Below are 57,671 nucleotides of genomic sequence, written 5' to 3'. Positions count from 1 at the left end.
CTCCAGCCCCGACATTGCCGTCGGTAGCGTGGTCGGCAGCAATATCTTCAATGTGCTGGTCACCCTTGGCCTCTCAGCGCTGATCATTCCCTTACGCGTGCCACGGCAAGTGGTGCGCCTGGACATTCCGCTGATGATCGGCGCCAGCCTGCTGGTTTTCGGCCTGTCCTATAACGGCGAACTCAGTGCCCTCGACGGCGGAATTTTGCTGTTGTCGCTGCTGGCGTACCTGATGATCCTCACCCATCAATCCCGTGGCCATTTGCAGAAAAGCCCGGACACTCAACATCGAACCCCTTGGCTACGCAGCCTGACCCGCATGGTCCTCGGCCTGCTTTTGCTGGTGTTTGGCGCACGGTTACTGGTGCAGGCAGCGGTGATCGTTGCCCAGGACCTGGGTCTGTCGGAACGGGTCATCGGCCTGACCGTAATCGCCGGCAGCACGTCGGTGCCGGCCCTGACCACCTCGCTGATTGCCGCGATCCGCGGTCAACGGGACATCGCGGTCGGCAATGTGATCGGCAGCAACTTGCTCAACCTGCTGGGCGTACTCGGCTTTACCGCATTGATCGCGCCACAACCGCTCTCGGTCTCACCCAACGCACTGAGTTTCGATCTGCCGGTGATGCTGGCCGTGGCGGCACTGTGTCTGCCGGTGTTTTATTCCGGCTACCGCGTGACCCGAACCGAGGGTGTGCTGCTGTTGGCGTTGTACTTCGCTTATGGCCTGCACATCATTTCGTTCACCACCGGGATGCCGCTGGCCGACAGCCTGGAAAAGTTGATGATCCGTTTCGTACTGCCCCTGCTTGCCGCCTTTCTTGTGTTCGGTACGGTTCGAGCCTGGCGGCGCCAACACTAACGAGGAAAGTGAGATGAGCGATAACCAAGAACGCAGCGCTGGCGAGCAGATGCGTCGTCAGGTCATGAGCGATGAATTCGTCGACCGCGCACTGGGCAACGCCACCGATTTCACCCAACCGCTGCAGGACTTCGTCAACGAGCATGCCTGGGGCAGTGTCTGGACCCGCGAAGGCTTGCCGCTTAAAACCCGCAGCCTGATTACCCTCGCCGCCCTGACGGCATTGAAGTGCCCACAGGAGCTCAAAGGCCACGTGCGCGGCGCGCTGAATAACGGCTGCACCGTCGAGGAAATCCGCGAAACACTGCTGCATTGCGCGGTGTATGCCGGTGCTCCGGCGGCGATCGATGCGTTCCGTGCCGCGCAGGAAGTGATCGACGCTTACCAGAAAGCGAACTAAATCCAGCCGCCCCACTGCAAGATAAAAATCCCGATATTCGTCGTCACCGCCGCAGCCAGCGTGGTGATGACGATGATCGCGGCCGCCAGTTCGTGATTGCCATTGGCCGCGCGGGCCATGACGAAACTCACCGAGGCCGTCGGGCTGCCGAAGTACAGGAAAAGTATCCCCAACTCCGCACCACGAAAACCGCACAGCCAGCCGCCCAGGGTGCTGAGAATCGGCAACCAGATCATCTTCAACATGCTCGAACTGACCGCCAGCTTGCCGCTTTTGCGCAGCGCCACCAGCGACAAGGTGCCGCCGATACACATCAACGCCAGTGGCAACGTCATCTGCGCCAGGTACTCACCCGAGGTTTGCAGCCAGCCAGGGATGCCGATTTTGAAATAAGCGAATGGCGCGGCGACCAACACACTGATGATCAGTGGGTTGCACAGCACGCTCTTGAAGATGCTCCACGGATCAGACTTGATCACCGGGCTGTAGACGGCGAGGACGATGGTCGACAGCGTGTTGTAGAACAGAATCACCAGCGCCGCGAGAATCGCGCCAAGGGAAATGCCGTAGCTGCCGTACATACTGCCGGCCAGCGCGAGGCCGATGACGCCGTTGTTCCCGCGAAACGCGCCTTGGGTAAAGATCCCGCGATCCTCGTAGGGACAACGCCAGATCGCCCAGCCCCAGGCCACGGCAAAACTGACCAGTGTCGCGACGAAGAAATACAGCAACAACGTCGGCTTCAGCGCGGCGCTTAGATCCGCGTGAATAATGCCGAGAAACAACAGCGCCGGCATGGTGACGTTGAACACCAACGCCGATGCCGTGTGGATAAAACTATCGTTGATCCACCCCACCCGTTTCAGCACCACGCCGAGAAACAGCATGGCGAATACCGGTGCGGTGATGTTCAGGGTTTCGAGAAATAGACCCAGCATGCCGTTCAGAACCCTGACCTGTCGTTAGGTGGCTAATGATATGTCAGCGGGTGTGTCAGGTATACCGGGTTGGCGCAATGATCCTTTGTAGGAGCGGGCTTGCCCGCGATCCGCTTGATGCGGTGTATCAGGCAAGCCCGCTCCTACAGGGGGCATCCCTCGGTCAATCAGGTCACCGCCACACCTTCCAACTCCACCACTTCCGGCCGCTTCAACAGGGCGTAGGCAATCCCGGTCAGCAAGCTCCCCGCCGCTATCGCGAACACATAGGGCATGGCGTGATTGATCGCATTCGGGATCAGCATCACGAACAGGCCGCCGTGGGGTGCCATGAGCTTGCAGCCGAACGCCATCGACAGCGCCCCGGTCAACGCGCCGCCAGCAATACTCGCCGGAATTACCCGCAAAGGATCTTTTGCCGCGAACGGGATCGCGCCCTCGGAGATGAAGCACAAGCCCAACACCAACGCCGCTTTGCCCGCCTCCCGCTCACTCTGGGCAAACTTGTTGCGGGCGATGAAGCTGGCGATGGCCATGCCAATCGGCGGCACCATGCCGGCGGCCATTGTCGCCGCCATCGGCGCGTAGCTTTGCGAAGCCAGCAACCCGACCGAGAACGCATACGACGCCTTGTTGATCGGCCCACCCAGGTCAACGCACATCATCGCGCCAAGCAACACACCCAACAGAATTGCGTTAGTGGTGCCCATGCTGTCGAGGAAATGGGTCAGGCTTTCAAGCATGCCCGCCACCGGCTTGCCGACCACATAGATCATCACCAGACCCGTGAACAGACTCGCAAACAGAGGAATGATCAGGATCGGTTTCAGTGCCTCGACACTCGCTGGCAAGCGCGCGTAACGGTTGATTGCCCACGCACAGTAACCCGCCAGGAACCCAGCAATGATCCCACCGATAAAACCGGCGCCCAGTGTGCTGGCGAGCAAACCGCCAATCATTCCCGGGGCCAGGCCTGGTCGGTCGGCGATGGAGTAAGCGATGTACCCCGCCAGCAGCGGCACCATCAATTTAAACGCCGACTCGCCGCCGATCTGCATCAGCGCCGCCGCCAGCGTGCCTTGTTCCTTGAACGCGGTGATGCCGAACACGAACGACAACGCAATCAACAACCCACCCGCCACCACCATCGGCAGCATGAACGACACGCCCGTCAGCAGGTGCTTGTAGACCCCGATCTTCTCCTTGCGCGGCGTCACCTGCGTAGCCGATGTCGACTCCACCGCGCCTTCAGCCAAAGCCTTTTTCAGCGTGGCGTCGGCTTGTTTAAGGGCGACCCCGGTGCCGCAGCGGTAAATACGCTTGCCAGCGAATCGCTCGGTATTGACCTCGATATCGGCGGCGAGCAGTACCACGTCGGCCTCGGCAATCGCCTGCGCACTCAATGGATTTCGCGCCCCCACCGAGCCTTGGGTTTCGACGTGCAGTTCATAGCCCAAACGCTTGGCCGCTTGTTGAATGGCTTCGGCCGCCATGAAGGTATGAGCGACGCCTGTCGGGCAAGCGGTCACGGCGACCAGACGTGATTGTTGCGCGCCGACTACTGGAAGCGGCTCTTCGACTTGCGACGCCACATGCACTTCAGCCTTCTCGGCCGCCATGCGCAGAAACCCTTCTACATCCTGCAAGGCATGCGCCGGCGTGTCCCGGAACAGGCGTTTGCCGATAAAGCGGCTGAGGTCCAACGGCCCCGTGTTGATCACCAACACCCAATCAGCGGCCACGATCACCTCGGGCGACAGTTGATTGTCGGGGCGCTGCGGGTCATGGATTTCGACGCTGGTTTGCCAGCCCTGACGTTGCGCGGCGGCGTCCAGCAATCTGGCGCTGAGCACGCTGCTGACCTTGCCGTTCGGGCAGGCAGTAACAATGGCTAATTTCATGACAATCCCTCTTATTGTTCGGTCAGGGCGCGCACGCTGACACTTTTCTCAAGCAGCTTCAGTTGCGCCGCATCGCTGATACCAAAACCAATCTGGGTCACCGCCATCGCCGCGATTGCCGTGGCCGTGCGCAAGGTCTGTTGCGGGGTATCGCCACTGAGCAGACCGTGAACCATCCCTGCCAACAACGAATCGCCCGCGCCGACGGTGCTGGCGACCACCACTTTCGGCGGCAGCGCATGCAGGGCAATGCCGGCGCTGAACCAGTGCACGCCCTCCGAGCCCTGGGAAATCACCACATGCTCGATACCTTGCGCGTGCAGGCGGCGAGCGGCCTCGGCCTGCGCTTCGACCGAAATGATCGGCGCATCCAGCGCTTCGGCCAGTTCTTCGGTGTTGGGTTTGATCAACCACGGTCCCGCCGCCAACCCGGCACGCAACGCCAGGCCGCTGGTGTCGAGCACCACTTTCAGGCCCTGGGCTTTCAGGCGCAGCAGTAACGTCAGCAACCATTCAGGACTCACGCCACGGGGCAAACTGCCGGCGACCACCACCACATCAAATTCGGCGGCGATTTGCTCCAGCCGGGCCAACAGCGCCTGCTGTGCGTCGTCGCTGACGTTCGGTCCGGGACCATTGAGGTCGGTAATCCGCCCACTGCCTTCGGCCAGCTTTATGTTGCTGCGGGTCTCACCCGGCACCCGCACGAATTCGTCGACGAACCGCCGCTGGCTGAACAGGGTTTCGAACGCTTGTTGATTATCAACACCGAGAAAACCAGCGACGGTCAGGTGGTGTCCGAGATCGGCCAACACCTGCGCAACGTTGATCCCCTTGCCTGCCGCATGGCAAAGCATGGCGTCGCTGCGGTTGACCTGGCCCACCTGCAATTGGCCCAACTGCACCGTCAGGTCCAGCGCCGGATTGAGGGTCAGGGTCAGAATGTTCGCCATCAGTGACTCTCCAAAAGGGCATCGCCCACTAGCACCGTCTCTGCCGAGAGGGCCTCGACCAATGCCCGCACTTCGCCCGCCGTGCCGAGCGTCAACGCGCGCTGGGCCAGACTTTGCGCCGCGCTCATGTTCAACTCGCGCACGCAGGCCTTGACCTCGCCAATGCTGCGCGCGGCCACACTCAACTCATCGACGCCCATGCCCACCAGCACCGGCACCGCCAACGGATCGGCCGCCAACTCGCCACACACCCCGACCCATTTGCCATGGGCGTGGGCCGCACGCACGGTGATGTCGATCAGTTGCAAGACGGCGGGATGCAGGCCATCGGCTTGCGCAGACAGGGTTGGGTGACCACGGTCGATGGCGAGGGTGTATTGCGTCAGGTCATTGGTGCCGACGCTGAAGAAGTCCACTTCACGGGCCAGTACCGGCGCCAGCAACGCTGCAGAGGGCACTTCGATCATGATCCCCAGTTGCAGATCCACCACCGGAATTTCCTGACGCAAGCGCTGGGTCATGTCCCGCGCCTGACGCCATTCTTCAACGGTACCGACCATCGGGAACATGATGCGCAACGGCCGATTGTCCGCCGCCCGCAACAGCGCGCGGAGTTGGCTTTCCATGATCTGCGGCCGCTGCAAAGTCAGACGAATCCCGCGTACGCCGAGGAAAGGGTTCTCTTCTTTGTCGATGGGCCAATACGGCAACGGTTTGTCGCCGCCTACATCCAGGGTTCGCACCACCAACGGTCGACCGGCGAGGGTGTCGAGCACCCGGCGGTACTCGGCCTCTTGCGTCGCTTCGTCGGGCGCCTGGGTGTGCGCCATGAAAATCAGTTCGGTGCGCAGCAGGCCGATACCTTCCGCGCCCTGCTCCACCGCCAACGCCGTGCCTGCGCTGTCGCCGATGTTGGCGAACACTTCAACCGCATGACCGTCACGGGTCACGGCAGGTTTCAGGCGCAATTCTGCCGCTGCCTGCAGGCGTTGGCTGCGGGTATCGCGGTCGTGGGTAGCGCGTTGCAAAGTGGCCGAATCCGGCGCAACGCTTAAACGCCCGCGTTGGCCGTCGAGCAACAACAGGGTCCCTGACTTAATCAGCAACACCGCATCGCCGGCGCCAACCAACGCCGGAATCCCCAGTGCCCGAGCGACAATCGCACTGTGGGCGGTAGCGCCGCCGCGCGCGGTGAGAATGCCGGCGACGCGCGCTGGATCAAGGCGCGCCACGTCCGATGGACCCACCTCGTCCATGACCAGGATGTACGGCTGCTCCGGTTCGGCCGGGGTTTCAACGCCACACAACTGGGCCAATACGCGACGGCCAATGTCACGCAAATCTGCCGCTCGCTCGGCCAGCAAAACGTCCTGCAATAACTCCTGCTGCCGGGCGGCGCTTTCGATCACGCCGATCCATGCCGCTGCCGCGCTATCACCCTGCGTCAGGCGTGCAGTGACTTCGTCGGTCAAGCCCGGATCTTCGAGCATCTCCTGATGAGCAATGAAAATCTCGCGAATGGCGGTGGCCTGGGCGCGCTGGATCAGCGTCTCCAGATCCTGACGCACCGCGCTCACGGCCTGCTGCAAGCGCTGTTGTTCAGCCTCGAGCGACTCGCCTTGCTGCGGAAAATCGAAGGTCTGCGGCACTTGAACATGGGCCGGCCCCACGGCAAAACCGGGCGCTGCGGCAATCGCTTGAATGGCGCTGCCGTCCAGTGGCGCGAGCAGGCGGGGTACGTTGATCGCCGTCTGCGTCACCGCTGCCTCGGCAATGATCGGTGTTGCCTCTTGCGGCAGCGGCTCGATATCTTCACCCAGCCCTTGCTGCACGGCTGCGACCATGGCTGGCAACGCAGCGGCGGCAATCCCGGGTTCGGCGACAAACTCCAACACCTGCCCGCGACGCACGCCCAGGCTGAGCAATTTGGTCAGGCTCTTGACCGATACCGCGCTCTCGGCGCTATCGACGACCCGCACGCGAATCTCGCCCTCGAAGTTTTTCGCCAGTTGCGCGAGGATCTTCGCCGGGCGCGCGTGCAGGCCGTGGGCATTGGCCAGCACCACCTGCTGGCTCGGCCACTGCTGCGGCAATTCGCCACCCAAGGCCTCCAATATGGCGCGGCTGCTGGTGGCCTGACCTAATTCGTGGCCGCGACCTTCAATCAACAACGCGCACAGTCGTTCCAGCAACGCTTGATGAGCTTCACCCAGGCTGGCGAGGCAAAACAGACCGTTGAGCGGCTGGCCCAGATAGCGAATCGGCTTATCCGGGGTGACGAACGCGAGACCTGGGCGCTTGACCGTCTGCTCGCTGTGCAACCACCACAGGCCATCACCCAACGACAGGGCCTCCACCTGATGCAGCACCGCCGCGAAACCGTTGCTCACGCACTCGGCCTTGCGCAGCAGACGCGCGCCGCGCCACACCAGCTCTTCGAAGTCATCCGCCGACACGCCAAGGCTGATCATCTGCGCATCCAGCGCCAATTCCTGCGGCGCCCCTTGCAGCAGTTTGAGCAATGCTTCAGGCGTTCTGGCCTGACGCAACGCCTCAGCCAAATCGGTTTCGCCCAAGGCTCGCGTCAGCAGTTGCAGCAAACGCAGGTGCTCGTCGGTTCTGGCCGCGATACCGATGGCCAGGTAGACCATTTGCCCTTCGCCCCAGTCCACGCCCTCGGGGAACTGCAACAGGCGCACGCCGGTGGCGAACACCTGATCACGGGTGTCAGGCGTACCATGGGGGATTGCGATACCTTGACCGAGGAATGTCGAGCCTTGGGCCTCGCGGGCTTGCAGGCCCTGCAAATAACCCTCGGCGACCAGACCATCGGTCACCAGCTTGCTGGCAAGCAATTGCAGCGCGGCGGACTTGTCCACAACCGTTTGCGCCATGGAAATTTGCTCTACGGTAAGTTCGAGCATGCCTTTCTCCTGTTCGGTACCCACGGGCACCCGTTTCTTGTTTTGGCTGAGCGAAAGCTTAGGCAATGCCGGGGATAACTGTGTGACAGCCCGGATTAAGCATTTGCGGCAGAAAATTCTGTTGCTGAATCGTTTAATCTATCAACAACGGCACGTTACTCGATAATCTCTCGCCGTTGAAGTCCAACCGTCAGATGGTTGTGGGAAGTTTCTATAGGTCAGAGTCGAAAATAGGTGAGAGCTTCTCATTGGACCGTGGTCAGCAATTGTAGGAGCGGGCTTGCCCGCGATGGCGGTTTACCTGACACAGCGGGTTGCATGGATCGCGGGCAAGCCCGCTCCTACAGCCCGGTACTGGCATACAAATAACAAAAGGAATTTTCGGCTTGAAACTCAGCGATATTGCCCGTCTGGCCGGTGTCTCTGTCACCACCGCCAGCTACGTGATCAACGGCAAGGCCGAACAACAACGCATCAGCAGCGCCACGGTCGAACGTGTGCGGCAAGTGGTGGAGCTGCACGGTTTTCGACCCAACCCTCAGGCCGCAGGTTTGCGCAGCCGTCATACGCGCACGCTCGGTTTTATCCTGCCAGACCTGGAAAACCCCAGCTACTCGCGGATTGCCAAGCTGTTGGAGCAAGGCGCACGCGCCCAAGGTTATCAACTACTGATCGCCAGCTCCGACGACTCGCCCGAGAGCGAGTTGCAACTGCTACAACTGTTCCGCGCTCGACGTTGCGACGCGCTGTTCGTCGCCAGTTGCCTGCCAGAAACCGACGACAGTTATCGCGAACTGCAAAAGCTCGGCCTGCCGGTGATCGCCATCGACCGGGAAATGGACCCTGCGAGCTTCTGTTCAGTGGTCAGTGACGACCATGGCGCCGCCTTACAGCTCACCCGTAGTCTGCTCACACCCATGCCACGCCACATCGCGTTGATCGGTGCACGCCCTGAGTTGGTGGTCAGCCAGGCGCGCGCCGCGGGCTTTCGTGATGCCCTGAGCCATTTCGAAGGCACGATCTTCGTCGAACAGGGTGAGGCCTTCAGCCGCGAGTGCGGCCGGCGCCTGGCCACTGAATTGTTCGACCGCCTGGGCCACTTGCCTGACGCCTTGATCACCACGTCCTACGTGCTGTTACAGGGCATTTTCGATGTATTGCACAGCCGCAAACTCAACCCGACGCAGTTGCACCTCGGCACGTTCGGCGATACACAGTTACTGGACTTCCTGCCGTTGCCGGTGAACGCCATGGCCCAACAGCACTCGCTGATCGCCGAACAAGCGCTGGCGCTGGCCTTGGCGGCGGTCGAGCAGAATCAATACCAACCTGGCGTCCACGCGATTGCGCGGACGTTCAAGCAACGGATTCACGAGGCCTGAGCGTGACCCTGATCGACACCCATACCCACCTGGATTTTCCGGATTTCGACGCCGATCGCGACACCTTGCTCGCCAATTGTCGAGCGTTGGGCGTGGAGCGCGTGGTGGTGCTGGGGGTGTATCAACGCAACTGGCAACGGGTGTGGGATCTAGTACAAAGCGACGCAGGACTTTTCGCCGCGCTGGGACTGCACCCGCTCTACATCGATGAGCATCTTCCGCAACACCTGCGCGAATTGGCTGACTGGTTGACCCGCCTTAACGGACATCCGCAACTGTGCGCGGTGGGCGAGATCGGGCTGGATTATTTCGTCGAAGGCCTCGACCACGAACGCCAGCAACAGGTGTTCGAAGCGCAACTGCAACTGGCCGCCGACTTCAAACTGCCGGCCTTGCTCCACGTCCGGCGCAGCCACGCCGCGACGATCGCTACGCTGAAACGCTTCAAACTTGAACGCGGCGGCATCATCCACGCCTTTGCCGGCAGCCGCGAAGAAGCGCGGGAGTACATCAAGCTGGGGTTCAAGTTGGGACTGGGCGGTGCCGCGACCTGGCCGCAAGCGTTGCGCATGCACCGGGTGATCGCCGAGCTGCCGCTGGACAGCGTGGTGTTGGAAACCGACTCGCCGGACATGGCGCCGGCAATGTACCCGAACCAACGCAACAGCCCCGAGCATCTGCCCGACATCGCGATGGCGCTGGCGCAATTGATGGGCATTCCGGCGCAGGCACTGGCCGACGCCAGCACCCGCAACGCTTATGAATTGTTCAACTGGCGCAACGCCCCGGTTACACCCGAAACGCGCTGATCAGCTGTTTCAACTCCACCACCTGCAATGACAACTGACGGCTGGCGCTTTCAGTCTGATGCGCGCCCTCTGCCGTACGTTCGCCCGCGCGGTTGATCTCTACGATGTTGCGGTCGATATCGTGGGCAACCGCCGTTTGCTGCTCGACCGCCGCCGCAATTTGCTGGTTCTGATCGACGATCATGCCTACAGCACCGAGGATATTTTCCAGCGCCTGCTGGACCTTTTCCGACTGACTGACCGTGCCATTGGCCACTTCATGGCTGACGCCCATGGCCTTGACCGCCGCGCCGACGCCGCCTTGCAACTTGGCGATCATCTGCTCGATTTCTTCCGTGGATTGCTGGGTGCGTTTGGCCAGGGTGCGAACTTCGTCCGCCACCACGGCAAAGCCACGCCCTTGCTCACCAGCCCGAGCCGCTTCAATCGCGGCATTCAGCGCCAGCAGATTGGTTTGCCCGGCGATACTTTTGATCACGTCCAGCACTTGGCTGATGGACGTGCTATCAGCGGCCAATTGGTTGATCACCAGCACTGACTGATCGATCTCGCTGGACAGTTGGGCGATGCTGCTCTGCTGCGACGCCACCAGACCACGACCGCTGACGGTTTCCTGATTGACGCTGTGCGCACTGCTCACCGCCGCGGCCGCGCTGCGTGCCACTTCCAGTGCGGTGGCTGACATCTGGTTCATCGCCGTCGCCACCAACTCGATCTGACTGCGCTGTCCGGCCACCGCCTGATTGCTGGTCGCCGACACCGACTCCACCTGACCTGCCTGACGCTCGACCTCGACCACGGTCTTGCTCACCAACTCGATCAGGTCATGGATTTTCTTCACTGTGCCGTTGAACACCAGACCCAACTCGCCCAGTTCATCGTGACTGTGGGCAGTGAAACTGGCTGTCATGTCACCGGCAGCCACTTTGTCCATCACCCCGCCCAGGCGTTTCAACGTGGTGCGCGTCGACGCGTAGAAACCGCCGTACAAGTAGAGGATCAACAAAAACGTACCCGCCAATGCCGTCACCAACAAAATGGTGTGCAGGCGGTTTTCCACCAGACGCTCTTGCAACTGCTGGTTGAGGAACGCAACGATGGCGTCGTTCAATTGATAGGTTTGCGTCATCAGCTCGGTGGTTTGTTGATAGAACTGTTGCCACGGCATGTTCAGACTTTCGGCGGAGATCACCTTGTCTTCGAACAACTCGCTGCTTTGTTTGAGGGTCGCGAGACTGGCCTTGGCCTGGGTTTCCAGCACTTTGCGCGCCGCCGGGCTTTCATCCAACGCATCTTGCAGCTTTAACGCGTAATCGCCCTGAACCCGCTCCAACTGTTGCAGCAACTCATCGAAGTGGGCGCTGGCCGCTGAGTTGATCATGCCTTGGCCCAGCGAATAGGCGCCCATAGCTCGACCGGCACCAATGGCCTGGGTGATGATCGGGGTGGCGCTGGTGACCAAATCGGTGAGTTGCCGCACGTCGCTGCTGCCGTCCTGACTGAGCCCGGCCTGGCTGGCCACGACCTTGCCGAAGGTCTGCGCCTTGCTCAGCACCCGACCGACCATCCCCACTTTGCTTTGAAGCGAAGTCTCGCTCTGCGCGGCCTTGAAATCGGTAATCAGTTCATCGCGCTTGCTATTAAACGCCGCGACCTGCGCCGGATCCTCCAACGGCGCCTCCAGTGCCTGCATCGCATGAAAGACGCCGGCTTCCTGGGAAACGATCTGCGAGGCCAGCTCCGGGAACTGATTGCTTTGCCCGAGCACGCCATTGATCTGCACCAGATCATTGAGGGTTTCCAGATCCTTGCGCAGATTCAGGCTGGCGGTCACCAGATTGAGGCTTTGCAGCTCCGTGCGAGTGCCGACGAACTCGCGGTAGGAGTCGCGGACCAGATAAAAATTGGTGACCAACATCGGTAGGAAAAACAGGATGCTGATGAGCGTGAACTTCATCGCGAAGCTCAAACGGTTCATCAACGCGACAGCCGGATACAAAAGGCTCTTCACAAGAAGTCTCCCTTTTCTTTTATTTTTATTGGGTACCGCGAATCGTCAAAATAGCGAAATTCCGCCATTTAGCGATGTGACCTGTATACCTGATATCGACTGGGGGCTTTGTAACTAAAGGTAAATGGAAAAGTACGCCGACCCTGTAGGAGCTGCGCTTATCAGAGCAGCAATGTCCACAGGGCAAACCCTGCGTACCAGACCAGCGCCGAGCGCAGCAGCAGTTCCCAGATGGCATCCAGGCTGGCGACGCCATCGGCGCCCACTACCGGCGCCGGTGTTTCGCTGGCGATCTGACCGGCCCTTTTCACCAGTTCCGCCGCGCTGATGTTCCAGTTGAGCAATTCGTGAAGCATCACCCGGCTGACTGAGACGAAATTTCCCACCAAGGCGAAGCTGGCGACCAGCAGGCGCACCGGCACCCAATCGAAGGCGTGACGCAATTGCGCGGCGCGCTCGAGCACCGCCGGGTTCTTGCTGTTGTTCACCGCCAGCGCCAGCAACCGATAACTCAACGCCGCCACCGGTCCCAGCAAGAAGTACCAAAAAATCACCGCGAAGAAACTCTGATAGGCCTGCCACAGCAGATAGCCCTGAACGCCTTCCAGCAGTTGCTCACTGTTTTCGGCGACCACGCCCAGATCACGCTCAGCCACATGGCTGGCCGCCTGTTCATCACCCCGGCGCCAGGCATCGCGAAACGGCCCCAACGCCGTCAGCAAATCACCGCGCCCCAAGGCATAAATCAATACCAGCAAATGGATCGGCAGCCCCAGCCAGCCGTATGCCACCGACTGCACCACCACCAACAACAGCCACAGCAGCAGGACCGGCAGCAGCACCAGCAACGCCAGCACCAACCACGGACGCGATTGCAAATGAGGGCCGCTTTCCAGCTTGGCCAATTCGCGCAGCCACAGACCATCGCGCTGAACGCGGTGGCGCAAGCCTGAAAACTTCTCGATCCATACTGCAAACAGCAACACCAAAAAACTCATTCCCTGTTCCTCTCACTTCAATCTTGCAAAGCCGCCCGATAACGCGCCCAGTCAAAGCACGGACCTGGATCGGTCTTGCGTCCCGGTGCAATATCGCTGTGACCACAAATCCGCTGCGTGGTAATCGCCGGAAACGCCGCCTGCAACTGGCCCGTCAACGCGATCAACGCCGCGTACTGAGCGTCAGTGAATGGCTGATCGTCGGTGCCTTCCAGCTCAATGCCGATGGAGAAATCATTGCACGTTTCGCGACCCTGAAAATTAGACACTCCGGCATGCCAGGCGCGTTCCAGGCAAGAGACGAACTGGGTCACCTCACCCTCACGCTCGATCAAAAAATGCGCCGACACCCGCAGATCGGCAATGCCTTCAAAGTACGGGTGTTCTGTGACATCCAGTTTGTTTTGAAAAAACGCCTGCACCTTGCCGGTCTTGAACTGAGCCGGTGGCAAGCTGATGTTGTGGATCACCAGCAGCGAAATCTCAGCCTCGGGACGGGCATTGAAATTGGGCGACGGACAATGATGCGCACCCACGCACCAGCCGCTTGCGGAGTCCAACTGCATGGAGGGTTCCTTGAACGGGCAATCGATAAGCCCAAGTATGCCCGCGATGGGGAATCGCGGGGCAGCAATATTTGAGTGGGTGACGTGTCGTGCAGCAAACGCGGTCAGCGTAGGAGGGACATTCGCGTCTGTCAGACCGCACCCTTGAGGCGACGCAGATTCCCGATCACCGCTTCCAGCGCCCGGTCAAACAACAGCGCGTCATCCAACAGGCGCACCGCGCCACGACGAAACTCAACCGCGAGGCCCATGCGGGTCTTTTCCAACACCTTCATCCCGGTGCGGTTGACGAACACATAACGGCCGGTGGATTCGATGATCGCCGCCAGTTTGCAGCGCAATTTGTGGTCTTCGTCTTCTTGCATTTCCACCCAGCAACCGACTCTCAGCGCATCGACTTGCAGGACAGCAGCGTCATCGTCCGCCAGACGAATACTCGGCTCACTGAGGGCCTGTTCGCCAGGGGCGATCAGCACGATCTCTTCCATCACCTCGACCATTTCCCCCGTTAGCGCAGGGGCTGCGTGGCGTTCTTCCTGAGCATCTTGCTGGCGTGCAAAGTGCTGAAACGCCTGAACATGCAGACCCTCCAACTGGCTGAAAAAGTCGCTGGTGGCGAAGGGGTCGAACGCTGCGCTGGTCAGGCCATCGCGCAATGACTTGAGCAAGCCCGGCACCAGATCGAGCAACCGCTGCCGTGCTTCAGGCTCGTCGTGCAGTTCGACGCTCCAGATCAGATCGTCCATCGCACCCAGACCGGCCTGCCACTCTGCCGATTGCTCGCCATGTTTCAAGCAGGTCAACAGCAGCACCTTGCTCCAGGCTTCCTGGAGTAGACGCACCACCACTTCCGGCAAGGTCTTGCCCAACAAGCGCTGATTCAATTCTTGCTGTACCCGTTGACGCGCCAATTCAGCTCGGGCGCGGCCTTCCTCGGCATCACGGGTGCGCTGTTCCAGCAATTCGCTGCGACGACGCTCGTCACTGGTGTAGGCAAGGAAATCCACCAACAATTCCGAGAAAATCGCCGGATCGTCGACAAAATCATTGAGCAGCCGCTGTACCACTTGCTCAATCCGCACGTACAGCGTGTCGCGCTGATAGTCGTCGCGACCGCCCCAACCCAGGGCCGCCGAGGCAATTTCGTTCAACAAGCGACGCGCTGGATGACTGCCACGGCTGAAGAAGCTCTTGTCGATCACCGCCACTTTCAGCATCGGAATCTGCAAGCGGCCGATCAACGCCTTGAGCGAATCCGGCAGGTTGCGATCGTTGAGGATGAAATCGAACAGCATCGCGATCAGGTTGATTACGTCTTCATCGACCACACCCACGACGCGGAATTTACCGCTCTTGACGCTGACCCGGGTCAACAACTGCTCAAGCTGGTTGCGCAGATCGAACTCGTCTGCGGCCTCCGGCGCCGGTACGTACTGCTGCAAATGCGAGAGCAGGCGCAGCAGGTCGTGGCTGGAAATTGGTTTCGCTTCGGAATTGGGTGCGTGCAATGGCGTGACGCTGCTGCGCACCAGCGACAACAACTCCTGCAACGCCGCAAATACTTCGTGTACGTCAGAATCCAACGGCCGGCTGCTGCTGTTCGCCGCACGCTCTTCAGCTGCCTGCGTCGAACGCGCAGCGGCTGGAGCACGGTCGCTGACACGACGTGCCGGCGCGGCTTTAAGCTCCGGAAGAATACCCGCTGCGACCAACAGCTGATTGGCTTCACAGTAAAGATGATCGGCGTCGGTCAGCACGTACTTTTCGAACAGCTTGAGGATGATCAGTTTGACCTTGATTTCCACGCCCAGGCTGCGCCCGGCTTGCAGGAAAAAATCGCACAACATGGCCGGACCCATCGGGTTGGCCGCGTCGGTCAAAGGTTGCGGAATAAGACTGTTGAGACGCGTGGTCAGTTGGGTCAGGGCAAAGCCGTCGCGGCTCAATACCTTGGAGACCATGGCATCCACTGCCACCGTGCGTTCCAGATCGTCGTTATGCACCAGCGCCAGCTTATCGAACGTCACCGGCGCCTCGATTTCCGGCTCGCTGACCTCGTACTGCCCCAGGCGCAAAAAGGCCTCATAAAACTTGTCGAGAAAAGCGCGTTCGATGCTTTTGCGCTTCAGACGCAGGTCGCGCATGGCTTCGAAGAAGGTGTTCTGTTCGACGTTGTTATGCGCCCGATCGGCCATTTCAAACAGCGTATCGTCGGCGTTGTCGAACAGCGCTTGCAGGCCCTCTTTGAGCTGTTGCGCAGCCTTGTCGCGAACTTGCAGGAGCACAACGGGCAGCCTCGCCAGTGGCGACGTCGTCGCTGGCTCGGGGGTCGCTTTAGTCAGCGGCACCACTTTCCCGTCGTTTTGCATCCCGATCTCCTGCTTAGAACCGTCTGAACCTCCCCACAGACAAGACCTACAACCGCTGTCTGTAAAGTAATTCGGTAGTCATTTTTCGGACAGCGCCAAAGTCATGGCGTCAATTGCACGGCAGAGTATCTGGCAAAACATGACAGTTATGCCAGCACTCTCTGCATACTCCTGAGCAATCAGGCGACCAATGGACCGTAATATTTGTGATACATCGCAAAACATCGGACAAAACCGACGAACTGCAGTTTCAGGCTTTCGATGGGAGGCAGGTCTCGGGGTGGGTTGCTGCGGTGGGGTGCCTTATACTCGGCCGACTTAGAAAGTGGAGCCCGCTATGCCGAATCTACGCCTCGCCGACCTGACCGCCGAAATCGAAGCCAATGTGCGCCGCGCGTTGCTAGAGGACGTGGGCAGCGGCGACATCACTGCCCAACTGATCCCGGCCGAGCGTCTGGCCAAAGCCACCATCATCACCCGCGACACCGCCGTGATCAGTGGCACCGCCTGGGTCGATACGGTTTTCCGTCAATTGGACCCACGCGTGGCCGTGCACTGGCAAGTCGCCGACGGTGATCGGGTCAGCCCCGACCAAGCCCTGTTCCACCTCGAAGGCCCGGCTCGTTCCCTGCTCACCGGCGAACGCAGCGCGCTGAACTTTCTGCAAATGTTGTCAGGCGTCGCCACTCGCTCCCAACATTACGCCGACCTCGTCGCGCACACCCAGGTAAAACTTCTCGACACCCGCAAAACCCTGCCGGGCCTGCGCATGGCGCAGAAATACGCAGTCACCTGCGGCGGCTGCCACAACCACCGCATCGGCCTGTTCGACGCCTTCCTGATCAAGGAAAACCACATCGCCGCCTGCGGTGGTATCGCCCAGGCCATCAGCGCCGCCCGTAAAATCGCCCCCGGCAAACCGGTGGAAATCGAAGTCGAAAGCCTCGACGAACTCGACCAGGCCCTCACAGCCAACGCCGACATCATCATGCTCGACGAACTCAGCCTCGACGACATGCGCCAAGCCGTGCGCCTGACCGCAGGCCGGGCCAAGCTGGAGGCCAGCGGCGGAATTAATGACACCACATTGAAGCCGATTGCCGAAACGGGTGTGGACTACATCTCGATTGGCACGCTGACCAAGGACGTGAAGGCGGTAGATTTGTCGATGCGGTTGAGTTTGTGATGTCACGCAAGATGTAAACACATACCCGTCGTCTATCCTGTCCGTCACATCCATCTGACAGGAGTGCTGGGGTGACATTCATGAATGTGCTGTCGCGGTCATTTGATCCGCTGCATGGGGTGTCGCCCTCGGTCAAAGAGGACTTCGTCATTTGGCACCGGCAGGCCAAGCTCTTGCAGATTCGTTATGTCGCCTTCCTCACTGCGCTGCTGTACCTCGTTTATGCCGCCATTGAGCAATCCGTGCTCACCGAACAGCGCGACCTGCGACTTTACGCTCATGGCCTGGTGCTGCCCGCCTCGCTGCTGACCATCGGCATCATGAGCTACAAGAGTATTTTGCGGCGTTTGATGATCTGGCTGTTGATCCTGGCGTCGATCGGCGCAGTGACGGTGAGCCTTTACTTCAATAGCCGGCTCGACGATTTCGCTTACTACGCACCGGAGGTCTATCTGAACCTGATGTGGACCTTCGCCATCTCGGGACTGTCCTTGCGCCAGGCCACGCTCACCGCGTCCGCCTCGGTGCTTATAACCCTCGCGTTCACCTTGAGCAGCTCGCTGCTGCCCGGCGCTCAGCGCTTGAACCTGTTGTGGATCATGGCGGCTTATTCCTTTGGTTTTCTCAGCGCGTTCTTGCTGGAAAAAGCCCACAAATCGATGTTCCTGCATCAAAGTCGCCTGACGCTGGCCGCCAGCCTCGACGGCCTGACCGGACTCTGGAACCGCACTCGAATCGACCAATTCTTCGCCGAAGAAATCGCCCGCGCCAATCGTTACGACGCTCCACTTTCGGTGATCCTGATGGACATTGACCACTTTAAAAGCGTTAACGACACACACGGCCACACCGTCGGCGACACCGTCCTGCAACAGTTCGCCTCGTTGCTTCGCGACAACGTCAGGGTGTCCGACAAAGTCGGTCGCCTGGGCGGCGAGGAGTTCTTGATCGTGCTACCGGAAGTCAACGGCAAACAGGCACAAGCCGCCGCCCGCGCACTGCGACAGCGAATCAACGCCTTTGATTTCTATACCATACAACGCAAGACAGCCAGCTTCGGCGTAACCCAATACCGCGACGACGAAAGCCTGCACACCATGCTGGAACGGGTTGATCGGGCGTTGTACAAAGCCAAGGAGAATGGGCGGGATCGGGTTGAGGTGTTATGAGGTCGGGGTTGAGATCTGACGCTGGAATTGAAAAAGCCCCGGCTTGTGAGAGCCAGGGCTTTTTGTTTGGTGCCGAAAATAGGAATCGAACCTACGACCTTCTACCTAGGAGGTTCCTGCAATTCTTTGTACCGGGAGCTTACATAAAAATGCGAAATAAAAATGTAAAAGATATTTTTTTATAAGTCCGACGAACGGTAGAAAGTACTAAAAACTGTCAAACTAAAAAAAAATGTAAAACCATTACCGCAATAAAGCGTTGAAAAATACAAACCCCCAAAATCAAACAGTGTAATTCCATCAAAACTTTAAAAAAAGCGTATGAACCATAAAGATAAAGTCTGCAAAAAAGTTTGAGCAAAATAATTTTATGCGAATAAATATAATATATGCCTATTGTTAATAGGTGTTAATAGGCACTAGCAAGAATCCTGCCTACTGCCACTCTATTGACACCAACTATATCCATGTGAAAGCCTCGACGCATTACGTTTTGGGTATCGACTCATGTGGAACGTCACCACAGTCAAAAACTTTCTGCCTCTTACTCCAAAGGCATCATTCAACGGCATTGCGAATCCGAAAGGACCCGATGGCGCTCCGCTATTATGCTGGGAACAATCGCCGGAACTCGACCGCACAGAGATATACCTATACCCCATCATTGCCAATAGCATTACAGGCGAACTTTGGACGGAGGCTAATCTTTATCTCTTTGACAAGGCATTCAATATTGACCTGCCTGCACTAGAGCCCGAGACTATTCTTTCGAAAGCAAAAGACCTTGCCGAAATGAGGAACATTTTAGACGGTGATGGAACAGACTATGTCCTAGACATCGTTCATAAGATATACAGACCAACCTATGTCCTATGTGAACGACTTGGCGAGAAAGCCGATTTAGGTAGATCTAAAGACGCATGCGTCAGAATTATTAGAAATTCAATCGATATGTATGAGTGGATGCAAGAAAATAAACTTGCTTCCTTTAAATATCCGCTGTGGCGGGAACAGAATCGTACCGTAAGAGTTGAAGACAATATAGGTCGCATAATGTACGTGGTGCGAAGAAGCTTTGATCTAATCTCCGACTTTCGAAACAGCACCATCTCGGCAAGTGAAGTAATTATAGCTAATACACAAAGTCTAGATGACGTTATTGTGGATGGTGGGCGCCTAACGCCGCTGGAGCCAAATGAGCAGATCATGCTCATGCAATCGCTGAGAGAGTCCAACAGGTATTCTATAGGCTTGTCATTTCAATTCTCACTCTCTACAGGAGCGAGGATAGAATCAACATTTACAGTTAGAAAAAAGCATTTTGAAAGAGACGACGTAAGCGATGACGACTTTGTATATATTGCAGCCGGACCTATAACAGGTATTGATACCAAGTATAACAAACCGCAACTGTTAGAACTTTCGGGGTTCATTTACAACAAGATCAAGACATACCTAACTTCGCCGCATTATAAATGTAGGGAAGCTGTTGCGCCGCATTACGGAAACGAAAGAGATCAATACGTATTTTTGACAGATCAAGGTAACCCTTATTACTCTAGCAGTGATCATCGCAACCTCCACAATTTTGATGGAGGAACCATCCGGAAATACATCTCTGAAACGCTTATCCCTATTATGCAATCCAAGGGGTTCAACCGAACCTTTACGTTCCATGATTTACGCGCTACTTGTGGCATGAATGTAGTAAACGCGAACCTGCACCTCATAGAAAGCGGTAAAATGTCAAGGGATGGACTTTTAAATCTGGTAATGAAAAAACTCAACCAGAACAGCGTTGATGTGGCAGTTCAATATTTAGGATATAAAAATCGTCACAAATTAGAATCCGACACAGCTCAGGCCTGGGAAGCGTATTTAATGAGCCAGTGGGAGGACTGGCAGTGAGTGCGCGCAACCTCACATACATATCCTTGGAGGACTTGAAAGACTCTAAGAAATTGGGTTGGTTAGTGGAACACCAAACCCCAGAGGACATCGTTATCTATAGCAAAAAAAAGAAATCCGTTCTCTACTTGGGAGGACTCGCATATATTCAAAGGACCCGCGACAAAAAAACTACCAAGTAACTCTAAGCTCTCTCAACATTTCGAGAAGAGCATTCATAGCAAACATTATATCAAATTCAGCCTCGCTGCTTGTTCGAGGGGCAATTAAAGCCGATGGGGTCAGAACCAGAATTTCCGAAGGCTCACACTTCTTCGATTGGTATGACGCAAATCACTCGACCACTGAATTAATGATCAGTGATTTTGAGTCAAGGTTCAGAGAGTACAGTTTCCATTTACACGACAGCCTAAACCACGGCAATCTCGGGCCTACTGCGGCATGCAAACGCCAGGGTTCGGCCAAAATGCTACTTACATGGGCATCGGGCGATAGTGAAGCCAACGTGGGGAGAGGAGCCCTTATATTGCCCTCTCCTAGCACTGTTGTTCCAGCACCGCTCAAGAAGAACGTAGATGCTGCCATGAACCTTGCGCTACATCTGTTCAATCAGCTTGAAAATTTTATTACCAAGAATCTTTGCTATCCATTTTTATTAAAATTACCCCATGAGCGCGCGTGGATTGTGCCCGCTACAAGGTGGATTTACACCAACGCTAAACTTGCAGATAGATACAAGCACTCGAATGCTAACTGGATATGGGATTATACCAACGGCGAAATACATGAGGCCAATTGGGTTCAAGATTTTTATGGTTATAATCCAGCCAAAGCCCAAGACGAGCGAGAAAAAGTACTGAAACGCCTGAACGCAGCAAATAATGATCAATATCATTACCGGCGTATGAAACTTGCAAGCTGGGCATACAACTCCTTCATGGTATTGATATTTGCTTTAACAGGCGCCAACCTTTCGACATTTATTGATTTCCCGTGGAGTGACGACATCACCCTAGAACCCACTCGCCAGGGTTTCAGAGCCTTCAAAGGTAGAGCTGGAAAAATAGTCTCCTATGAAATAAAAGCAAAGTTTATCCCCTACTTCCGAAGATATCTGAAATTAAGATCATTTTTATTGAGAGGGCAAGAGTTTTCATTTTTATTTTTTAAAATTAAAAATGGCAAGCCAGAAAAAGTATCAGGAGATTTCATTGATGTTTATTTCCAGATGGCTCACACAGTTCTTGGACTGGACCTCGAACCCATTAGCGCCACGGAATTCAGAAAATATAAAGCTAACTGGTCTGCGAACAATCTATCGATTGATGAAGGTGCAAAACTCGCGCAAAACTCTGCCCAAGTCTTCTCGGAAAGATACACGGGTGGAAATCGCCAAATCCAGGCAATAGATATTACAAATCACTTCAGCAGGCTTGCTAACCAAACTAAAGCCAACGAAAAGAAGTTGATACCAATACCCGCCGGCGGCTGTACTGAGTATGGATCGCCGATTGAAAATGAGGTGGGTATCCAACCATCTTGCTCAACCCAAATTTGCTGTTTCTTTTGTGAACACTATTTGATCCACCGAAACAAGGAAGACATCTGGAAAATACTTAGTATTAGGCATGTTTGCAGCGATCTTACCCAAGCTCATCAGTTAGGAGATGAGGACACGATCGCTCTTGTGATGACAGCAATTGACTCAATATTAGCCGAATTCATGAAGAGCCCTGAAACAGAAAAAATAATACGTCAGTGCAGATCACTTGTTAGCAACGGCTATCTAAGCGAATACTGGCAAGAATACTTCAACCTGCTACTTCGACTACAGGTGTTAGAATAATGCGTACCTTCTCACTGCCCACCTTTAATCATCTGTCAGAACCAGACTCAATGCCGTTTAGAGATCGTGCGCCTCACACTCCGGTTAGTTTACCTGATGCCAGTTTTGTCATCTCGCGTGATAAAAATGGAAATATCCTATCACGCCTAACAGATATGAGTTGGAAACTATACCCCTATGCAACACAGGCGCGAGGTTACGCCACGTTAAATTTCAGCCAAAAAATTAAAGATCTTAACAGTTACCTTCTCGACCAACATATGCTACTACTCTTAATAACCATGCATCCTCCTCAAGGCTTCACCCAAACTGTTAGCGTTGATACGATACTAAAGCGTCACTCATTATTGGACAAGGCATCCCATTTCGCAGTCATCCATGACATCTCACTCTATGATATTTTTACATCAATGGAATGGTTTAAACTGTTTGCTTCTACCATTTCGAAAGCACTCAAAGAAGTACTTATTTCTTTTGGAAGATATCTTTACAAAATTGAAAGAAACACCTTACCGTTCCCCGCTCTGATGCCACCAAAGTCCGGCTTTCGAAAGTCAAAGAGTAGGTACTCCCAGACACCTGTAATCCCACAGCGTATTTACAGCTATATTTTAATAGAGCTTGAACGGAGAATACGCGAGTTTGAAGTTCACTGGCCTTCGATTAAGGATTTTGTATATCGAGTGCGCACCTCGGCTAACTACGCAACATCTCAGGATAACTCACCATCAATGTATGTAAATCGTTCCAATTTCGAAAATGCGATTTATCCTTATGGGCTTTTCGAGTATTTCTCAGCTAATGAAATAAAATCAACAAACCAAATAAATAGATTTCTGAGCAAAATACAATACACATGTAAACTTCTAATACATGCTTATTCTGGCATGCGTGACGACGAGGCATATAGTCTGCCAATATACCCAATCACAAAGGAACGAATTGATGGGAAAAATATAACTTGGATTGTAGGGACGACAACAAAACTTGAGAAAGGGAAAAAATTAACACAATGGATTATTGGCACCCCTGGAGTCTACGCCTGCCAAGTGGCCGCTAATATCGCTAAATTCTTCTATGAATTTAATATAACTTCTACACAGCGACAAACGCAGATGCTTTTTCCGAATGTCAGCGCACTGCCCAGCGAAAACTCTTCTAATGTGGAGTTGCAGGACATGGCCCTGGCAGACTTGAAACATATTAAATTCTCGACTTTCTTTAGGTCCGAACAAACCACTCTAACCGAAGAAGATCTAAAAAACCTCTACCTGACAGAGATTGGTCGCGACTGGGCAAATGAAAAGGACTTCATCGTCGGTAAGCATTGGCACTTCACTAGCCATCAGTTTCGTAGGTCTTTAGCTTACTATGCGATTGACGGGGGGCTCGTACAATTAACTTCATTGAAGCGCCAAATGCAACACCTGTCCTTGTTGATGACAGTTTATTACGCGAAGGGATTTACACAGTATGGTTCGTTTTTTGGTGATAGCTCCGACCACTTTAGGTATGAATACAATGAGTGCCGACCCACAGTGCAGGCCTTAACGTATTTTCGCGACGCATTCCAATCTACAGTTACTCTCACGGGTGGCCATGGAACTTGGATCGAGCAATTCATGAAGTCTCAAGGCCCTGTTAAAATTGCAAACATGAAGGAGGAAACACTGGCAAGCTTCGAACGTGGCGAGATTTTCTATGTATCTCGCCCCACCGGCGGCTGCACCAACCCGTCTTGCAATCTCTGGACCATAGATCCGATTGCAGCGTGTTCTTTTAAAGGTTGCAGTAAGTCTGTAATCAACTCAGTAAAAATGCGCAAAGCAGTGCTTGCATATGAGCATTTCGCCCTCAGTCTTCCAAAAGATTCTCCAGAAAGAAAAACCGCTGAAAAGATTGTCGTACAAGCCGAAGAGTATTTGGCAAAACCACCGAAATAGGAGTAAATCAATGACGAGTGTATTATCTCTCTTTGAAGCCTTAGAGCGGCTTAAAACCAATAACCCTATCAAACTAAAAAAGGGTGAGTACCGCATCAACAACGATTCAGTAGCGCTTGAGGCTGGAGCTATAAAAGGATTTATCCGAAAGGAAAAGCCGGAGCATATCGAGCTTATCGAAGCCATAAAAAATTTCAGGCTTGATACCAAACCACGATCCTATGCTGCTGCATGGAAGTCCAAGAGCGAGTCCCTTCGCCTTAAAAATAAAGCTTTGCAGATACTTTTAAAGGAAGCATGGGCGCGGGAGGTATTGTTGGCTCATCGCCTTCGTGAACTCGAAAAAGCGATTGCCAAACGCTCCAACGTTATCGATTTCCCGAAGCGTTGACACACGACTCGTATCAGATTAATCGGATCGGTTCTTTCTGTAGGAGGCGTGAAATGACGTCGGGTGTTTAACTTGAATGGTGCCGCTTACCGGATTCGAACTGGTGACCTTTTCATTACGAATGAATTGCTCTACCAACTGAGCTAAAGCGGCGTATAACGTTCGCACCTTCCATACGGACCATACCAAGGGCCTCGCCAGGTAGTCAACACGTCACAAACCTTCCCTTATCGGCACCAGCAGGGCAAGCCCACCAGAAAACCACCTATGGGCTAGAATCAACACACATGCTCAATACCCCTCAAGAAAGCTAAGAGATCAGTGATGGACACCCCTGAAAAAGGCATAGGCATGTCTGCACCACGCTCAGTTCTGACGTTTGATGAAATGGTCAGACTGAAGGCTTTAGGTCATCAACTGACTGATGAGCTTCGGCTCATTTGGCGTGCCAGAACTGCGGCGATGACCGATAGCGAACGCAAGATTGCAGAGCACCGGATGGGCGAGGCTTTCGGGAAAATTGCAATCCAATTTGGCAAAAGCAGGCGACTGGTGATCGACGATGAGGATATCTAGAGGTCCCTGTGTGAATTCGTGTTGATGGGCCGAGCATTTTGGTCGGGCGTATGGTGGCAGGAGCTAATTCGCCTGGGACTTGGATGGCTAACCGACCCGAAGTAGCCCCCAAAAAAACCGCCGACTCGTGAGAGACCGGCGGCAAATATTCAAAAAACTTAGCTGCGCGCAGTAGATTTGAGTTCGGTAATGGAACTGCCGACTTCACTGTAAAGCGGGTAGGTCGATGCCGTCGCTGGAAGCTTGGTTGCTGAGGCAGTCACTTCTTCTACTGGCTCAGGCTCCCCGTTCAACGCGCGATTCATTTTCGCTGTGTCCAATGCACCGACCCATTTGGCAATGGCCATGGTGCCAATGCCGTTGCCGATGGTGTTGGTAATGGCGCGTGCTTCCGACATGAATCGGTCGACCCCCAGGAGCAACACCATGCCCGCCACCGGAATGGTGCCTAGCGACGACAGCGTTGCTGCGAGGATGATGAAGCCAGAACCCGTAACACCTGCCGAGCCCTTGGAGGTAAACATCAACACTGCCAGCACGATCAACTGATCGGTGAGGGTCAGCGGGGTGTTGGTCGCCTGGGCAATGAAGATCGCGGCGATGGTGTAATAGATCGCTTGGCCATCCGGGTTAAAGGTCAAACCGGCAGGAATGATCATACCGGCCACCGGTTTGGAAACACCGGCCTTTTCCATCTTGGTAATCATCTGCGGCAGTACCGACTCCGAGGAGCTGGTGCCGAGCACCGTGAACAACTCTTCTTTGATAAAACGCAGGAACTTCCACAGGCTAAAACCGCTGTATCGGCAGACAGGACCCAAGACGCATATCACGAAGATTGCGCAGGTGAGATAGACGCAGGCCATCAGCTTACCGAGTGAAAACAGAGAGCCGAAGCCGTACTTGCCGATGGTGAACGCAATCGCGCCAAAGGCGCCGATGGGGGCCAGGCGCATCACCATGTTGACGATGCGGAACATGCCGTACATCAGACTATCAAGTGCGTCGACGAAGAATTTTGCACGAGGTCCAACCTGCGCCAGCGCTACACCAAGCAAGATGGAAAACAACAGGATTTGCAGCACGTTGCCCTTGGCGAACGCATCCACGATTGTGTCCGGGATGATGTTCATCACAAAATCCATGAACGAATCGTGTTTCACCGCAGAGGTATAAGTCGCTAGGCTCGATGTATCAAGGCTGGCCACATTGACGTTCATGCCCGCGCCGGGTTTAAACACATTGACCACCACCAGCCCCACGAGAAGCGCCAGCGTCGACATTACTTCGAAATAAAGCAGCGCACGGAAACCAACTCGGCCTAACTCCTTCATGCTCTCCATGCGCGCGATCCCGGAGACCACGGTTAAGAAGATGACTGGCGCGAGGAGCATTTTGATCAGTTTGATAAAAGCATCGCCAAGCGGCTTAAGCGCTGTGCCCGTTTCAGGAACGAGGACACCGATAATGGCGCCGAGAATCACGGCGATGAGCACTTGCACGTAGAGTTTACTTAGGATTCGTTTCATTACAGGGCCCTGATTTTTTATTGTTGTCAGGAAATGCCAAGGGGTCGGATCGTTAACCCTCCCCTTGGCGCTGTGCCGCAGAACGACTTTGGATCAGCGGTTGATCAGCGCAATCACTGCATCCGTGATTTGCCGAGTGGTCGCTGTGCCACCCAGATCAGGCGTGTGCAGTCCGCTTTCGGTTACAGCTTCGATGGCCGACATAAGCTGCTTGGCGGCATCAGGCTCACCAAGGTGCTCAAGCATCATTGCGGCAGTCCAGAACGTTGCAATCGGGTTGGCGACGCCTTTGCCGGTGATATCGAAGGCCGAACCGTGGATCGGTTCGAACATGGAAGGGAATTTACGCGACGGGTTCAAGTTGGCTGTCGGTGCAATGCCCAGGCTGCCAGACAAAGCGGCTGCGAGGTCGGACAGAATGTCGGCGTGCAGGTTGGTCGCGACGATCACGTCCAGCGTCGAAGGTTTGAGCACCATGCGAGTGGTCACGGCGTCGACCAGTTCCTTGTCGATCTTGACGTCCGGGAAATCCTTGGCGACTTCGTAGAAAATCTCGTCCCACAACACCATGCCGTGACGCTGAGCGTTGGATTTGGTGACCATAGTCAGGTGTTTGCGTGGACGGCTTCGCGCCAGCTCGAAAGCAAAGCGGTGAATACGTTCGACGCCAGCACGGGTGAAGACCGACACCTCTGTCGCCACTTCTTCCGGCAGGCCACGGTGCACACGACCGCCGTTGCCGGAGTATTCACCCTCGGAGTTTTCGCGCACTACAACCCAGTCGATTAGATGGCCGTTATGCAGCGGGCTTTTCACACCCGGCAGAACGCGAGCTGGCCGCACGTTGGCGTACTGGTCAAAACCCTGGCAGATCGGCAGGCGCAGACCCCAGAGGGAAATGTGGTCAGGTACATTCAGCGCACCGACAGCACCAAAGAAGATAGCATCAAAGGTCTTGAGTTCTTCAAGGCCACCTTCAGGAATGTAGTAGCCGTTTTTTAGGTAGTTATCCGAGTTCCAGTCGAAGTCCTTGAAGGACATTTCGAAACCGGATTTTTTCGACAGGGCTTTCAAAACCTCGACACCTGCGGCAATCACTTCGATACCGATACCGTCACCTGGAACCGCAGCAATTTTGTATGCGCTCATCGTCAATACCTTCACATAGCGTTTTTGTTTTGCCTATTGAACGGGTCTGTTCAATCAGGGTGTGGTCGGAGTATATGTATTGCCTACAAGAGTGTGAGCTACTCGAAATCACTACATACTTAACTTTGAGTTACGAATGAGCCAGACCCTCGACCTATCCTTTTTTTACCTGCTGGCCAATCAGGGCAGCCTTGCTGCGACGGCGCGGGAGTTGGGCGTGACTCCACCAGCGGTGAGCAAAAGGCTCAGCGCCCTGGAAGCGCGATTGGGCATTCGGTTAGTCACCCGCACCACTCGCTCGATGAGCCTGACCGCAGAGGGCGAGCTGTATTTCTCCCATGCCGCGCGGATCCTCACGCAGATCGATGAGGTCGAGCAGTTGATGAGCAACAGCCGAGCTACACCAAAGGGTTTGATCCGGGTGAACGCGTCACTGGGTTTTGGCAGGCGTTACATAGGCCCTGCGTTAGCTGCTTTCTTCGCACGATATCCAGAGGTGGAAATACAACTGGAAATCACCGACCACCCGCTAGATCTGGCCACACATGGCTTCGATTTGGGCATCCGATTTGGCTCTCTGCCCGATACTGCATTTCATGCCCGCAAGATCGCCTCGAATCGCCGCCTGCTGTGCGCTTCACCGCTGTATCTTGAGAAACATGGAGTGCCTCAACGACTCGCCGATTTGCCTCAGCACAACTGCATTTTCCTGAGACAGAACGAAACACCCTATGGCGTCTGGAGCTTCACCACTGGCAGCAAAACCCAGAACATCAAAGTGCGTGGAGCACTGGGCTGCAACGACGGTGAAGTGGCATTGAACTGGGCACTGGAGGGTTACGGCATATTGCTTAGAGCAGAATGGGATATCGCTCGTTATGTACGCAGTGGCCGGTTACGCCTGGTCCTCGAAGAGGAGACTCCGACCCGAGCAGATGTGTATGCGGTTTACCCGCAACAGTTGCACTTATCGGCTAGGGTTCGCAGCCTCATAGATTTCTTGGTTGATCGCTTCCAGAACATCGATCATCTCGACGACTCGCCCTCTATTCACGACTGACTCTCAGGCAGCCAAGAGAAATAGACTTCAAGTTTTCCGCCGCTGTTCCGCGTGAAAATTACTAGGTCGATTGGCTCGAAACCAACGCTTTTGGCTGTATGTGCGCCCCAATCGTAACCTCGCGACACGCTATAGATTTTATGGGGTGGTCTTAGGTCCATCAACAGTTGAGCTGGGTTGAGCGCGCTCACGTCTCATCTCCGCCCACTCAATGAGCGACTGAATTGAAGGCCCGAGCGCGTGACCGTCATCCGTAAGCTGGTACTCCACTCTGGGCGGCACCTGGGCGTATACAGTCCGCTGGACGATCCCATCTCTTTCCAACTGCTTAAGCTGCTGAATCAGCATCTTCTGATTGATCCCTTCGATCAATTTCTCCAGATCCGAGAAGCGAAGCGTTTCCTTTGCAGCGAAAAGCTGACACAGAATGATGATCTTCCATTTCCCCTCCAGTACGCGAAGGGTCTCAGTTGTAGCCTCAGCCCAATCCCGCCGATTTTGCGGATCCCCGCAGTTCCAATTCCGTTCCATTTCATCCTTACCGGTTTGTTACCCACCTTTTGGTGGGTACTTATCATTATCACAGCGACTCCCTAGAATCACTTCAAGACATGCGACTTGATGAGGATCAACTATGAAAATCGGCATCATTGGAACCGGAAATATTGGCGGCACCCTTGCACGGAAGTTCAAAGCCGCTGGCCACGAAGTCCGTGTAGCGAACTCTGGCGGGGTCGATGGCGTGCAGCCGTTTGCCGATAAGATTGGTGCTGAGCCCGTAGACGTCCGAGGCGCCGTCGATGGCGTAGATGTAATCATTCTGTCGATTCCACTGCCTGCCTTGAGCGCACTCCCTTCTGATTTGTTCACGAGTGTTCCGGGTAGCGTCCCAGTCGTCGACACTAGCAATTATTACCCTGATTTGCGTGACCCTCACATTGCACAAATCGATGACGGGTTGACGGAAAGCGTATGTGTTGCGACTCAGATCGGACGGCCTGTGATCAAGGCGTTCAACAATGTGCTTGCCTATTCCCTCGCCGAGTTTGGGCGTCCAGAAGGCGCTCCGAAACGTTTAGCCGCAGCGATTGCAGGCGATGACGCGATGGCTAAGGAAATAGTGATGTCACTGGTGAGCCAAGCAGGCTTCGAACCGGTCGACGGTGGCTCTATTGAGGAGTCATGGAGACAGCAACCGTCCACACCAGGCTATTGCTGCGACTATGATGCCGAAACTATGCGCCGAGCGCTTTTGATTGCCGTCAAAGGACAGGCCGCAGTGACGCGAGATGAACTGCCTAGCCACTTTGCAAAGCTTGGTTCCAACCCTAGCCATGAGGACGTCGTCGCTATGAATCGCTCCTTCAGTCCATTAGATTGACAAGATAGGCGCGAGCCAGAACAACTAGCAACTGGCCCTACACGGCTAAAGTAGACATCCACCATTATTGGCGAATTCATTCAGGCCTCTGAAACGAGAGGCCTGCCTGTAAGTCACCCTACCGCCGCTGAATCCTCGTCACTTTGAAACGCGAGCACTCTGGATAGGAGTGACGACATGGGCGCCGGTGGCCGCATGCTCTTCGCCATTGGACACCAATGCGCTTGCCAACATGCCCAGATTGGCATAACCAACTGCATGGCCATTCGCGTCCAGGACGGTGAAGTCGGTGTTTGGAAAACCCGCGACGACTCGCACTGCTTCCTCGATGGTCTGGGACGAACTCAATACATTTGCGCTGGTAGCAGTATTGGTTTTCAACGGCGCCATCACTGCGTCGACATTGACCACTTTGCCGCGATTCACCTGTCTGACGAAGTTGGCAACGTACTCATCGGCTGGCCGCAGCACGATGTCCTGACGCGTTCCCTGCTGGACAATAATACCGTCCCTCAATATCGCAATTTGATCACCCAGGCGAAGTGCTTCATCCAGATCATGAGTGATGAAGACGATGGTTTTCTTGATCTCTTTTTGCAAATCAAGGAGCACCGTCTGCATGTCCATCCGAATCAGCGGATCTAGCGCGGAGTAGGCTTCATCCATCAACAGCACGGGTGCGTCGCTTGAGAGCGCACGTGCCAGGCCAACTCGCTGCTGCATGCCTCCCGACAACTGATTTGGATAGCGCTTCTCAAAGCCCTTCAGGCCCACTCGCTCGATCCACCTCATCGCCGTTTCAACACACTCTTTACGACCGATATTGCGAACCTCTAGGCCGTAGAGGACGTTCTCCAGAACGTTGCGATGCGGCAGAAGCGCGAACTTCTGAAAAACCATCGCCGTCTGGTGCCGCCGAAACTCTCGCAGCTCAGCAGCATTCATCTTCATCACGTCCTTGCCGCCAATCACCACTTCACCGGAAGTTGGATCAATCAGTCGGTTGATGTGGCGAATCAGTGTTGACTTGCCTGAGCCCGAAAGCCCCATGATCACCTGAATGGTGCCGCTTGGGATATCGAGGTTGATATCGCGCAGGCCCAACACGTGACTATGCTTTTCTAGCAGCTCAGTCTTGGACATGCCATTGGCAACACTCTGCACATACTCTTGCGCGTGTTGACCAAATATCTTGTAAAGGTTGCGGATTTTTATACCGCCTGCGGGATCAGCCATGAGCCACCTCCTGATGCTTCTGCAAGCGTTTGCCGTAAGCCTGACTGATACGGTCGAAAATCACTGCGATACCAACGATGGCCAAGCCATTGAAGATACCGAGGGTGAAATACTGGTTGGCGATGGCCTTGAGAACCGGTTGACCAAGCCCTTGAACACCGATCATGGAAGCGACGACAACCATCGCCAGCGCCATCATGATGGTCTGATTGACACCGGCCATGATGGTCGGAAGTGCCAACGGAAGCTGCACTTTAACCAAGCGTTGCCAAGTGGATGAGCCAAACGCATCCGCTGCTTCCAGAATGTCCTTGTCGACCAGGCGAATGCCAAGGTCGGTCAGCCGGATCATCGGTGGCAATGCGTAAATGACTACTGCGATGAGCCCAGGCACACGCCCAATACCCAAGAGCATGACCACTGGGATCAGATAGACGAAGCTCGGCATTGTCTGCATGACATCGAGTATCGGACTGATCACTCTCTGGAATCGCTCGGAGCGAGACATAAGGATTCCGACCGGGATCCCGACGACGATGGCCACCACCGTCGAAACGAAGATCATCGATACGGTGCGCATCGTGTCTTCCCACATGTCGAAATAACCAATGAGCAGCAACACCACTGCACACCCGACAACCACCTTCCAGCTTCTACTTGCGAACCACGCCAGCGCCATGATGATCAGCATGATCACCGGCCAAGGCGTATTGGTCATGAATCGCTCACTGGCGAGCAGGAACTGTTGTAGCGGGCTGAACAGTGTGTCGATGCTGTCCCCGTAAGCACGAGTAAAAGCGCGGAAACTTTCATCAATGCCTTTCTTTAGCCCTAACAAAGACTCATCGTCCATGTGCGGAAATTTGGTTAACCAGTCCATACAGTACCTCGTTACTTCTCAAGCGGACTGAGTGCGCATTACGCACCCAGTCTCAGGCCGATTTACAGAGACGACTTGATTTTTGCCGCAGCATCCGCAGACACCCAGCTATTCCAGATATTCGGATTTGTTTTCAAGAAGTGCTGTGCCGCTTGCTCGCCAGTTGCCTGGTTATCAGCCATCCAAGACATGAGCGCGCTGATATCATTATTTTTCCAAGAGCGCTTACTCAGGTAGGCCATCACGTCAGCGTTAGCGCGCTTGGCGAACGTTCCTGAAACAAGCGTCACCACGCGGTCAACGGGACCTGCTGACGGTTTTGGATTTGGACAGTCAGCAATTGTGATGCACTTGTGCCACTGATCCGCATCGTACGGCACACCTGGCTGGAGCATTACCATCTGGTACTTACCGAGCAGGCCAGTAGGAGACCAGTAGTAGCCAACCCAGCCTTTTTTGCGCTCGTATGCCTTGGCAATAGAACCGTCCAGGCCCGCAGCAGAACCCGTGTCGATCAAATCGAAACCGGCAGCTTTAGCGTTGTAGGCCTTGTACAGCTGGGAGGTGATGATGGTCCAACCCCACCCTTGAGGGCCGTTGTAAATTGCGCCGCGAGACGTATCTTCCGGGTTCGGGAATAGCTCAGGATGCTTGAGCATATCCGCAATCGTTTTGATATCCGGGTGGGCATCGGCCACGTACTTGGGTATCCACCACCCATTGACGCCGCCTTCTGAGAAGACATTCGTGGTTGAAACCAGCTTGCCTTCTTTTGTCGCCTTATCAACGACGTCAGCGAGGTGATCTACCCAAGCCTCTGGAGCAATGTCCGGCTGGCCTTTTTCAGCCATCGACGTGATTGTGGGCACGGTGTCGCCGATACTCACTTCAACATTGCAGCCGTAGCCTTTCTCCAGAACCAGTTTGTCGATGCTTGATAGCACCTCTGCACTTTGCCAGTTCATGCTGGCAATCGTTACCGTGTCACAAGCTGCTGCGAAGGCTGTTGAGGTAATCCCCAATAAGCCGAGCACTAAACTTGTAGAAGCGAGCACTTTTTTCATCTGCGATTCCTCTGTGTTTATTCTAGTTCGGATATTCGGGCGCACCGCTGCGATACGACCAAATGGCAGTTATAAAGTTATTGCTAAGCTTCGGCAGGGTTGGGACCCTGGATTAGTTTTATTTGATGCCGTATTCGGCGTTGTTATTAATTCGCTAAATACCTTTCTATTTTTTTCGTTAGCGGTAAATCACTTTGATAGTTATTCTCGACCGGCCTGCCACTCTTTGTAACGCAGGTTAGCTTTGGCCCCGATGCTCAAAAAGGGCTGCGGAGGCAAACTGACGGGATTCGCGTATTGGCTGAAAATTTCAGTCATCGCTGTTTTCACTCCCAATGCAACCTCAGCTGCTGCAATGCCAGCCGCTGTGGACTTTGAAGCACCAAGCCCGTTGCAAGCGCATGCCGCAATTACACCCTGGTCGACCTCACCAAACGCAGGCACGCTGTTGCGTGTGAGTGCCATCGGTCCACCCCAGCGGTACTGCATCGCTACGCCATTGAGAGACGGAAAGCGGTCAGCGAATTTGTGATCATGCACTCGCCCTGCTCGCTGAACCGTCGCGTCACTGACTTGCGGCTTGGAGTGATAGGTATAGCGTGACCGTATCAACACCCGATCTCCGTCTTTACCACTGATACGTCGTACCGTTGTGCCCATAGGCAAGGCAGGTGTAGCAGCCCAATCGCGTTGACCAGCCAGGCGCTTAGGATCGAACGGTTCAGTCATCGATGCATACGTAAAAATATGCAGTAGATTGCCCTTAAAGAAACCGAAGCTTTCTGCATGTCCGTTGTTCGCCAGAATGATCTTTCCCGCGTTCACTCTTCCCTTCGGTGTCTTGATCGACCAGCCGCCTGACGCCTTCTCGAAAGACAATGCCGGAGTGTTTTCAAGCACTCTTATAGGAGCCTTGAAGCTGTCCGCAATCGAACGGATATAGGCCGCAGGCTGAATCATTACAGTTCCAGGCATGTACAGCCCGGATGTATAGGTTGAGCAACCCGTTACCCCAACGATCTCTTTTGCATCCAACAGCGTGTATGGCTCGTTCAGACCGTCCAACTGGCTGGCATAGGACTTGATGTGATCATCGCCCTGACCGCTGATTGCCACGCTGTATCGACCGCAAGGATCGTAGATATCCTTACCCCAACCTTGCTCCTGAGCCATCGTCGCGGCCAACTCAATGGCGGTGCGATAAAGCGTGATGTCTCTCAGGGCACGCTCATTGGAAGACTTCCCGAAATCATCAGATGACACCTCGTGAGGCAGGTCGATGATGAAACCGGAATTACGTCCCGCAGCACCTTCGCCGATCACACCCGCTTCGAGTACAACAACTCGAAGCGAGGGGTCCAGCAAAGACAGCCGCCGTGCGGCTGACAAGCCAGCGAATCCACCACCGATGATCGCTATGTCAGCCGTGATAGTTTCAGTCAGAGGGAGATTCGGGTGACGTGCTGGCAGCATATGCACCCAGCCTGACACGTCGGTAGTTATTGGAAGTCTGGAAGCCACATACATGATTGTTGCGCTCCACCGTTAGAGTGAGCTTGCTTCAATTTCTACGAGCGAGCCCAGCGCTGCACGCAGCGTCTCAACTTTTTCGGAGGACAGACGAGCTAGAGGACGTCGTGGATTACCGGCGCCGTAACCTGTCATTTCGACCCCGGCGTAGACGGACTGGACGTAATCGCCTTGCCAGATCAGGGACATCACCGGCTCCAACTGCTTCCAGATTTCGCGGGCTTCGTCCCAGCGTTTTTCCAGCGCGGCGTTCACCAGCGAGACGCAGGTTTTCGGGGCCATATTTGCACCACCCCAGATCAGGCCAGCGCAGCCTGCAAAGATTGCGTACGGAACCAGTGGATCGGCGCCGTTCATGGCTGGCAGGCCGGTACGGATCAGGGAAGCCTGGGCAGCAAGATCACCGCTGCTGTCTTTCACACCGGCAAAATTCGGAATTTTGCACAGTTCACAAAGCAGTGACGGAGTGACTTCAACGCCCACGGCTTGCGGCACGTTATAACCAATCACTGGCAAACCGGCGCTGGCGAAGGTTGTGTAGAAATCGATAATGCCTTGGTCATCGGTGGGCCCTTCAAAGAAAGGCGGGAGAACCATCACACCATCAGCACCTGCGTCAGCGGCACGACGAGTACGCTCAACAACGTCGTCTGCCAACAAGGCGGAAGTCTGAGCGATCACTTTGGCGCGACCACCAATAACCTTGGCGCCGAAAGTGATGAGTTCGATAGATTCCTCTTTCGACAGATATACGTGCATGCCCGTCCCGGAACTGAGCACGAAACCATGCACGCCTGCCGCGATATAACGCTCGATCAGTTGCTCGAAGCGAGGGAAATCAATCTTCCCTTGGGCATCAAACGGGGTAGTGATCGCCAGGTTAAGACCGGTGAATTGGAAACTCGACATCTTCTCAAACCTCTTCTTGTTCATCGCTGGACAGGTCCAGCCAGATCGTTTTCAGTTGCGTGTACTGGTCGTGTGCATGCAGCGAGTTGTCACGGCCACCAAAGCCCGATTGCTTGAACCCACCGAATGGAGTGGTGATATCACCCTCGCCGAACGAGTTGACGGTGACCGTGCCAGCACGCAAAGCCCGAGCAATGCGCATCGCGCGTTTGCCATTGTCGGTGAACACCGATGCCGCCAAGCCGTACTCAGTATCATTAGCGACAGCGACAGCTTCTTGAGCGCTGCTGACGGTGATGACCGACAAAATCGGGCCGAAGATTTCTTCGCGGGCAGGCTTTGAGTCGTTGCTCGAAACATCCAGCACGGTTGGATGCACGTAACGACCATGGCTGGTCTTGCCGCCGTAGATGACCTTTTCATCACCACCGAGGTACGAGCTGACCTTGCTGTAGTGCTCTGGCGAAACCAGAGGACCTACGCGGTTAGCAGGATCAAGCGGATCACCCACATGCCAGTCATCAGCAAGGGTTTCGATTCGCTGAAGCAGTTGCTCTTTGATGTCTTTGTGGACAATGAGTCGAGAAATCGCCGAGCAGTTTTCGCCCATGTTCCAGAATGCACCGTTCACAATATGAGCAGCTGCCGTATCCAGATCCTCGACGTCATCCAGGACGATGCAGGGGTTCTTGCCTCCCATCTCCAGGACGACTTCCTTGAGATTGCTCTCAGCGGAGTACTTGAGGAATCGGCGACCGGTTTCAGTTGAGCCGGTGAACGAAATTACATCCACATCAGGATGGCGACCGAGCGGTTCGCCAACGTCTGGACCTGAACCCGTTACCACGTTGAATACGCCTGCTGGAACGCCTGCTTCCAGAGCAAGCTCAGCGACACGAAGAGCAGTGAGAGAGGTTTCCTCGGCTGGCTTCACCACCAACGAGCAACCCGCTGCGAGCGCCGGACCGATCTTCCAAGCCAGCATCAGCAGAGGGAAGTTCCATGGCAGTACCAGCCCGACTACACCAATAGCTTCGCGCACAATGACCGCGATATGGCTGTTTGATGCGGGTGAAACCTGATCGTAAATCTTGTCGATAGCCTCGGCGTGCCACTTAAGGCAGTTCACCGTTTCCGGGAGGTCGACGGTTTCGCAGTCAAAAATGGTTTTGCCGCTATCCAGGCTTTCCATCACCGCCAATTCTTGCGCGTTGTCCTCGATCAACTGACCAAGACGCAACAGCACTTTTTTACGGCTTGCAGGGTGAAGCTTGGACCAGGAGCCGCTTTCCCACGCTGCACGAGCAGCAGCAACAGCACGATCAACATCCTCAGAGGAACATGCTGGCAACAGGGCCAGACGTTCTCCAGTCGCTGGATTGATCGTATCGAAGGTTTCTCCTGATGCCGCAGCACAGGGTTTGCCATCAATCACAGCGGCTTCGGGAAGTTTCAGATTTCGGGCAATGCCTTCGTACTCGTGTTTCTGTAGCAAGGTGGTCATGCGAGTCTCCTGAACGGGTCAACTGAGCTAAATCTCTATCTGCACCTCAACGCCCTCCGGCGCCGTGTACATAGCCATGCGACGTCGGGCCAGATCGATGTGCGAGCGCACGATCTGTTCAGCCGTTTCCGGATCACGTCGCTCGATGGCATCAATGATGTCGTCGTGCTGCTGCACCGCTTCCTCCAAGTCCGCCTGCATCGTGGCGTCGTTAGATAAGCCGTAAAAAGTCTTCGCTTGCCGGGCGTGGTCGATCAACAGACGGCAAAGGCTTGGAAACAGATGTGGGTTCTTGGCCACAACTCCGATCTGGCGATGGAACAGATCGTTGTAAAAAACCCGACCGTCGACATCTTTTTCGTCAACCGCCTGACGGAAACGCGCCTGGATCCGTCTCAACCCTTGGATCTCCGAAGGTGTTGCAATCATTGCTGCCAGCTTCGTTGTCGCCGCATAAATAAGCGGTGCGGCCAAGAAGTAGCTGCGAAGCGTTTCATGGCTCATCGAGGACACTCGTGGTGCTCGATTCGCCTCAAGCTCTATGTAGCCCTCAGCAGCCATCTGCCGGATCAGCTCACGAACAGGTGGCCGAGACATCCCGAACTCGTCGCTCAATGCGACCTCGTCGAGGATCGCGCCAGGCGCTATCTCCATGCTCAGGATTCGCTTCTTCAGCGTCTGCTCCAAAGCTGTCTTACGGTCTACAGGTGGGGCCTCTCGAACCCTTTCATCGCTTGCGTTTAAAGCCTTCATGCGGTATCTCCTAGGTGACTTCAGATTAATAATACAATTTGTAGACGTCAATAAGACATATTGTATAATGTCGTAAATCGCTATTTTTTGTCGCAAACAGGCATGGCCATTTTTGCGAATTATGCTGATACCCATAACCTCACTGGCGAGGCGAATCATGGTCGAACGTAGGCAGTTCAGCGGATGCATGCAGGGCAAAAACCTTAGGTTTTTAGAAGCAAACAATACCGCGCCAGTGCAGCAGACGCGGGTGGGCTTTCTGCTGCTGGAGCATTTTTCGTTGCCAGCATTTACCCAAGTGCTAGACACGATTGTCACGGCGAATCTGCTGCGGCCCAAGCTGTTTTGCTCTCGAACCTTTGGGCTTGGCAACGGCGAGATACTCAGCGACCTGGGCCTCGTCATTCGGCCCGATGCTCAAATAGGACCTGAAGCCCTCAAAGATCTGGACTTGCTGCTCATCTGCGGGGGCTATCGAACTGAGCTAAAGGCCGACGAACAGTTGATCAGCCTACTCAAGCTCGCATCTAAGACAGATGTCTGCCTGGCAGGTCTTTGGAATGGTGCTTGGTTTTTAGGTGCTGCCGGTTTGCTTGACGGATACCGCTGTGCGATTCATCCAGAACATCGCCCGGCTCTCGCCGAAATATCAAAAGCGACTCAAGTCACGAGCGAGCCATTTCTTCTGGATCGAGATCGATTGACCGCTTCCAGTCCCTCTGGCTCCTACCACATGGCACTGGAGTGGATTAAGGGGCTACACGGTAAAGCTCTCGTGGAAGGCATCGAGGACATTCTTTCCTTCGAGGAGTCTCGTTATCGGCGAACCAAGGCGTCACCAAACGTCTCAGTTAGTGCGCCCTTAAGAGAGGTCATCAAACTGATGGATACGAATCTGGAGGAACCACTGGAGATGGAGCAGCTCGCGGTATATTCAGGCCGATCACGTCGACAGGTTGAGCGTCTGTTCAGAGAGCAGCTTGGTACGACGCCCCAACGCTACTATCTGGAGCTTCGAATTACTGAAGCTCGGCGCTTACTGCAACACAGCGAGATGTCTCAGGTCGAGGTGCTGGTGGCCTGCGGGTTCGTGTCGCCCAGCCACTTCAGCAAATGCTACAGCTCCTTTTTTGGCTATCGTCCTTCCAAGGAAAAGAGGCTAAGCAGGTAGCGACTTAACGGTTGCCGAATACATATTGCTGACACCCACACTTGTGTTCATTGCGACTGAGAAAATCTCGACCGTCCGTTGTGGGTCGAAATCGGCCTATCGCTATAGGCAGCAATCGCCCTCGAATTTACGGTGGCGACTTGCAAAAATCGGTCAGAAGCGGTCGTTCGATCCATGGTCGCCCCTATAAAATGGTGATGCATGTTTTTTCGTCAACTCTCCGCGTCAGTATGTGTCTTTACTGATCCTTTTGAGCTGTACCTTCTGCACCACTTTTTAGTCTCGTCGGATTTTAGGCTCTCAACCATGGCAGATCGCAAACGTATACCTAAAGAAACGAAACTGCGGCTGTTTTCTGAGGCCGCAGGTCACTGCCAACACCCCGAATGCCTCCAGCCTCTATTCCCAGCTGAAATGGGCGGAGATAAGCATATAGCCGAAATGGCTCATGTGATTCCGCACGGAGAATCGGGGCCGCGACACGAAGAAAGGTCCGTCGTAGAGTTCGACGCTGACTCCTTTGAAAACCTTATCCTGTTGTGCCCGACCTGCCATACGATCATCGACAAGGATCCCGGCGGATATAGCCGGGGTACATTGCTAGGCTGGAAAAGTAACCACCTCGCGGCCTTGGCAAACAAGCAAGGAATTCGTGTCTACGATGAGCGCGGCCAAGTTAAAGACGCTGTGGTCGCCGCCATGGCCGAAAACAAGGCAGTATGGAAGGAGTTCGCGCCCTCCGATGGATCAAGCTTCGAATATGATCCGGAATCTGAAGCAGCTAAGACGTGGGTGCAGAGGATGCGAGGTGTCATTCTGCCTAATCATTTCCGCACCCAAGCCATCATCAAGGCAAATCTGCACCACATGACGGAAGCTGAGAGACAGACATTCGCTCGGTATCAAGAACATGTTCGGGGTCTCTCAGAGCGTCACGTTTGTGGTGTCGCGGGCGGCGCTATTCGCTATCCCGCAGAAATGGATGGAATCTTCGAATGAACTGGCAGGTGAATTACGCACTTAAAAATATTTGGGCAAATCACGGAGCGTCGTCGGCGCAGCATTTCCGCGATGACGCTATCAGGATCACGATGCCTGACCGGCCCGACGCAGTTGCGGTTATCTCAGCCGCCTACGCGATCAACGCCGAATTGGCAATGAGATACCTTGCAGATTTCCCTGACATGGATTTCCTATGCGGATATCGAAAGGAGTGTATCTGGGAAGGCGGGGCGATTAGATATTTAGAAAGCAACACAATAGGCTGGGGAAACGCCGGTACACTCGGTTCCGCCATTTACACAGGAGATGTAAAGACTGCGGCCCAGAAGGACTACTTCTTCTCGTATCGACTCATACGGCAAATTAGATCCGTTACGAGCCTCGATAGGGAGTTTGATCGCGTCTTCACGATGACGCTCGCCAGCGGGCGCACCTGTCGCGTAGGAATGATTTTGGAGTACGAGCCGACAGCCGATGCCATTCGCACCTTCTGGGATCGGTTCGGCCCCATCGATATAGCCTGGAACATCAATCCCAACGGGGAGCCCACTCAGAATGCCATAGAAGCAGGGCGAGGCCTTGGATGTGAGGTAATGAAATGGGACGAGTTAAAAGTGCTGTTGCAGAACCGCTGATGACGGCACGTGAAGTCGCAATATACCTACTTAAATCCTGCCAGTCCCTGCGGGAGTTCGAGCCCTTCATGTTTGGGTCTTCTCTGTTCGGTGTGGGCAGTGATTTTGACATTTTGATCGTCGGCCCGTCTGGCGAGCCTCTGTCCCGACTGAAGACGGAATTGAGACTTGCAGGAAAGGAGTTACCACTCGACGTTCTATATATGCTGCCGACGGAGGCGGAGGAGACAGGGTTTGTCACGAGCGAAGGATGCATACCTCTCGCGCGATTGGCCGCCTCCGAAAAGAGCTGACTTCCTTCTTACAGGCAGGTTCCAACCTGCTGCTTCGCAATAGCTATGATTGCTTGTCGAAATATAAAGATCGTCAGGGCGAGTTTGTTATTTCATAGTCGCGCGTCCGGATTGGGCCGAAACAAGCCCTATCGAAGCCCTCTTCTGGCCGCTCTCTGCCGGTCACTCCAGGCGGGAGTCGGCCAGAAGCGGCCACTTGCACAGTTTGCTATAGAACGCTCCGTGTAGACTGAAGTAACGATCTGTTGCGCGCACACAAAAATCCACCAGGGTAGGAATGGATCAATGATCAATCAGATAGACATCGCAAACTTCGGCAGCTTTTCCGGGCTAGAGTGGAAGAAAGCCGTTAGGGACAGTGGAAAAAACGTTAAGACCTTTCAGCGTCTGAATATCCTCTACGGGCGCAACTACTCGGGCAAGACGACCCTTTCTCGTATCTTTCGTGCACTGGAGACGCATAGACTCCCCTTGAACTACGCTGGCTCGTCCTTCACCGTTACGGGCGACAAGGGCGCTGTCACCTGCTCGGGCCTACTGGCCCACAACTATGACGTGAGGGTCTACAACCGCGACTTTGTGACTGATAATCTCAGCTTCTTGGTCAATCAGGATGGCGGCGAGATCAAGACCTTCGCCATAGTCGGTGAGCAGAACAAGGAAATTGACGACGCCATTGCTGCCATCGAGACTAAGCTGGGAAGCGTTGAGGCCAAGGCTGGCCTCTGCTTTGACTTTGAGGCCACGAGAAAAGAGCGCGACCGCACCAATACCGACCACAGTACCGCTTTCACTGCACTGGAAGGCAAGCTGCGTTCGCACGCCGCTGACAAGATCAAGAAGAACCTCCAGTACGGCGTTCCCGTTTACAATATCGACCACATAAGACGCGACATTGCCGCCACTAAGAAGGCTGAATTCGTCCCGCTGACGCTTCAGGAGCAGGCTGGCAAGCTTGCACTGCTCAAGCAAGAAGCTTTGCCTGACATAACAAACACGCTTGTAATTGCCCTCCAGTTTGATTCCTTGAAAGGTCAAGCCGAGCCAATTCTGTCCAAAGTGATTACGCCGACCAAACCCATTCAAGAACTACTCAACGACAGCGTATTGCAACTGTGGGTCAAGCAAGGTATCGCCCATCACCGTGACAAACGCGATATCTGTGCCTTCTGTCGGCAGAGCTTGCCTCATGACGTTTGGCAGAGGCTGGACGAGCACTTCAGTAAGGAATCCGGTGATCTTGAAACCTCCTTGGACAATGCCATCACCTCAGTCAATGGCGAGATTGCGGCCGTCGCTGGCTTCGTCTCGTTGAGAAGCGATCAGTTCTACACGGAGGAACGTTCTGAATTTGACACGAGCAGCAAGGCGCTTGCCGAGGCATTGGGCGTCTACAAGAAAGACATGGAAGCGCTCAAGAGGTTGCTGGAAACACGAAAAAGCAATCTGTTCCACTCCGTGGCACTGCTGCCGTCATTGTACGATCCCAAAGAAATCCAGAAGCATGTGGACGCCATCAATACTTTGATTGCCACAAATAATGGCAAGACAAAGACTCTGGAAAAAGACAAGACTGCTGCCAGAGATGCGCTTCGGTTTGCTGACGTGTTTGCGTTTGCGGACGCGATAACCTATGACACGGAACTTGCCCGCATAGCGGCCCTCAAGACCAGAGCCGATACCGCAGGCACAGCATATACGGACGCAGAAAAGGAAATTCGTGACGCCAAGGCAGAAATGCAAACCTTAAGAGCGAAGCAGAAGGATGAGCGCAAAGGGGCTGAGCGAGTCAACTCCCTGCTCAACAACTTCTTTGGCCATGACGGCCTCAAGCTTGAGCCTCGTGATAGTGCTGATAAGGCAACTGTCAAATTCGAGATCACACGAGACGGCAAGGCCGCGTACAACCTAAGCGAAGGAGAATGCAGTTTGATTGCCTTCTGCTACTTCATTGCAAAATTAAACGATCCAGAGAGCAAGGGTAAAGAACTTGTAATCTACATTGACGACCCAATTTCAAGCTTGGACAGTAACCATATATTTTTTATGTTCAGCTTGATTGAAAGCTTGATCGCTAAGCCCATAAAAAAAACCGATGGTTCAAACGGTTACCGCTACAAGCAGCTTTTCATCTCAACACACAATTTGGATTTTCTGAAATATCTCAAGCGGCTGTCCATTCCCACAAAGAAAATACCTGCGGGTGAAGGTAAGACCAAGAGCGTTTATGACCACGAGCATTTCCTGATCGAGCGCAACGGCGCAGCAAGCAACATCCTACTCATGCCGTCTTATCTAAAAGACTACATCACTGAATTTCACTACCTGTTTCATCAGATCTATAAGTGCAAAGATCAGGCTGCCGCGCAAATGAGCCACGAACCATTCTTTGGTTTCGGAAACAATTTGCGGAAGTTCCTTGAGGCTTTTCTGTTCTTCAAATACCCCTATCATGACAACGCAAGCGACGCCTTTGAACGGATAAAAAAGTTCTTTGGTGAAGAGGAAGACACCGCCATTGCTCTTGTCAATCGCCTAAACAATGAGTTCTCTCACTTGGAAGCTGTTCCAGACAGAAGCTTCAAGCCAGTAGAAATTCCTGAGATTGCTAAAGTAGCGAACTACGTCTTGGATAAAATATATGCCTCTGATGCTGTCCAATATAACGCTCTATTGAAAAGCATTGGTGAACCCGAACGAGTGGTTTGATGTACAAGCTTTCCAGAGCGTCTGCCACTCAAGGTGCAACAGCATCTTGGGAATGCTAAAGCGTGCGCTAATCTGCGGCCCGAGGGTCGTAACCAGACGATGTCAAATGTCTGCTATCGACTCAGTTGCAGGGGCAGCTTGGAGTTTCTGGGTTGATGGCGTGCATGACATTCGCAGTCTGCGCGCCCAGTTTCACCTGACTTATAGGATTCCGACAGTCCGCTCTTGGCCGAAAGCGGTCTGCTTGGTACGGCAGCTTTCGGCCGAGAGTGTGTAAAAACACTTTCGTATCTTGTGTGGTTCAGCCCAGTGCTCCTGGGCGTGGCGATTTCCCGAGCATTTGACACGATCAGCGTCGGTGACGCGTCAGAGCGCTTATGAAGTGCTTTGGCAACTGTTGGAGCAGAAAAAGCTGGGGCTTTTACGCCGCCATCGCCTTCAACAAGCCTTCGGTGCCGATGATTTTCATCACCCGCTTCAAGTTGTAGGCGAGCACATTCAAGCTCATCTCTGCACTCACCCCGTTAAGTTTTCGAGTCAGGAAGTGCGTTGCCCCCATCCATTGTTTGAGCGTCCCGAAGGGATGCTCAACAGTCCGTTTTCGAACCCTCATCATCTCTGGCGCGTGGTTCAACCGGGTCTGCATTTCGTCCAGCACCCCCTCATGTTCCCAGCGCCGCACTCGCCGCTCCGTGCTCGGTGTGCACTGCGTTTTCAGCGCGCAGCTTTGGCAGCTCGAACTCCAGTAGCAGTGCATGTTACCGGGGCGTTTTTACACACTCTGGGCCAGGAGCCGCTATACAACCATGCTGTTGCACCACTAACCCATGGCCTTCGGCAAAGGCAGCGGACGACTTTCAATCACGGCTTTCATCACCAGTGTTGAGGTTAGCCGGAGCACATTGGGCAGTCGCGACAGGTGCTCGTCGTAGAGCCTTTGGAACGCTGGCAGATCCGCGGTTACGATCTGCAACAGGTAATCAGGATCACCGAACAGTCGCTGCGCCTGGACGATCTCCGGGATCCCTTGCAATGCAGTCTCGAAGTCCCCAACGGCATGGTGGTGGCCCTCCCGCAGCGTGACGAAAACGATGGACGAGAAATTTAGTCCAAGCTCTCTTGCGCAAAGCTCGGCGCGGTATCCCACGATTACACCTGCGTCTTCCAAAGCGCGCACTCGTCGGTGACAGGGCGAAAGGCTCAAGCCGATGTGTTCTGCCAACTCCGTAAGAGATTGGCGCCCGTCTCTCTGCAACTCCGCAAGAATCTTCCTGTCAGTTCGATCTATGTTCATATTTCTTCCAAAAAAAGCCTTAGCCAGCAGAAGGTTTGAAAGCACATTCTACAGCGCCTTCTTTAATCTTCCTGCTGTCACGAGCGGCATTGCGTCACTCGATTAGTGAGGTAGAAAAGTGAGCATCGGAGTTCTTGCGGCATTCTGGGCCGTTTCATTTCTGTTTGTTATTACGCCAGGAGTGGACTGGGCGTATTCCATCTCAGCTGGTTTACACGGTCGTCGTGTTATGCCAGCTGTAGCTGGCATGCTTTCGGGCCACCTCGCTGCGACCCTCGTTGTGGCTACGGGCGTAGGGAGCGCAGTTGCCAGTATGCCGGTGACCATGAGCCTGCTCACCGTAGGGGGTGGCCTGTATTTACTTTGGCTTGGCGTGAACCTTCTCGTAGCTCCTGCGTCCGCCATCAAAGGTGCCGAGACTCCTGCCGGAAGCTCTTTGCGGTGGTACGTCAAAGGGTTCTGCGTGAGCGGATTGAATCCAAAAGTTTTTCTGCTTTTCCTGGCGCTGCTTCCACAATTTTCCGATCCGCATTCCACTTGGCCAATGCCTATGCAGCTTATTTGTTTGGGTATGGTCCACATGATCAGCTGCGCGGTGGTCTACCTTGTCGTTGGTTTCGGGGCGAAGACGGTGTTACGCACCCGACCTGGTGCTGCCAAAGTAGTAAGTCAGATATCTGGAGGCGCAATGGTGATTGTTGCAGTCTCACTCGTGGTGGAGCGCTTCATCTGATTCACAGCCCGACTTCAATCGAGCGTCCGCAACGGGTCGACTTCAGCCGGTCGAAGGCGCGAACTGTGCTGGCAGATCCGATGCAAAAACCTGGTCAGTTCGAATGCAAGCGGGTGGTCAAGACGAATGCAAATAGGTGGTCAGGTACGGTGCAATTTCCCATCAACGCCTCCATGTAGCGCGCTGGCTGTCTTGCCTAAGCAAGCGAATAGGCAATACATGCCTACCATGTCTACTGACGCTGCCCAAGGTTTTTAAGCCAGAGTTTGGGGTGGATCTTAGCGATGATTCCTAGCCTTAAGCGCCGTCGTAACGGCCGTGTTCGTAAGCGTCCATGATTGCCCGTTCCGTGAACTCGAAGATTCGAACGTAACCATGGATCATTCTGCTGGTGTCACGGAAATGCACAACAAACAAAGGGGGACTCCGGGACAGGGCTATCGACATGCACGATCCATGCTTCGATCTTTTGCCCTTCAGCGGTGTACTGGCGGCCGGTGTTGAACTAATAGAGGTCACCCGTACATCTGGCGAATCCGGTCTGCTGATCTCGTCACCGAATTCCGCGACTAAAGCTGCATAGTGATCGTCACCCCGCCGCAACAAACTGTCTCAACTATCCGATCATGGGACAGTCACACACAGAACGAAGGACCTCCATGCATATCGAGGCCGGATGAGTTTTATTCTTTGCATGACTGTGCTCGGCGTCCTGTTGATGCTGCTCGCATTGACGTCCTCTTACCTGCGCTGGTTGCCCGTGACCACGTCAGCGGTGTGCCTGGCGTTCGGGTTCGCCATCGGCCCCATGGGACTGGACCTGATGAAACTGGACGTGCGCACTTCCTTTGATTGGCTTGAGCGCCTGACCGAAGTCGCCGTGCTGTTTTCGCTGTTCAACATCGGGATCAAGCTGCGCCTGCCGTTCAATAGCAAGGCATGGGTGGCCGCGTACCTGCTGGCCGGGCCGGTGATGCTGCTAACTATACTGGGCACCTGTTTGGCGGCGCATTACCTGCTGGGGATTTCCTGGGGGATTTCACTGCTGCTGGGCGCGATGCTGTCGCCCACGGACCCGGTGCTGGCCGGGTTAGTGCAGGTCAACAACGCGCAGGACTTTGACCGGGTCCGGTTCGGATTGTCGGGCGAGGCCGGGATGAACGACGGCACCGCCTTCCCCTTCGTGATTTTTGCCCTGGCGTTTCTGGGCATGCACGACAGCAACTTCGACTGGGTGCAGGGCTGGTTGTTGAGGAACATTGTCTGGGGCGTGCCGGTGGGGTTGCTGCTGGGTTACGGCCTGGGCCGTGGCGTCGGGCAGTTGATGATTTACCTGCGGATCAAGAACGCCGACAGCACCTCTTCACCCAATGACTTTCTGGCCCTGGCGCTCATCGCCATTTCCTACGTGATTGCTGAAGGCCTGGGCGCGTTCGGCTTCCTATCGGTGTTTGCGGCCGGGCTGGGCCTGCGTCAGGCCGAAGCGCAGATCACGCAGTCCGAGCTGCCGTCCGAGCACGTGGCCAAACCGGTTTTGGGCCACATGCACGCCGACCCGGAAGCCGCCCTGGCCACCACCGAAGAACTGAGCGATACCCAGCTTGCAGCGGGCGTGATGATGGGCGATATGCTGGCCTTCGGCGGGCTGGTGGAACGCTCGATGGAAGTGCTGCTGATCACCCTGCTGGGCGCGGCGCTCTCGCTGTATTGGGACTGGCAGGCCATCGGCCTGGGATTGGTGCTGTTCTGCATCATCCGTCCGCTCAGCGTCTGGCTGTTGGTCAGCAAGCGCTTGTTGAACGTGCCACAGAAAGCACTGGTAAGCTGGTTCGGGATTCGCGGCATCGGCACCTTGTATTACCTGTGCTATGCGTTGGCCCATGGGCTGCCGGCGAATTCCGCGCACAACACCATCAGCATGACGCTGTCGGTTGTGGCGCTGAGTATTTTGCTGCACGGGGTGAGTATTCAACCGCTGCTGGAACGCTACGAACGCGGCAACGCGATCAATCGCGACGACTGAGGGCATACCGGGCCGGAGCCGCGACGCCAGGAGGCGGGATTTGCACGGGAGAAGTGCCGTCTGACTTTCCCGTAGCAGTGCGCGCGAGCCAGACCCTCGACCTTGCCCGCGGTCTGACTATGCGTGCGCTGATGGGCACGCCGCGCAAGACGCTCCTCAAAGACGCCGAGGAAGCGGCTGACTTGGTGCTCCTTCCGCGGCGGGAAAATGCGGCGCCAGAAGGTTGATACTGGGTGGCGTGGACATCGAACCGATCGCTAGCGGCGACAGACGCGGGGTAAGATGTCGGCGAAATGGGCTACGATCGCCCACGCCGAGGGTTTAGCCGCGCTGCCATTCGTGAACACGGCACGGACACTCCACGGATCGTAATGGCAGCCTTCAGGGCGCGTATCTGATTTTGGCAGCACGGGCGCCAGGGCTCGACTGCCATCCGATGTCGGGTTTCGATAATGACGACCTAGACAGGAAGTTCTTTGCAGGGACCCGGGTCAAATCAAATTTCATCTGCTCGATCGGTTACGCTTCCGGTGAAGCAATGTTCCCTCGCAATCCGCGCTTGACGTTCGAGGCAGCTCGCCGCGAAGCCTGAAGGGCGCGCGCGCCAACACTCCGCAGGGCAACACTAACAATCGCATCCGGGGAATGCGTGCGCTTCGAGGGAGCCTCTTAGTCCAGGCGTTGAACTCGGTTCTCGGGGAGTTCATCTGGCCGCCTCGGGTCTCAATACGGTTAAGTCAGACGGGCAAAGCGGCTGTTTGCCTGAACGGTCCGTACATCGTCAGCTGAACGGCCTATACCGGCCGAGAATTGTTGATGGACCAACGTCCGCTAAGACCGAATAGCAGTAAACGTCGAGAGATCGCGCAATTCGTTGAAGGCTTGTTCGGCATAGCTACTTGGATCGGTCGATCCATGTTCGAACCAGGCGGCAACAGCGTGACCGAGCGTCACCATCCCGACTAGTGCCGCGAGGCCGGCTGCCCGCTCGGGCACACCACGCTGGCAATGCGCTCCCGCCAAGGCCGACACTGATGCAATCAGTGCACGCGAAAAGACGTCCGGCTCGCTCATCCCGAGCGCGAAGGTCCAAAAGAAAATGTGCAGCGGACGTCCAAATGTCCTTTAAACGCTTTTGCGAACGGCCGTAATTGGCCGATTCTGTTGAAAAAGTCGATCTTGGTTTCCATGGGCAAAAAGTACGCGTCTGAGATTGAAATCTTGAATCGTCGCAGAGGCATTCGGACTCAGTTTTACGTAGCTGCGTGCTAAAAAGGCGCTTTCACCGATCAGTCTTCGGGCAGCTTGAGAAAACTGGCTTTTTCAACAGAATCGGCCATTTTCTACCTGTCGTGACTGGCCGATTAACCGTAACTGGTGGGTTTGATCTGAGTGGTGTAGAAAACATCGTCGACTGCCAATACGTTCACGCCCGCTCCTGCGAGTCGTGTCAGAAGTCGCATGGCTGGTGCCTTGGAAGGGTTGGTGCGTTTGAGGAAATGATCTGGATGTCTTTCGTCGAAATTCTGAAATTTTCTGTCTGAAACAGTTGACGGAAAAAGCACTTTTAGTTGTACTTATTTGAACGATTTTCAACCTATTAAAATGAGTGGTCGTAAGTCCATAACTGGCAGGCGAGAACATCATGATTACTAAAGGATTTATCGCGGGAATCGTAGCCTTGGCGCTCCTGTGGATCGCTGTGGTGTATGGCGTCATGAAGTACATGGAAGGGGGCAGCCATGTACCACCCGACTTCGAGCCGGCGAGTACGCGGGTCCGCGGATAGTCTCTTGGTCGAGACTCTTCTTGGCACAATTTGGCCTCGGCTTGGACGAAACCGATGAATGATAAATTTCGACAGATTTACGGCTATCGTAGCGATGTTGTCGTGGTCGAGGATGACCCCGTCATACGTACCCTCATCGTTGATATTTTGACAGACATCGGCGCCACGGCCGTGGCTTTCGAAACCGCCGATGACGCCCTAGAACATGTCCTTGAGTCCCACGCAATTTGTCCGCTGGTGATCGTCGATCATGGCTTGCCTGGACGGTTGCTGGGAACCAGGTTTGCTGAGATGGTCAAGGTGAAGTGGCCCAACGTTGCTCTCCTGATTACCAGCGGATACGAGCTACCATTGACAACACTTCCTCCGGGCGCTGCTTACATTCAGAAGCCTTGGACAGTTGACCAATTTGAGCGGATGACGTTGGAACTCCTTCGTTAGAGCCTTGGACATCTGTAGATGGCCCGGGTCTGCCGCCTGTGCTTCCGCCGTAAGTAGCCATTCACCTCGCAACGTTTCTCTCTTATTCCGAATTGTTCACCCAGGTGATCGCTTGCATCCGAAAATGCAAGCGAGGGGCCGGTCTCAAGCGGCAGGCTTGAGCACAACTTTGGTCCAACCATCATCCCGTGCATCGAAGTGCTTGTAGGCCTCCGGGCCTTCAGCGAGAGGCAGGCGATGAGAAATAATTTGCGAAGGCTTGGCGCGGTCGTGATGAATCAGTTCAGCCAGTTGGCGATTGTACGCCTTGACGTTGGCCTGACCGGTTCGGATAGTCTGGCCTTTGAACCAGAACGAGCCAAAGTCGAAGGCCATTTTGCCTTCCTTCGCTAACTCGCTCTTTGCGCCTGGGTCCTCAGGTATGAGGCAGCAACGCAGGATTATTCACTACCATCGACCTCTTTTCTCGAAGCGAAGAGGTCGTCGTGGAGCGTATATCCATGCGTAAAATCCGAGAGGTACTACGCTTAAAGTTCGACGCCGGCCTGTCCGTGCGCAAAATTGCCACCAGCCTTCGCATCAGCAGCGGCAGTGCCGGCAATTATCTGCACCGCTTCAACGCTTGCGGGCTGACTTGGCCCACGCAGTTGTCGGACGCCGAACTGGAGCGATGTCTATTCCCGCCAGCGCCGACGGTTCCCAGTGATCAACGTAAAGAGCCTGGTGCTGGCTGAGATCGCGTCGGAGCAATTCGGTGTGCCGTTCATGGACCTGAGCACGCTGGATAAAGAAGCTCAGCCCAAAGGCCTGGTCAGCGAAAAGCTGATTCGTCAGCACCAGGCCATGCCACTGTGGCGGCGCGGCAATAAATTATTTGTTGGCATTTCCGACCCGACCAATCACCAGGCCATCACCGACATTCAGTTCAGCACCGGGCTGAACACCGAAGCCATTCTGGTTGAAGACGATAAACTCAGCGACGCCATCGACAAGTTCTTCGACGGTAATAACGCTGGCCTTGGCGAGATGGGAGATGTCGATCTCGAACACCTCGACATCGAGTCCACCGACGATAAAAAGCATGACGCGATCGCCGGACAGGATGCCGACGATGCGCCAGTCGTGCGTTTCGTTAACAAGATGCTGCTGGATGCGATCAAGCTAGGTTCCTCTGACTTGCACTTCGAACCTTATGAGAAGACCTTTCGCGTTCGCCTGCGCACCGATGGGATTTTGCATGAGGTCGCTAAACCTCCGATTCAACTGGCAGGACGAATCGCAGCACGCTTGAAAGTGATGGCCAGCCTCGATATTTCCGAACGTCGTCGTCCGCAAGACGGTCGGATCAAGCTGCGTATTTCCAAGACCAAGGCAATCGATTTTCGGGTCAATACCCTGCCGACGTTGTGGGGCGAAAAGATTGTGATGCGGATCCTCGATCCGTCCAGTGCGCAGATGGGCATCGACGCACTCGGTTACGAGCCTGAACAGAAGCAATTGTATCTGGATGCACTTAAGCAACCGCAAGGCATGATTCTGGTTACCGGACCAACTGGCTCGGGTAAAACCGTTTCGCTGTACACCGGTCTGAATATTCTCAACACAGTGGATATCAACATCTCCACTGCAGAAGACCCGGTGGAGATCAACCTGGAAGGCATCAACCAGGTCAACGTCAACCCGCGACAAGGCATGGACTTCTCCCAGGCCCTCCGCGCATTCCTGCGTCAAGATCCGGACGTGATCATGGTGGGTGAAATCCGAGATCTGGAAACCGCCGAGATCGCGATCAAGGCGTCGCAGACCGGGCATATGGTGTTATCGACACTGCACACCAACAGCGCCGCAGAAACCCTGACTCGCCTGCACCATATGGGCGTCGCCGCGTTTAACATTGCCACCGCGATCAACCTGATCATCGCGCAGCGATTGGCGCGTAAGCTCTGCACCCACTGTAAAAAAGAAGCGGACATTCCCCACGAAACTCTAGTCAAAGAGGGTTTTCCTGAGGCAAGCATCGGCACCTTCACCTTGTATTCGCCAGTCGGCTGCGACAACTGCAATGGCGGATACAAAGGCCGCGTCGGGATTTATGAAGTGGTGAAGAACACCCCTGACCTGCAGCGCTTGATCATGGAAGAAGGCAACTCCATGGACATCGCCATTCAGATGCGCAAAGACGGCTTTAATGATTTGCGCACCTCAGGCTTGATGAAGGCGATGCAGGGTGTCACCAGCCTTGAAGAAATCAACCGCGTGACCAAGGATTAAGCATGGCGACCAAAGCAGTCAAAGTCAGTGTTTACGCCTGGGAAGGTACTGACAAGAAAGGCGCCAAACTCAGCGGTGAGTTGAATGGGCATAACCAGGCGCTGGTCAAAGCCCAATTGCGCAAGCAAGGCATCAATCCGATCAAGGTGCGCAAGAAAGCAATCTCGATTTTCGGCGAAGGCAAGAAAATCAAACCGCTGGACATCGCTTTTTTTACTCGCCAAATGGCAACGATGATGAAAGCGGGGGTTCCATTACTGCAGTCCTTCGACATCATCGGAGAAAGCTCCGACAACCCGCGGATGCGCACTTTGGTCAATGAGATCAAACAAGAAGTGGCTGCCGGTAACAGTTTCGCTAATTCCTTGAAGAAGAAGCCAGAGTACTTCGACGAGTTGTACTGCAGCCTAGTTGATGCTGGGGAGCAAGCAGGCGCACTCGAAACCCTGCTAGATCGGGTAGCTACTTATAAAGAAAAAACAGAAAAGCTCAAAGCCAAAATCAAGAAAGCAATGTCCTACCCTATTGCGGTGGTGGTCGTAGCCTTGATTGTCTCAGCCATTTTGTTGATCAAAGTCGTGCCTCAATTTCAGGCGGTTTTTTCCAGCTTTGGCGCAAAGCTACCAGCCTTCACACTGATGGTTATAGGTCTTTCCGAAATATTGCAAAACTGGTGGTATATCGTTTTGGCGGGATTTGTAGTAGCGACGTTCGGCTTTAAACGCGCATATAAGACCTCCCAAAAATTTCGCGACTCATTAGACCGTGGACTACTCAAAGTCCCCGTCGTCGGTCCATTAATCTACAAATCATCCGTAGCCCGCTATGCCCGTACCCTCTCCACAACTTTTGCGGCCGGCGTACCCCTGGTAGAAGCACTGGATTCCGTAGCCGGAGCAACCGGTAACGTCGTATTCAAAAACGCGGTGATCAGAATCAAACAAGACGTTTCCACCGGCATGCAACTGAACTTCTCCATGCGCACCACCGGCGTGTTCCCAACCCTAGCCATCCAGATGACAGCCATCGGCGAAGAATCCGGTGCCCTCGACTCCATGCTCGACAAAGTCGCCACCTACTACGAAGACGAAGTCGACGATATGGTCGATAACATGACCGCGCTGATGGAGCCCTTCATCATGGCCGTTCTCGGTGTCGTGGTCGGCGGCCTCGTTATTGCCATGTACCTACCCATCTTCCAGCTCGGAAACGTCGTCTAACCATGTCCCTCTTCGACCTCCTGGCCAGCTCTCCGCTGGCCTTTACGTTGTGCGTGCTCGTCCTCGGCCTGCTCGTCGGCAGTTTCCTCAATGTCGTGGTCTACCGTCTGCCGGTTATGCTCGACCGCGACTGGAAATCCCAGGCCCGCGAGATGCTCGCCCTGCCCGCCGAGCCTGCTGGCGACACCTTCAACCTGATGCTGCCCCACTCGCGTTGCCCACACTGCGCGCACAAGATCCGCGCCTGGGAAAACCTGCCGGTGATCAGCTACCTGTTTCTCGGCGGCAAGTGCTCCAGCTGCAAGGCGCCGATCAGCAAGCGCTATCCCTTGGTGGAGCTGGCCTGCGGTTTGTTATCGGCCTTCATCGCCTGGCATTTCGGCTTCGGTTGGCCCGCGGCGGCAATGCTGGTGTTGGCCTGGGGTCTGCTGGCGATGAGTTTGATCGACGCTGATCACCAGTTGTTGCCGGATGCATTGGTCTTGCCGTTGTTGTGGATGGGGTTGATCGTTAACGCGTTCGGGCTGTTCACCAATCTGCATGATGCGTTGTGGGGTGCGGTGGCGGGTTATATGAGTTTGTGGCTGGTGTTCTGGCTGTTCAAACTGGTGACCGGCAAGGAAGGCATGGGTTACGGCGACTTCAAGTTGCTGGCGATGTTGGGTGCTTGGGGCGGCTGGCAGATTTTGCCGTTGACGGTGTTGCTGTCGTCGCTGGTGGGCGCGGTGTTGGGGGTGATTATGCTCAAGCTGCGCAACGCAGAAACCAGCACGCCGATCCCTTTCGGACCTTATCTGGCCATTGCAGGCTGGATCGCTTTGCTCTGGGGTGATCAAATAACCACTTCCTACATGCAGTTTGCCGGTTTCAGATGACCAACCCCGTTTTCAAACCCTGGATTCTCGGCCTTACCGGTGGCATCGGTAGTGGCAAAAGCGCTGCAGCGCAGCACTTTATCGACCTTGGCGTGCACCTGGTGGATGCCGACCATGCCGCGCGCTGGGTGGTTGAACCCGGTCGCCCGGCGCTGGCCAGCATCGCCGAGCACTTTGGTCCGAGCGTGTTGCAGGCCGATGGCCAACTGGATCGCACGGCGCTGCGCGGGCTGATCTTTCAGAACCCCGAGCAACGTCGCTGGCTGGAAGCGCTGCTACATCCGCTGATCGGCCAGGAGATCATGAGTTACCTGGCTCGCGCAGAATCGCCCTACGCGATTCTGGTGTCGCCGCTGCTGGTAGAGTCAGGCCAGTACAAGATGACTCAGCGTGTGCTGGTGATCGACGCGCCGGAACAGCTGCAAATTCAGCGCACTATGCTCCGTGACAGCACCAGCGAGGAGCAGGTCCAGGCCATCCTCAAGGTCCAGGCCAATCGCGAGAAGCGCTTGGCTCATGCCGATGATGTGCTGGTCAACGACCGCGATCCCGCTTGGCTGAAAAGCGAAGTCGAGCGCCTGCATCACTTTTATCTTACTTTGTGTGGAGGCCAATCATGAGCCAGCCCTTGACCGTTGAATGCCCGACCTGCGGCGCGCCCGTGGAGTGGAGCGCCAACAGCCCGTTTCGCCCGTTCTGTTCCGACCGTTGCAAGCTGATCGACCTGGGGGCCTGGGCCGCAGAAGAACATGCGATTCCGGTCAGCCCGGACTCTGAAGATGAAATGTTTTCCGGTGATTTGCCGTCGCGGGAACATTGATCGAACGGGCCGCTAAGTAGCCTGCTCAGCGGTCACCTTTCGACGGGCCGTCGTCCTTCCACGGTGCGGACAGGTAACGCGTGCGATTGAAGGTTTCCAGCCACTCGGGGCAAAACACCACCAGCGCGCTGATCACCGTCCCATTGATAAAGGCCTCGGGAAAGATGATCAGCCACAAGTAGCCGATAAAGTCCTCCAGCCATTCCGGCATCGCGAATAACCCCTCGTACCACAGCAGGCCTATTCCCAGCAGCACGCAGGCCAGGGCCGACAACGCCGCCGCGAAAAAGCCCGAGCAAAAGATGTACACGAAGGGGTTTTTCGGCTGCGCGCGCTCCACCAGTATCGCGCAGCCCTCGGTGATCAGCACCGGCAACACAATCAGCAGCAGGCCATTGACGCCCATCGCTGCGAGGTCCTGCCGCCCGAGCAACACCAACCCCACCTGCGCCACCAGCCCGCCGACGATCGCCAGCGGCCAGTCGAGCAACAGGGTGACGGCGGTCATGCCGATGAAATGGTAGGACACCCCCGTATCAAAATCCCGGCGCATCAGCCATAGCAAAAACAGACCCAGCACCGTACCGAACAGCAGGTGCTGACGGCGGCGGTCAGTGAACAACTCGACCCACGGCGAACGCCAGATCGCCCACAGCACCACGAGTACATAGAGTACCCAGGCAAGGGTCATGGTCTCGGCGGTCAGAACGTGTGCGCTGATCATGGTGGTTTGGGGTAAAGATCCTTAAGGCCGTACTTAACTATGCCCCGAAGTCTACACCGAGAAAATCCTGGCAGCGGGATCTGGCACTTCGGTGAAAAAACGCCTCAAGATTTGATTACTCAATGTAATAAGTGAAATCCAATTCAGGGACTCTTTCACCGTCTGCTCCAGTAATAAGATGGCGCCATCAAATCATCCTTACTGGAGAATCGCGTGAAGAAAACCATTATCGCCGCCCTGCTGGCCGCTGCCGCTAACTACGCCAACGCTGGCACGGTGCTGGTCGTGTTGTCGGATCAGGACCAATTGAACCTGCAAGACGGCAAGGTCATGCAAACCGGCTTCTTCCTCAACGAACTGATGCAACCGGTACAGACGTTCATCGCGGCTGGCCAGACCGTGGTATTTGCCACCCCTAGCGGTAAGGCGCCAACCGCGGACCAGAAATCCAATGATGCGAGCTTCTGGGGCGGCGATGAAAAAGCCCGCCACGAAAGCCTCGCGCTGCTGGATACGCTGAAGCTGACCTCGAAGAGCGGCTCTCCTGCAATCAGCTTCGCGCAGGTCCAGAAAATCGGCTACGACAAGTTCGATGCGGTGTTCGTCCCCGGAGGCCACATCCCGATGCAGGATCTGCTGAAGGACAAACAATTGGGCCAACTGCTGACCAACTTCCATGAAAAAGGCAAGGTCACTGGCTTCACCTGCCACGGCACCATCGCCATGTTGTCGGCGATCCCGGATGCGCACGGTTTTGTCTCCGCACTGGAGTCGGGCAAGAAGCCAGCAGCGCCAGCTAATTGGATTTACAAGGGCTACAAAGTTACCGCCTTCACTGACGCGGAAGAAGAACAGGCAAAAGGCTTCCTAGGCGGCGGCCATATGAAACTGTTCCCGCAGGATGGGCTGACGGCAGCCGGCGCCAACTTCTCCGAAGCCAAGCCATGGAGCGAGAATGTGGTCGAAGACCGCGAAGTCATCTCCGGCCAAAACCCACAGTCGGCCAAGGCAGTCGCCGTGGCCATGTTGGCGAAACTGAAGTAATTCGCGCAGGCGCCCGTAGGGGGTGCGGATCAAGCTGCAATGGCCCCCGCATCACCTTCGGACGCTTTTAGTTTAAGTTATATATAGAAAGACACCCGCGCACTACAACTAAAATCAAACTCGATAACGAACACTTTAAAATGAAAGCGCCTCTGTTTTCTTTATATAAAAGCATTGAAACTTAAACCAAGCACAAACAACTCAATAGCCACCTGAACACGGGGTCTGACGTGAAGCTGCAGCCCCGCGCTGTTGGTTGCCGTAGAGAGGCCGCGTGGGGCCGGTCAGCGGCCATGACCGAAAAGCAAAAGACTTCCCGCTTGAAAAACCGGATAATGGCGGCCAATTCGTATTGCTCGCTATCATGGTAATCCCGCATGGAAATCAAGGTAAACTTTCTCGACAACCTTCGCCTTGAAGCCAAGTTCGATGACTTCACGGTGGTGGCCGATCAACCCATCCGCTATAAGGGCGATGGCTCGGCACCCGGTCCGTTCGAT

46 protein-coding genes, 1 tRNA gene and 4 pseudogenes (2 of these 51 running past the window's edge) are annotated in these 57,671 nt (G+C 55.0%); 28 read left to right on the top strand and 23 right to left on the bottom strand.

All coding sequences use genetic code 11. The features are described 5' to 3' along the window. Together ACF0H7_RS03375 and ACF0H7_RS03370 are read left to right on the top strand one after the other, a co-directional pair. A protein-coding gene (locus tag ACF0H7_RS03375; RefSeq protein ID WP_397453815.1) for a calcium/sodium antiporter crosses the window boundary here: on the top strand, nucleotides 1–862 show its 3' portion. Its footprint begins 176 nt before the window's first position; 862 of the gene's 1,038 nt are visible here — the last part of the coding sequence; its start codon lies off the left edge, out of view; its stop codon occupies nucleotides 860–862. A 13-nt stretch (nucleotides 863–875) separates the two neighbouring features. Next, nucleotides 876–1,262, top strand: coding sequence for a carboxymuconolactone decarboxylase family protein (locus ACF0H7_RS03370; RefSeq protein WP_397451393.1), 387 nt, complete (start codon nucleotides 876–878; stop codon nucleotides 1,260–1,262). Here the strand turns inward: ACF0H7_RS03370 and ACF0H7_RS03365 are convergent. The 4 genes from ACF0H7_RS03365 to ptsP form a co-directional block, all read right to left on the bottom strand. After that, the gene (locus ACF0H7_RS03365; RefSeq protein WP_397451392.1) at nucleotides 1,259–2,200 is read right to left on the bottom strand and encodes an AEC family transporter; all 942 of its coding nucleotides are present in this window, start codon (nucleotides 2,198–2,200) and stop codon (nucleotides 1,259–1,261) included. The genes ACF0H7_RS03370 and ACF0H7_RS03365 overlap by 4 nt on opposite strands. Nucleotides 2,201–2,367: 167 nt before the next feature. Continuing rightward, entirely contained in the window at nucleotides 2,368–4,101 is a 1,734-nt protein-coding gene (locus ACF0H7_RS03360) for a PTS fructose-like transporter subunit IIB (protein WP_397451391.1), read from the bottom strand. Nucleotides 4,102–4,112: 11 nt separating this feature from the next. Continuing rightward, on the bottom strand, nucleotides 4,113–5,054 hold the full coding sequence (pfkB, locus tag ACF0H7_RS03355) for a 1-phosphofructokinase (protein ID WP_397451390.1): 942 nt from the start codon (nucleotides 5,052–5,054) through the stop codon (nucleotides 4,113–4,115). Beyond that, nucleotides 5,054–7,978: a phosphoenolpyruvate--protein phosphotransferase gene (gene ptsP / locus ACF0H7_RS03350; RefSeq protein WP_397451389.1), complete on the bottom strand. Its 2,925-nt coding sequence runs from the start codon at nucleotides 7,976–7,978 to the stop codon at nucleotides 5,054–5,056. The genes pfkB and ptsP overlap by 1 nt, the downstream gene beginning before the upstream one ends. Nucleotides 7,979–8,364: 386 nt before the next feature. Here ptsP and cra point away from each other — a divergent pair, with 386 nt between their 5' ends. After that, complete coding sequence (cra, locus tag ACF0H7_RS03345) at nucleotides 8,365–9,360, top strand: catabolite repressor/activator (RefSeq protein ID WP_397451388.1); 996 nt, start codon at nucleotides 8,365–8,367, stop codon at nucleotides 9,358–9,360. Between the two features lie 2 nt (nucleotides 9,361–9,362). Continuing rightward, nucleotides 9,363–10,169 (top strand): TatD family hydrolase, encoded by an 807-nt coding sequence (locus ACF0H7_RS03340; protein WP_397451387.1) that lies wholly within the window; start codon nucleotides 9,363–9,365, stop codon nucleotides 10,167–10,169. On the opposite strand, the gene ACF0H7_RS03335 is transcribed toward ACF0H7_RS03340, so the two are convergent. The 4 genes from ACF0H7_RS03335 to ACF0H7_RS03320 all read right to left on the bottom strand — a co-directional run bounded on the left by ACF0H7_RS03335 (nucleotide 10,150) and on the right by ACF0H7_RS03320 (nucleotide 16,113). Next, the gene (locus ACF0H7_RS03335) at nucleotides 10,150–12,180 is read right to left on the bottom strand and encodes a methyl-accepting chemotaxis protein (RefSeq protein WP_397451386.1); all 2,031 of its coding nucleotides are present in this window, start codon (nucleotides 12,178–12,180) and stop codon (nucleotides 10,150–10,152) included. The two genes, ACF0H7_RS03340 and ACF0H7_RS03335, sit on opposite strands and share 20 nt — an antisense overlap. A 161-nt stretch (nucleotides 12,181–12,341) precedes the next feature. After that, the gene (ampE, locus tag ACF0H7_RS03330) at nucleotides 12,342–13,178 is read right to left on the bottom strand and encodes a regulatory signaling modulator protein AmpE (protein ID WP_397451385.1); all 837 of its coding nucleotides are present in this window, start codon (nucleotides 13,176–13,178) and stop codon (nucleotides 12,342–12,344) included. Nucleotides 13,179–13,195: 17 nt separating this feature from the next. After that, nucleotides 13,196–13,744: a 1,6-anhydro-N-acetylmuramyl-L-alanine amidase AmpD gene (gene ampD / locus ACF0H7_RS03325; RefSeq protein ID WP_397451384.1), complete on the bottom strand. Its 549-nt coding sequence runs from the start codon at nucleotides 13,742–13,744 to the stop codon at nucleotides 13,196–13,198. A gap of 131 nt (nucleotides 13,745–13,875) precedes the next feature. Then, entirely contained in the window at nucleotides 13,876–16,113 is a 2,238-nt protein-coding gene (locus ACF0H7_RS03320; protein WP_397451383.1) for a DUF1631 domain-containing protein, read from the bottom strand. 337 nt (nucleotides 16,114–16,450) lie between these two features. Between ACF0H7_RS03320 and nadC the strand changes: the two genes are divergently transcribed. From nadC to ACF0H7_RS03290, 6 genes are all read left to right on the top strand, one after another. Then, on the top strand, nucleotides 16,451–17,299 hold the full coding sequence (nadC, locus tag ACF0H7_RS03315; protein ID WP_397451382.1) for a carboxylating nicotinate-nucleotide diphosphorylase: 849 nt from the start codon (nucleotides 16,451–16,453) through the stop codon (nucleotides 17,297–17,299). A gap of 80 nt (nucleotides 17,300–17,379) precedes the next feature. Beyond that, nucleotides 17,380–18,468 carry a GGDEF domain-containing protein gene (locus ACF0H7_RS03310; protein WP_397453814.1) on the top strand — a complete coding sequence of 363 codons (1,089 nt, stop codon included), beginning with the start codon at nucleotides 17,380–17,382 and terminating at the stop codon, nucleotides 18,466–18,468. Between the two features lie 507 nt (nucleotides 18,469–18,975). Then, nucleotides 18,976–20,376, top strand: a complete 1,401-nt coding sequence (locus ACF0H7_RS03305) for a hypothetical protein (protein ID WP_397451381.1) — start codon at nucleotides 18,976–18,978, stop codon at nucleotides 20,374–20,376. A gap of 352 nt (nucleotides 20,377–20,728) precedes the next feature. Next, nucleotides 20,729–22,222: a hypothetical protein gene (locus ACF0H7_RS03300; RefSeq protein ID WP_397451380.1), complete on the top strand. Its 1,494-nt coding sequence runs from the start codon at nucleotides 20,729–20,731 to the stop codon at nucleotides 22,220–22,222. Next, a complete protein-coding gene (locus ACF0H7_RS03295) occupies nucleotides 22,222–24,165 on the top strand; it encodes a hypothetical protein (RefSeq protein ID WP_397451379.1) in 1,944 nt (647 codons plus the stop codon). The genes ACF0H7_RS03300 and ACF0H7_RS03295 overlap by 1 nt, the downstream gene beginning before the upstream one ends. A 10-nt stretch (nucleotides 24,166–24,175) precedes the next feature. Continuing rightward, nucleotides 24,176–24,556 (top strand): hypothetical protein, encoded by a 381-nt coding sequence (locus ACF0H7_RS03290; RefSeq protein WP_397451378.1) that lies wholly within the window; start codon nucleotides 24,176–24,178, stop codon nucleotides 24,554–24,556. Nucleotides 24,557–24,633: 77 nt separating this feature from the next. Here ACF0H7_RS03290 and ACF0H7_RS03285 read toward each other — a convergent pair. Beyond that, a tRNA-Thr gene (locus ACF0H7_RS03285) sits at nucleotides 24,634–24,709 on the bottom strand. 171 nt (nucleotides 24,710–24,880) lie between these two features. Between ACF0H7_RS03285 and ACF0H7_RS03280 the strand changes: the two genes are divergently transcribed. Continuing rightward, nucleotides 24,881–25,132 carry a hypothetical protein gene (locus ACF0H7_RS03280; RefSeq protein ID WP_397451377.1) on the top strand — a complete coding sequence of 84 codons (252 nt, stop codon included), beginning with the start codon at nucleotides 24,881–24,883 and terminating at the stop codon, nucleotides 25,130–25,132. A gap of 158 nt (nucleotides 25,133–25,290) precedes the next feature. Here the strand turns inward: ACF0H7_RS03280 and ACF0H7_RS03275 are convergent, their stop codons facing one another. Together ACF0H7_RS03275 and ACF0H7_RS03270 are read right to left on the bottom strand one after the other, a co-directional pair. Continuing rightward, nucleotides 25,291–26,661, bottom strand: a complete 1,371-nt coding sequence (locus tag ACF0H7_RS03275) for a dicarboxylate/amino acid:cation symporter (RefSeq protein WP_397451376.1) — start codon at nucleotides 26,659–26,661, stop codon at nucleotides 25,291–25,293. Between the two features lie 93 nt (nucleotides 26,662–26,754). Continuing rightward, complete coding sequence (locus ACF0H7_RS03270) at nucleotides 26,755–27,810, bottom strand: tartrate dehydrogenase (protein WP_397451375.1); 1,056 nt, start codon at nucleotides 27,808–27,810, stop codon at nucleotides 26,755–26,757. Nucleotides 27,811–27,946: 136 nt separating this feature from the next. Between ACF0H7_RS03270 and ACF0H7_RS03265 the strand changes: the two genes are divergently transcribed. Further along, nucleotides 27,947–28,870: a LysR family transcriptional regulator gene (locus ACF0H7_RS03265; protein WP_397451374.1), complete on the top strand. Its 924-nt coding sequence runs from the start codon at nucleotides 27,947–27,949 to the stop codon at nucleotides 28,868–28,870. A gap of 138 nt (nucleotides 28,871–29,008) precedes the next feature. Here the strand turns inward: ACF0H7_RS03265 and ACF0H7_RS03260 are convergent, their stop codons facing one another. Continuing rightward, nucleotides 29,009–29,401 (bottom strand): winged helix-turn-helix transcriptional regulator, encoded by a 393-nt coding sequence (locus tag ACF0H7_RS03260; RefSeq protein ID WP_397451373.1) that lies wholly within the window; start codon nucleotides 29,399–29,401, stop codon nucleotides 29,009–29,011. 103 nt (nucleotides 29,402–29,504) lie between these two features. Here ACF0H7_RS03260 and ACF0H7_RS03255 point away from each other — a divergent pair, with 103 nt between their 5' ends. Then, nucleotides 29,505–30,251 carry an NADPH-dependent F420 reductase gene (locus ACF0H7_RS03255; protein WP_397451372.1) on the top strand — a complete coding sequence of 249 codons (747 nt, stop codon included), beginning with the start codon at nucleotides 29,505–29,507 and terminating at the stop codon, nucleotides 30,249–30,251. A 138-nt stretch (nucleotides 30,252–30,389) separates the two neighbouring features. Here the strand turns inward: ACF0H7_RS03255 and ACF0H7_RS03250 are convergent, their stop codons facing one another. The 7 genes from ACF0H7_RS03250 to ACF0H7_RS03220 all read right to left on the bottom strand — a co-directional run bounded on the left by ACF0H7_RS03250 (nucleotide 30,390) and on the right by ACF0H7_RS03220 (nucleotide 38,127). Beyond that, nucleotides 30,390–31,487, bottom strand: a complete 1,098-nt coding sequence (locus tag ACF0H7_RS03250; protein ID WP_397451371.1) for a glycine betaine/L-proline ABC transporter ATP-binding protein — start codon at nucleotides 31,485–31,487, stop codon at nucleotides 30,390–30,392. Beyond that, the gene (locus ACF0H7_RS03245) at nucleotides 31,480–32,367 is read right to left on the bottom strand and encodes an ABC transporter permease (RefSeq protein WP_397451370.1); all 888 of its coding nucleotides are present in this window, start codon (nucleotides 32,365–32,367) and stop codon (nucleotides 31,480–31,482) included. Before ACF0H7_RS03245 ends, ACF0H7_RS03250 begins: the two co-directional genes overlap by 8 nt. A 62-nt stretch (nucleotides 32,368–32,429) precedes the next feature. After that, nucleotides 32,430–33,431: an ABC transporter substrate-binding protein gene (locus ACF0H7_RS03240; RefSeq protein WP_397451369.1), complete on the bottom strand. Its 1,002-nt coding sequence runs from the start codon at nucleotides 33,429–33,431 to the stop codon at nucleotides 32,430–32,432. A gap of 201 nt (nucleotides 33,432–33,632) precedes the next feature. Continuing rightward, the gene (locus ACF0H7_RS03235; protein ID WP_397451368.1) at nucleotides 33,633–34,958 is read right to left on the bottom strand and encodes an NAD(P)/FAD-dependent oxidoreductase; all 1,326 of its coding nucleotides are present in this window, start codon (nucleotides 34,956–34,958) and stop codon (nucleotides 33,633–33,635) included. An 18-nt stretch (nucleotides 34,959–34,976) separates the two neighbouring features. After that, entirely contained in the window at nucleotides 34,977–35,894 is a 918-nt protein-coding gene (locus ACF0H7_RS03230; protein ID WP_397451367.1) for a dihydrodipicolinate synthase family protein, read from the bottom strand. Next, nucleotides 35,875–37,374 carry an aldehyde dehydrogenase gene (locus ACF0H7_RS03225; protein WP_397451366.1) on the bottom strand — a complete coding sequence of 500 codons (1,500 nt, stop codon included), beginning with the start codon at nucleotides 37,372–37,374 and terminating at the stop codon, nucleotides 35,875–35,877. The genes ACF0H7_RS03230 and ACF0H7_RS03225 overlap by 20 nt, the downstream gene beginning before the upstream one ends. A gap of 27 nt (nucleotides 37,375–37,401) precedes the next feature. Beyond that, the gene (locus ACF0H7_RS03220) at nucleotides 37,402–38,127 is read right to left on the bottom strand and encodes a GntR family transcriptional regulator (protein WP_397451365.1); all 726 of its coding nucleotides are present in this window, start codon (nucleotides 38,125–38,127) and stop codon (nucleotides 37,402–37,404) included. Nucleotides 38,128–38,284: 157 nt separating this feature from the next. On the opposite strand from ACF0H7_RS03220, the gene ACF0H7_RS03215 reads away from it, so the two are divergent. The 4 genes from ACF0H7_RS03215 to ACF0H7_RS03200 all read left to right on the top strand — a co-directional run bounded on the left by ACF0H7_RS03215 (nucleotide 38,285) and on the right by ACF0H7_RS03200 (nucleotide 43,937). After that, nucleotides 38,285–39,298 carry a GlxA family transcriptional regulator gene (locus tag ACF0H7_RS03215; RefSeq protein ID WP_397451364.1) on the top strand — a complete coding sequence of 338 codons (1,014 nt, stop codon included), beginning with the start codon at nucleotides 38,285–38,287 and terminating at the stop codon, nucleotides 39,296–39,298. Nucleotides 39,299–39,499: 201 nt separating this feature from the next. Continuing rightward, nucleotides 39,500–40,297, top strand: a complete 798-nt coding sequence (locus ACF0H7_RS03210) for an HNH endonuclease (protein WP_397451363.1) — start codon at nucleotides 39,500–39,502, stop codon at nucleotides 40,295–40,297. Further along, nucleotides 40,294–40,935, top strand: a complete 642-nt coding sequence (locus ACF0H7_RS03205; RefSeq protein WP_397451362.1) for a hypothetical protein — start codon at nucleotides 40,294–40,296, stop codon at nucleotides 40,933–40,935. Before ACF0H7_RS03210 ends, ACF0H7_RS03205 begins: the two co-directional genes overlap by 4 nt. 578 nt (nucleotides 40,936–41,513) lie before the next feature. Further along, a complete protein-coding gene (locus ACF0H7_RS03200; protein ID WP_397451361.1) occupies nucleotides 41,514–43,937 on the top strand; it encodes an AAA family ATPase in 2,424 nt (807 codons plus the stop codon). A gap of 421 nt (nucleotides 43,938–44,358) precedes the next feature. Here ACF0H7_RS03200 and ACF0H7_RS03195 read toward each other — a convergent pair. Together ACF0H7_RS03195 and ACF0H7_RS03190 are read right to left on the bottom strand one after the other, a co-directional pair. Next, nucleotides 44,359–44,694, bottom strand: a pseudogene (locus tag ACF0H7_RS03195) (transposase); the annotation flags it as partial. A gap of 63 nt (nucleotides 44,695–44,757) precedes the next feature. Further along, nucleotides 44,758–45,225, bottom strand: coding sequence for an Lrp/AsnC family transcriptional regulator (locus ACF0H7_RS03190; protein ID WP_397453813.1), 468 nt, complete (start codon nucleotides 45,223–45,225; stop codon nucleotides 44,758–44,760). 124 nt (nucleotides 45,226–45,349) lie between these two features. On the opposite strand from ACF0H7_RS03190, the gene ACF0H7_RS03185 reads away from it, so the two are divergent. The 3 genes from ACF0H7_RS03185 to ACF0H7_RS03175 all read left to right on the top strand — a co-directional run bounded on the left by ACF0H7_RS03185 (nucleotide 45,350) and on the right by ACF0H7_RS03175 (nucleotide 50,217). Further along, the gene (locus tag ACF0H7_RS03185) at nucleotides 45,350–45,964 is read left to right on the top strand and encodes a LysE family translocator (RefSeq protein ID WP_397451360.1); all 615 of its coding nucleotides are present in this window, start codon (nucleotides 45,350–45,352) and stop codon (nucleotides 45,962–45,964) included. 676 nt (nucleotides 45,965–46,640) lie between these two features. After that, the gene (locus ACF0H7_RS03180; protein ID WP_397451359.1) at nucleotides 46,641–47,987 is read left to right on the top strand and encodes a cation:proton antiporter; all 1,347 of its coding nucleotides are present in this window, start codon (nucleotides 46,641–46,643) and stop codon (nucleotides 47,985–47,987) included. Nucleotides 47,988–49,830: 1,843 nt separating this feature from the next. Further along, nucleotides 49,831–50,217: a response regulator gene (locus tag ACF0H7_RS03175; protein ID WP_397451358.1), complete on the top strand. Its 387-nt coding sequence runs from the start codon at nucleotides 49,831–49,833 to the stop codon at nucleotides 50,215–50,217. Nucleotides 50,218–50,361: 144 nt separating this feature from the next. Here the strand turns inward: ACF0H7_RS03175 and ACF0H7_RS03170 are convergent. Next, nucleotides 50,362–50,640: pseudogene (locus tag ACF0H7_RS03170) on the bottom strand (aldehyde dehydrogenase); the annotation flags it as partial. Nucleotides 50,641–50,717: 77 nt separating this feature from the next. Between ACF0H7_RS03170 and ACF0H7_RS03165 the strand changes: the two are divergent. From ACF0H7_RS03165 to yacG, 6 genes and pseudogenes are all read left to right on the top strand, one after another. Next, nucleotides 50,718–50,939, top strand: a pseudogene (locus ACF0H7_RS03165) (IS21 family transposase); the annotation flags it as partial. Then, nucleotides 50,929–52,488, top strand: a pseudogene (gene pilB / locus ACF0H7_RS03160) (type IV-A pilus assembly ATPase PilB); the annotation flags it as partial. The pseudogenes ACF0H7_RS03165 and pilB, both read left to right, overlap by 11 nt. Nucleotides 52,489–52,490: 2 nt before the next feature. Then, a complete protein-coding gene (locus ACF0H7_RS03155) occupies nucleotides 52,491–53,708 on the top strand; it encodes a type II secretion system F family protein (RefSeq protein ID WP_397451357.1) in 1,218 nt (405 codons plus the stop codon). A gap of 2 nt (nucleotides 53,709–53,710) precedes the next feature. Continuing rightward, on the top strand, nucleotides 53,711–54,583 hold the full coding sequence (locus ACF0H7_RS03150; protein WP_397451356.1) for a prepilin peptidase: 873 nt from the start codon (nucleotides 53,711–53,713) through the stop codon (nucleotides 54,581–54,583). Further along, on the top strand, nucleotides 54,580–55,203 hold the full coding sequence (coaE, locus tag ACF0H7_RS03145; protein WP_397451355.1) for a dephospho-CoA kinase: 624 nt from the start codon (nucleotides 54,580–54,582) through the stop codon (nucleotides 55,201–55,203). The genes ACF0H7_RS03150 and coaE overlap by 4 nt, the downstream gene beginning before the upstream one ends. Further along, complete coding sequence (gene yacG, locus ACF0H7_RS03140) at nucleotides 55,200–55,403, top strand: DNA gyrase inhibitor YacG (RefSeq protein WP_397451354.1); 204 nt, start codon at nucleotides 55,200–55,202, stop codon at nucleotides 55,401–55,403. The genes coaE and yacG overlap by 4 nt, the downstream gene beginning before the upstream one ends. A 25-nt stretch (nucleotides 55,404–55,428) precedes the next feature. Here the strand turns inward: yacG and ACF0H7_RS03135 are convergent, their stop codons facing one another. After that, nucleotides 55,429–56,127, bottom strand: a complete 699-nt coding sequence (locus ACF0H7_RS03135) for an energy-coupling factor ABC transporter permease (protein ID WP_397451353.1) — start codon at nucleotides 56,125–56,127, stop codon at nucleotides 55,429–55,431. Between the two features lie 213 nt (nucleotides 56,128–56,340). On the opposite strand from ACF0H7_RS03135, the gene ACF0H7_RS03130 reads away from it, so the two are divergent. Together ACF0H7_RS03130 and ACF0H7_RS03125 are read left to right on the top strand one after the other, a co-directional pair. Next, on the top strand, nucleotides 56,341–57,171 hold the full coding sequence (locus tag ACF0H7_RS03130; RefSeq protein ID WP_397451352.1) for a type 1 glutamine amidotransferase domain-containing protein: 831 nt from the start codon (nucleotides 56,341–56,343) through the stop codon (nucleotides 57,169–57,171). Nucleotides 57,172–57,548: 377 nt separating this feature from the next. Next, nucleotides 57,549–57,671 carry the 5' end (the start) of an OsmC domain/YcaO domain-containing protein gene (locus tag ACF0H7_RS03125; protein WP_397451351.1) on the top strand. Its footprint extends 2,082 nt past the window's final position, so the window shows 123 of its 2,205 coding nt (coding positions 1–123); the start codon lies at nucleotides 57,549–57,551; its stop codon lies beyond the right edge, outside the window.

The sequence above is a fragment of the Pseudomonas sp. NA-150 genome, from assembly GCF_044336365.1.
GTDB lineage: Bacteria > Pseudomonadota > Gammaproteobacteria > Pseudomonadales > Pseudomonadaceae > Aquipseudomonas.
The sequence above is the reverse complement of the archived record's forward strand: the minus strand, read 5'-3'. Positions and strand labels throughout refer to the sequence as shown.

Excerpts from the sequence above, each read along its gene's own strand:
- ACF0H7_RS03370 (WP_397451393.1), top strand. The coding sequence starts at position 876 with ATGAGCGATAACCAAGAACGCAGCGCTGGCGAGCAGATGCGTCGTCAG.
- ACF0H7_RS03365 (WP_397451392.1), bottom strand. The coding sequence starts at position 2,200 with ATGCTGGGTCTATTTCTCGAAACCCTGAACATCACCGCACCGGTATTC.
- ACF0H7_RS03360 (WP_397451391.1), bottom strand. The coding sequence starts at position 4,101 with ATGAAATTAGCCATTGTTACTGCCTGCCCGAACGGCAAGGTCAGCAGC.
- pfkB (WP_397451390.1), bottom strand. The coding sequence starts at position 5,054 with ATGGCGAACATTCTGACCCTGACCCTCAATCCGGCGCTGGACCTGACG.
- ptsP (WP_397451389.1), bottom strand. The coding sequence starts at position 7,978 with ATGCTCGAACTTACCGTAGAGCAAATTTCCATGGCGCAAACGGTTGTG.
- ampE (WP_397451385.1), bottom strand. The coding sequence starts at position 13,178 with ATGAGTTTTTTGGTGTTGCTGTTTGCAGTATGGATCGAGAAGTTTTCA.
- ampD (WP_397451384.1), bottom strand. The coding sequence starts at position 13,744 with ATGCAGTTGGACTCCGCAAGCGGCTGGTGCGTGGGTGCGCATCATTGT.
- ACF0H7_RS03320 (WP_397451383.1), bottom strand. The coding sequence starts at position 16,113 with ATGCAAAACGACGGGAAAGTGGTGCCGCTGACTAAAGCGACCCCCGAG.
- nadC (WP_397451382.1), top strand. The coding sequence starts at position 16,451 with ATGCCGAATCTACGCCTCGCCGACCTGACCGCCGAAATCGAAGCCAAT.
- ACF0H7_RS03310 (WP_397453814.1), top strand. The coding sequence starts at position 17,380 with ATGAATGTGCTGTCGCGGTCATTTGATCCGCTGCATGGGGTGTCGCCC.
- ACF0H7_RS03305 (WP_397451381.1), top strand. The coding sequence starts at position 18,976 with ATGTGGAACGTCACCACAGTCAAAAACTTTCTGCCTCTTACTCCAAAG.
- ACF0H7_RS03300 (WP_397451380.1), top strand. The coding sequence starts at position 20,729 with ATGATCAGTGATTTTGAGTCAAGGTTCAGAGAGTACAGTTTCCATTTA.
- ACF0H7_RS03295 (WP_397451379.1), top strand. The coding sequence starts at position 22,222 with ATGCGTACCTTCTCACTGCCCACCTTTAATCATCTGTCAGAACCAGAC.
- ACF0H7_RS03290 (WP_397451378.1), top strand. The coding sequence starts at position 24,176 with ATGACGAGTGTATTATCTCTCTTTGAAGCCTTAGAGCGGCTTAAAACC.
- ACF0H7_RS03280 (WP_397451377.1), top strand. The coding sequence starts at position 24,881 with ATGGACACCCCTGAAAAAGGCATAGGCATGTCTGCACCACGCTCAGTT.
- ACF0H7_RS03275 (WP_397451376.1), bottom strand. The coding sequence starts at position 26,661 with ATGAAACGAATCCTAAGTAAACTCTACGTGCAAGTGCTCATCGCCGTG.
- ACF0H7_RS03270 (WP_397451375.1), bottom strand. The coding sequence starts at position 27,810 with ATGAGCGCATACAAAATTGCTGCGGTTCCAGGTGACGGTATCGGTATC.
- ACF0H7_RS03265 (WP_397451374.1), top strand. The coding sequence starts at position 27,947 with ATGAGCCAGACCCTCGACCTATCCTTTTTTTACCTGCTGGCCAATCAG.
- ACF0H7_RS03260 (WP_397451373.1), bottom strand. The coding sequence starts at position 29,401 with ATGGAACGGAATTGGAACTGCGGGGATCCGCAAAATCGGCGGGATTGG.
- ACF0H7_RS03255 (WP_397451372.1), top strand. The coding sequence starts at position 29,505 with ATGAAAATCGGCATCATTGGAACCGGAAATATTGGCGGCACCCTTGCA.
- ACF0H7_RS03250 (WP_397451371.1), bottom strand. The coding sequence starts at position 31,487 with ATGGCTGATCCCGCAGGCGGTATAAAAATCCGCAACCTTTACAAGATA.
- ACF0H7_RS03245 (WP_397451370.1), bottom strand. The coding sequence starts at position 32,367 with ATGGACTGGTTAACCAAATTTCCGCACATGGACGATGAGTCTTTGTTA.
- ACF0H7_RS03240 (WP_397451369.1), bottom strand. The coding sequence starts at position 33,431 with ATGAAAAAAGTGCTCGCTTCTACAAGTTTAGTGCTCGGCTTATTGGGG.
- ACF0H7_RS03235 (WP_397451368.1), bottom strand. The coding sequence starts at position 34,958 with ATGTATGTGGCTTCCAGACTTCCAATAACTACCGACGTGTCAGGCTGG.
- ACF0H7_RS03230 (WP_397451367.1), bottom strand. The coding sequence starts at position 35,894 with ATGAACAAGAAGAGGTTTGAGAAGATGTCGAGTTTCCAATTCACCGGT.
- ACF0H7_RS03225 (WP_397451366.1), bottom strand. The coding sequence starts at position 37,374 with ATGACCACCTTGCTACAGAAACACGAGTACGAAGGCATTGCCCGAAAT.
- ACF0H7_RS03220 (WP_397451365.1), bottom strand. The coding sequence starts at position 38,127 with ATGAAGGCTTTAAACGCAAGCGATGAAAGGGTTCGAGAGGCCCCACCT.
- ACF0H7_RS03215 (WP_397451364.1), top strand. The coding sequence starts at position 38,285 with ATGGTCGAACGTAGGCAGTTCAGCGGATGCATGCAGGGCAAAAACCTT.
- ACF0H7_RS03210 (WP_397451363.1), top strand. The coding sequence starts at position 39,500 with ATGTTTTTTCGTCAACTCTCCGCGTCAGTATGTGTCTTTACTGATCCT.
- ACF0H7_RS03205 (WP_397451362.1), top strand. The coding sequence starts at position 40,294 with ATGAACTGGCAGGTGAATTACGCACTTAAAAATATTTGGGCAAATCAC.
- ACF0H7_RS03200 (WP_397451361.1), top strand. The coding sequence starts at position 41,514 with ATGATCAATCAGATAGACATCGCAAACTTCGGCAGCTTTTCCGGGCTA.
- ACF0H7_RS03180 (WP_397451359.1), top strand. The coding sequence starts at position 46,641 with ATGAGTTTTATTCTTTGCATGACTGTGCTCGGCGTCCTGTTGATGCTG.
- ACF0H7_RS03175 (WP_397451358.1), top strand. The coding sequence starts at position 49,831 with ATGAATGATAAATTTCGACAGATTTACGGCTATCGTAGCGATGTTGTC.
- ACF0H7_RS03155 (WP_397451357.1), top strand. The coding sequence starts at position 52,491 with ATGGCGACCAAAGCAGTCAAAGTCAGTGTTTACGCCTGGGAAGGTACT.
- ACF0H7_RS03150 (WP_397451356.1), top strand. The coding sequence starts at position 53,711 with ATGTCCCTCTTCGACCTCCTGGCCAGCTCTCCGCTGGCCTTTACGTTG.
- coaE (WP_397451355.1), top strand. The coding sequence starts at position 54,580 with ATGACCAACCCCGTTTTCAAACCCTGGATTCTCGGCCTTACCGGTGGC.
- yacG (WP_397451354.1), top strand. The coding sequence starts at position 55,200 with ATGAGCCAGCCCTTGACCGTTGAATGCCCGACCTGCGGCGCGCCCGTG.
- ACF0H7_RS03135 (WP_397451353.1), bottom strand. The coding sequence starts at position 56,127 with ATGATCAGCGCACACGTTCTGACCGCCGAGACCATGACCCTTGCCTGG.